At 71.6% G+C, this 55,651-nt stretch carries 54 protein-coding genes and 1 tRNA gene (1 of these 55 cut by a window edge); 27 read left to right on the forward strand and 28 right to left on the reverse strand.

What is annotated here, in order from left to right; all coding sequences use genetic code 11:
• Both ACGFMK_RS33215 and ACGFMK_RS33220 read right to left on the reverse strand, forming a co-directional pair.
• Positions 1-568, reverse strand: a 568-nt coding sequence (locus tag ACGFMK_RS33215; RefSeq protein WP_392771705.1) for an NAD(P)-dependent oxidoreductase, incomplete at its 3' end; no start/stop codon positions are given.
• 57 nt (positions 569-625) lie between these two features.
• Positions 626-982, reverse strand: coding sequence for a VOC family protein (locus tag ACGFMK_RS33220; RefSeq protein ID WP_392771707.1), 357 nt, complete (start codon positions 980-982; stop codon positions 626-628).
• 124 nt (positions 983-1,106) lie between these two features.
• Between ACGFMK_RS33220 and ACGFMK_RS33225 the strand changes: the two genes are divergently transcribed.
• From ACGFMK_RS33225 to ACGFMK_RS33235, 3 genes are read left to right on the forward strand one after another with little or no spacing between them, the layout of a single operon-like run.
• A complete protein-coding gene (locus ACGFMK_RS33225) occupies positions 1,107-2,855 on the forward strand; it encodes a proline--tRNA ligase (protein WP_392771710.1) in 1,749 nt (582 codons plus the stop codon).
• Positions 2,855-3,790 (forward strand): hypothetical protein, encoded by a 936-nt coding sequence (locus tag ACGFMK_RS33230; RefSeq protein WP_392771712.1) that lies wholly within the window; start codon positions 2,855-2,857, stop codon positions 3,788-3,790. The genes ACGFMK_RS33225 and ACGFMK_RS33230 overlap by 1 nt, the downstream gene beginning before the upstream one ends.
• Positions 3,791-3,816: 26 nt before the next feature.
• The gene (locus ACGFMK_RS33235; protein WP_392771714.1) at positions 3,817-4,479 is read left to right on the forward strand and encodes a hypothetical protein; all 663 of its coding nucleotides are present in this window, start codon (positions 3,817-3,819) and stop codon (positions 4,477-4,479) included.
• Here ACGFMK_RS33235 and ACGFMK_RS33240 read toward each other — a convergent pair.
• Positions 4,457-6,583 (reverse strand): bifunctional lysylphosphatidylglycerol flippase/synthetase MprF, encoded by a 2,127-nt coding sequence (locus ACGFMK_RS33240; RefSeq protein ID WP_392771716.1) that lies wholly within the window; start codon positions 6,581-6,583, stop codon positions 4,457-4,459. The genes ACGFMK_RS33235 and ACGFMK_RS33240 overlap by 23 nt on opposite strands.
• A gap of 123 nt (positions 6,584-6,706) precedes the next feature.
• The gene (locus tag ACGFMK_RS33245; RefSeq protein ID WP_392771719.1) at positions 6,707-7,402 is read right to left on the reverse strand and encodes a haloacid dehalogenase-like hydrolase; all 696 of its coding nucleotides are present in this window, start codon (positions 7,400-7,402) and stop codon (positions 6,707-6,709) included.
• Positions 7,403-7,505: 103 nt separating this feature from the next.
• Between ACGFMK_RS33245 and ACGFMK_RS33250 the strand changes: the two genes are divergently transcribed.
• On the forward strand, positions 7,506-8,510 hold the full coding sequence (locus ACGFMK_RS33250) for an ABC transporter permease (RefSeq protein WP_392771722.1): 1,005 nt from the start codon (positions 7,506-7,508) through the stop codon (positions 8,508-8,510).
• Here the strand turns inward: ACGFMK_RS33250 and ACGFMK_RS33255 are convergent.
• The 6 genes from ACGFMK_RS33255 to ACGFMK_RS33280 all read right to left on the reverse strand — a co-directional run bounded on the left by ACGFMK_RS33255 (position 8,448) and on the right by ACGFMK_RS33280 (position 13,754).
• Entirely contained in the window at positions 8,448-8,858 is a 411-nt protein-coding gene (locus ACGFMK_RS33255) for a secondary thiamine-phosphate synthase enzyme YjbQ (protein ID WP_392771724.1), read from the reverse strand. The two genes, ACGFMK_RS33250 and ACGFMK_RS33255, sit on opposite strands and share 63 nt — an antisense overlap.
• 81 nt (positions 8,859-8,939) lie before the next feature.
• Positions 8,940-9,584 (reverse strand): response regulator, encoded by a 645-nt coding sequence (locus ACGFMK_RS33260; RefSeq protein WP_392771727.1) that lies wholly within the window; start codon positions 9,582-9,584, stop codon positions 8,940-8,942.
• 10 nt (positions 9,585-9,594) lie between these two features.
• Positions 9,595-10,905, reverse strand: a complete 1,311-nt coding sequence (locus ACGFMK_RS33265) for a sensor histidine kinase (RefSeq protein ID WP_392771730.1) — start codon at positions 10,903-10,905, stop codon at positions 9,595-9,597.
• A gap of 424 nt (positions 10,906-11,329) precedes the next feature.
• Positions 11,330-11,539, reverse strand: a complete 210-nt coding sequence (locus ACGFMK_RS33270) for a hypothetical protein (RefSeq protein WP_323335623.1) — start codon at positions 11,537-11,539, stop codon at positions 11,330-11,332.
• Positions 11,540-11,552: 13 nt separating this feature from the next.
• Positions 11,553-12,668 (reverse strand): fatty acid desaturase family protein, encoded by a 1,116-nt coding sequence (locus ACGFMK_RS33275; RefSeq protein WP_392771733.1) that lies wholly within the window; start codon positions 12,666-12,668, stop codon positions 11,553-11,555.
• Between the two features lie 12 nt (positions 12,669-12,680).
• Entirely contained in the window at positions 12,681-13,754 is a 1,074-nt protein-coding gene (locus tag ACGFMK_RS33280; protein ID WP_392771735.1) for a ferredoxin reductase, read from the reverse strand.
• Positions 13,755-13,845: 91 nt separating this feature from the next.
• On the opposite strand from ACGFMK_RS33280, the gene ACGFMK_RS33285 reads away from it, so the two are divergent.
• The 5 genes from ACGFMK_RS33285 (at position 13,846) to ACGFMK_RS33305 (ending at position 18,155) form a co-directional block, all read left to right on the forward strand.
• Complete coding sequence (locus ACGFMK_RS33285) at positions 13,846-14,499, forward strand: TetR family transcriptional regulator (RefSeq protein WP_392771738.1); 654 nt, start codon at positions 13,846-13,848, stop codon at positions 14,497-14,499.
• A gap of 122 nt (positions 14,500-14,621) precedes the next feature.
• Positions 14,622-15,734, forward strand: coding sequence for a Re/Si-specific NAD(P)(+) transhydrogenase subunit alpha (locus ACGFMK_RS33290; RefSeq protein ID WP_392771740.1), 1,113 nt, complete (start codon positions 14,622-14,624; stop codon positions 15,732-15,734).
• Positions 15,731-16,042: an NAD(P) transhydrogenase subunit alpha gene (locus ACGFMK_RS33295; RefSeq protein ID WP_392771743.1), complete on the forward strand. Its 312-nt coding sequence runs from the start codon at positions 15,731-15,733 to the stop codon at positions 16,040-16,042. The genes ACGFMK_RS33290 and ACGFMK_RS33295 overlap by 4 nt, the downstream gene beginning before the upstream one ends.
• Positions 16,039-17,427, forward strand: coding sequence for an NAD(P)(+) transhydrogenase (Re/Si-specific) subunit beta (locus ACGFMK_RS33300; protein ID WP_392771745.1), 1,389 nt, complete (start codon positions 16,039-16,041; stop codon positions 17,425-17,427). The genes ACGFMK_RS33295 and ACGFMK_RS33300 overlap by 4 nt, the downstream gene beginning before the upstream one ends.
• Positions 17,424-18,155, forward strand: a complete 732-nt coding sequence (locus tag ACGFMK_RS33305; RefSeq protein ID WP_392771748.1) for a lipoate--protein ligase family protein — start codon at positions 17,424-17,426, stop codon at positions 18,153-18,155. The genes ACGFMK_RS33300 and ACGFMK_RS33305 overlap by 4 nt, the downstream gene beginning before the upstream one ends.
• 24 nt (positions 18,156-18,179) lie before the next feature.
• Here the strand turns inward: ACGFMK_RS33305 and ACGFMK_RS33310 are convergent, their stop codons facing one another.
• Positions 18,180-18,758 (reverse strand): histone-like nucleoid-structuring protein Lsr2, encoded by a 579-nt coding sequence (locus tag ACGFMK_RS33310; protein ID WP_392771749.1) that lies wholly within the window; start codon positions 18,756-18,758, stop codon positions 18,180-18,182.
• A gap of 84 nt (positions 18,759-18,842) precedes the next feature.
• Here ACGFMK_RS33310 and ACGFMK_RS33315 point away from each other — a divergent pair, with 84 nt between their 5' ends.
• Entirely contained in the window at positions 18,843-20,237 is a 1,395-nt protein-coding gene (locus tag ACGFMK_RS33315; RefSeq protein ID WP_392771752.1) for a dihydrolipoyl dehydrogenase family protein, read from the forward strand.
• Position 20,238: 1 nt separating this feature from the next.
• Here ACGFMK_RS33315 and ACGFMK_RS33320 read toward each other — a convergent pair whose 3' ends face one another.
• Positions 20,239-22,809: a hypothetical protein gene (locus ACGFMK_RS33320; RefSeq protein WP_392771830.1), complete on the reverse strand. Its 2,571-nt coding sequence runs from the start codon at positions 22,807-22,809 to the stop codon at positions 20,239-20,241.
• A gap of 267 nt (positions 22,810-23,076) precedes the next feature.
• Between ACGFMK_RS33320 and ACGFMK_RS33325 the strand changes: the two genes are divergently transcribed.
• The gene (locus ACGFMK_RS33325; protein WP_323335642.1) at positions 23,077-23,580 is read left to right on the forward strand and encodes a DUF3145 domain-containing protein; all 504 of its coding nucleotides are present in this window, start codon (positions 23,077-23,079) and stop codon (positions 23,578-23,580) included.
• Between the two features lie 42 nt (positions 23,581-23,622).
• Positions 23,623-24,216, forward strand: a complete 594-nt coding sequence (locus ACGFMK_RS33330) for a hypothetical protein (protein WP_392771754.1) — start codon at positions 23,623-23,625, stop codon at positions 24,214-24,216.
• 57 nt (positions 24,217-24,273) lie between these two features.
• On the opposite strand, the gene ACGFMK_RS33335 is transcribed toward ACGFMK_RS33330, so the two are convergent.
• The 5 genes from ACGFMK_RS33335 to ACGFMK_RS33355 all read right to left on the reverse strand — a co-directional run bounded on the left by ACGFMK_RS33335 (position 24,274) and on the right by ACGFMK_RS33355 (position 29,278).
• Entirely contained in the window at positions 24,274-25,524 is a 1,251-nt protein-coding gene (locus ACGFMK_RS33335; protein ID WP_392771757.1) for a beta-ketoacyl-[acyl-carrier-protein] synthase family protein, read from the reverse strand.
• Between the two features lie 29 nt (positions 25,525-25,553).
• The gene (locus ACGFMK_RS33340; RefSeq protein WP_004559006.1) at positions 25,554-25,799 is read right to left on the reverse strand and encodes an acyl carrier protein; all 246 of its coding nucleotides are present in this window, start codon (positions 25,797-25,799) and stop codon (positions 25,554-25,556) included.
• Between the two features lie 83 nt (positions 25,800-25,882).
• Positions 25,883-26,866, reverse strand: a complete 984-nt coding sequence (locus tag ACGFMK_RS33345; RefSeq protein WP_392771763.1) for a beta-ketoacyl-ACP synthase III — start codon at positions 26,864-26,866, stop codon at positions 25,883-25,885.
• Positions 26,863-27,786, reverse strand: a complete 924-nt coding sequence (locus tag ACGFMK_RS33350) for an ACP S-malonyltransferase (protein ID WP_392771765.1) — start codon at positions 27,784-27,786, stop codon at positions 26,863-26,865. Before ACGFMK_RS33350 ends, ACGFMK_RS33345 begins: the two co-directional genes overlap by 4 nt.
• 277 nt (positions 27,787-28,063) lie before the next feature.
• Positions 28,064-29,278, reverse strand: a complete 1,215-nt coding sequence (locus tag ACGFMK_RS33355; RefSeq protein ID WP_392771768.1) for a PucR family transcriptional regulator — start codon at positions 29,276-29,278, stop codon at positions 28,064-28,066.
• A 120-nt stretch (positions 29,279-29,398) separates the two neighbouring features.
• Here ACGFMK_RS33355 and ACGFMK_RS33360 point away from each other — a divergent pair, with 120 nt between their 5' ends.
• From ACGFMK_RS33360 to ACGFMK_RS33375, 4 genes are all read left to right on the forward strand, one after another.
• Positions 29,399-30,307: an ABC transporter ATP-binding protein gene (locus ACGFMK_RS33360; RefSeq protein ID WP_392771770.1), complete on the forward strand. Its 909-nt coding sequence runs from the start codon at positions 29,399-29,401 to the stop codon at positions 30,305-30,307.
• Positions 30,304-31,524: an ABC transporter permease gene (locus ACGFMK_RS33365; RefSeq protein WP_392771773.1), complete on the forward strand. Its 1,221-nt coding sequence runs from the start codon at positions 30,304-30,306 to the stop codon at positions 31,522-31,524. The genes ACGFMK_RS33360 and ACGFMK_RS33365 overlap by 4 nt, the downstream gene beginning before the upstream one ends.
• A gap of 319 nt (positions 31,525-31,843) precedes the next feature.
• Positions 31,844-32,620 (forward strand): hypothetical protein, encoded by a 777-nt coding sequence (locus tag ACGFMK_RS33370; protein ID WP_392771775.1) that lies wholly within the window; start codon positions 31,844-31,846, stop codon positions 32,618-32,620.
• Between the two features lie 313 nt (positions 32,621-32,933).
• A complete protein-coding gene (locus ACGFMK_RS33375; RefSeq protein WP_392771778.1) occupies positions 32,934-33,575 on the forward strand; it encodes a nicotinamide riboside transporter PnuC in 642 nt (213 codons plus the stop codon).
• Here the strand turns inward: ACGFMK_RS33375 and ACGFMK_RS33380 are convergent.
• Together ACGFMK_RS33380 and ACGFMK_RS33385 are read right to left on the reverse strand one after the other, a co-directional pair.
• Positions 33,556-35,172, reverse strand: coding sequence for an L-lactate permease (locus ACGFMK_RS33380; RefSeq protein WP_392771832.1), 1,617 nt, complete (start codon positions 35,170-35,172; stop codon positions 33,556-33,558). The genes ACGFMK_RS33375 and ACGFMK_RS33380 overlap by 20 nt on opposite strands.
• Positions 35,173-35,354: 182 nt before the next feature.
• The gene (locus ACGFMK_RS33385) at positions 35,355-35,945 is read right to left on the reverse strand and encodes a TetR/AcrR family transcriptional regulator (RefSeq protein WP_392771780.1); all 591 of its coding nucleotides are present in this window, start codon (positions 35,943-35,945) and stop codon (positions 35,355-35,357) included.
• Positions 35,946-36,025: 80 nt separating this feature from the next.
• Between ACGFMK_RS33385 and ACGFMK_RS33390 the strand changes: the two genes are divergently transcribed.
• Positions 36,026-36,772 carry an SDR family oxidoreductase gene (locus ACGFMK_RS33390; protein ID WP_392771835.1) on the forward strand — a complete coding sequence of 249 codons (747 nt, stop codon included), beginning with the start codon at positions 36,026-36,028 and terminating at the stop codon, positions 36,770-36,772.
• Between the two features lie 9 nt (positions 36,773-36,781).
• Here ACGFMK_RS33390 and ACGFMK_RS33395 read toward each other — a convergent pair whose 3' ends face one another.
• Positions 36,782-37,993 carry an alpha-hydroxy-acid oxidizing protein gene (locus tag ACGFMK_RS33395; RefSeq protein WP_392771783.1) on the reverse strand — a complete coding sequence of 404 codons (1,212 nt, stop codon included), beginning with the start codon at positions 37,991-37,993 and terminating at the stop codon, positions 36,782-36,784.
• Between the two features lie 71 nt (positions 37,994-38,064).
• Entirely contained in the window at positions 38,065-40,860 is a 2,796-nt protein-coding gene (gene aceE, locus ACGFMK_RS33400; protein WP_392771786.1) for a pyruvate dehydrogenase (acetyl-transferring), homodimeric type, read from the reverse strand.
• A 417-nt stretch (positions 40,861-41,277) separates the two neighbouring features.
• Between aceE and ACGFMK_RS33405 the strand changes: the two genes are divergently transcribed.
• The 4 genes from ACGFMK_RS33405 to ACGFMK_RS33420 all read left to right on the forward strand — a co-directional run bounded on the left by ACGFMK_RS33405 (position 41,278) and on the right by ACGFMK_RS33420 (position 43,146).
• Complete coding sequence (locus tag ACGFMK_RS33405; protein ID WP_323335668.1) at positions 41,278-41,709, forward strand: DUF3052 domain-containing protein; 432 nt, start codon at positions 41,278-41,280, stop codon at positions 41,707-41,709.
• A 72-nt stretch (positions 41,710-41,781) separates the two neighbouring features.
• The gene (locus ACGFMK_RS33410) at positions 41,782-42,243 is read left to right on the forward strand and encodes a peroxiredoxin (protein ID WP_392771788.1); all 462 of its coding nucleotides are present in this window, start codon (positions 41,782-41,784) and stop codon (positions 42,241-42,243) included.
• Positions 42,244-42,286: 43 nt separating this feature from the next.
• Positions 42,287-42,361, forward strand: a tRNA-Val gene (locus tag ACGFMK_RS33415).
• Positions 42,362-42,390: 29 nt separating this feature from the next.
• Positions 42,391-43,146: a hypothetical protein gene (locus tag ACGFMK_RS33420; protein WP_392771790.1), complete on the forward strand. Its 756-nt coding sequence runs from the start codon at positions 42,391-42,393 to the stop codon at positions 43,144-43,146.
• On the opposite strand, the gene ACGFMK_RS33425 is transcribed toward ACGFMK_RS33420, so the two are convergent.
• Positions 43,099-44,556, reverse strand: coding sequence for an MFS transporter (locus tag ACGFMK_RS33425; protein WP_392771792.1), 1,458 nt, complete (start codon positions 44,554-44,556; stop codon positions 43,099-43,101). The two genes, ACGFMK_RS33420 and ACGFMK_RS33425, sit on opposite strands and share 48 nt — an antisense overlap.
• Positions 44,557-44,924: 368 nt before the next feature.
• Between ACGFMK_RS33425 and ACGFMK_RS33430 the strand changes: the two genes are divergently transcribed.
• On the forward strand, positions 44,925-45,794 hold the full coding sequence (locus ACGFMK_RS33430; protein WP_392771794.1) for a hypothetical protein: 870 nt from the start codon (positions 44,925-44,927) through the stop codon (positions 45,792-45,794).
• Positions 45,795-45,845: 51 nt separating this feature from the next.
• Here the strand turns inward: ACGFMK_RS33430 and ACGFMK_RS33435 are convergent, their stop codons facing one another.
• Complete coding sequence (locus tag ACGFMK_RS33435; RefSeq protein WP_392771837.1) at positions 45,846-46,343, reverse strand: carboxymuconolactone decarboxylase family protein; 498 nt, start codon at positions 46,341-46,343, stop codon at positions 45,846-45,848.
• A gap of 137 nt (positions 46,344-46,480) precedes the next feature.
• Between ACGFMK_RS33435 and ACGFMK_RS33440 the strand changes: the two genes are divergently transcribed.
• Positions 46,481-46,945 (forward strand): MarR family winged helix-turn-helix transcriptional regulator, encoded by a 465-nt coding sequence (locus tag ACGFMK_RS33440; protein WP_392771797.1) that lies wholly within the window; start codon positions 46,481-46,483, stop codon positions 46,943-46,945.
• Here ACGFMK_RS33440 and ACGFMK_RS33445 read toward each other — a convergent pair.
• Both ACGFMK_RS33445 and ACGFMK_RS33450 read right to left on the reverse strand, forming a co-directional pair.
• Complete coding sequence (locus tag ACGFMK_RS33445; protein ID WP_323335721.1) at positions 46,942-47,358, reverse strand: cupin domain-containing protein; 417 nt, start codon at positions 47,356-47,358, stop codon at positions 46,942-46,944. The genes ACGFMK_RS33440 and ACGFMK_RS33445 overlap by 4 nt on opposite strands.
• Before the next feature lie 6 nt (positions 47,359-47,364).
• A complete protein-coding gene (locus tag ACGFMK_RS33450; RefSeq protein ID WP_392771799.1) occupies positions 47,365-48,858 on the reverse strand; it encodes an AMP-binding protein in 1,494 nt (497 codons plus the stop codon).
• 31 nt (positions 48,859-48,889) lie between these two features.
• Between ACGFMK_RS33450 and ACGFMK_RS33455 the strand changes: the two genes are divergently transcribed.
• Positions 48,890-50,026 carry an acyl-CoA dehydrogenase family protein gene (locus tag ACGFMK_RS33455; protein WP_392771802.1) on the forward strand — a complete coding sequence of 379 codons (1,137 nt, stop codon included), beginning with the start codon at positions 48,890-48,892 and terminating at the stop codon, positions 50,024-50,026.
• A 55-nt stretch (positions 50,027-50,081) separates the two neighbouring features.
• The gene (locus tag ACGFMK_RS33460; protein ID WP_392771805.1) at positions 50,082-51,032 is read left to right on the forward strand and encodes an SDR family NAD(P)-dependent oxidoreductase; all 951 of its coding nucleotides are present in this window, start codon (positions 50,082-50,084) and stop codon (positions 51,030-51,032) included.
• Here the strand turns inward: ACGFMK_RS33460 and ACGFMK_RS33465 are convergent.
• The gene (locus ACGFMK_RS33465) at positions 51,029-52,207 is read right to left on the reverse strand and encodes an aminotransferase class V-fold PLP-dependent enzyme (RefSeq protein WP_392771807.1); all 1,179 of its coding nucleotides are present in this window, start codon (positions 52,205-52,207) and stop codon (positions 51,029-51,031) included. The two genes, ACGFMK_RS33460 and ACGFMK_RS33465, sit on opposite strands and share 4 nt — an antisense overlap.
• A gap of 45 nt (positions 52,208-52,252) precedes the next feature.
• Between ACGFMK_RS33465 and ACGFMK_RS33470 the strand changes: the two genes are divergently transcribed.
• Both ACGFMK_RS33470 and ACGFMK_RS33475 read left to right on the forward strand, forming a co-directional pair.
• Positions 52,253-52,885, forward strand: a complete 633-nt coding sequence (locus tag ACGFMK_RS33470; protein ID WP_392771808.1) for a GntR family transcriptional regulator — start codon at positions 52,253-52,255, stop codon at positions 52,883-52,885.
• Positions 52,882-53,640 carry a metallophosphoesterase gene (locus ACGFMK_RS33475; protein ID WP_392771811.1) on the forward strand — a complete coding sequence of 253 codons (759 nt, stop codon included), beginning with the start codon at positions 52,882-52,884 and terminating at the stop codon, positions 53,638-53,640. The genes ACGFMK_RS33470 and ACGFMK_RS33475 overlap by 4 nt, the downstream gene beginning before the upstream one ends.
• Positions 53,641-53,650: 10 nt before the next feature.
• Here ACGFMK_RS33475 and ACGFMK_RS33480 read toward each other — a convergent pair whose 3' ends face one another.
• Together ACGFMK_RS33480 and ACGFMK_RS33485 are read right to left on the reverse strand one after the other, a co-directional pair.
• Positions 53,651-55,276 (reverse strand): CocE/NonD family hydrolase, encoded by a 1,626-nt coding sequence (locus ACGFMK_RS33480; protein ID WP_392771813.1) that lies wholly within the window; start codon positions 55,274-55,276, stop codon positions 53,651-53,653.
• Positions 55,277-55,360: 84 nt separating this feature from the next.
• A protein-coding gene (locus ACGFMK_RS33485; protein ID WP_392771816.1) for an asparaginase crosses the window boundary here: on the reverse strand, positions 55,361-55,651 show its 3' end. The gene runs 636 nt beyond the window's last position; only the last 291 of its 927 coding nucleotides appear in the window; its start codon lies off the right edge, out of view; its stop codon occupies positions 55,361-55,363.

Consider the following 55,651-nt stretch of genomic DNA (forward strand, 5'->3'; position numbering starts at 1 on the left):
GGCGGCGGTGCACCCCGTGGGGGGCTGGGGCCCGCCGGGGGGGCCGGGCGCCGCCGCGGTCCCCCCCGGCGGCGGGGGGGCCCGGCCTCGCCACCCTGGTGACCAGCGCTTCGGCCGCCAGCAGCTGCCGCTCGATGGCCCGCCCGATCGAGCCGTACCCGACCAGGAGCACCCGGCTGTCCGCGAGCGACCGCGTGTGCTCGCGAACCCACTCCCGGCGCTCCTGCTGGGCGAGCCAGCGGGGCAGGTCCCGCTGGCTCGCGTGAATCAGCGCCAGTGCGTGCTCGGCGACGCTCAGGTCGTGCAGGCCGCGTCCGTTGGCCAGGCGGACGCCGGCGGGCAGCAGCGGGACCAGGGTCTCCACCCCGGCCGACAGGGACTGCACCACGCGCAACGAGGGCAGCTCCTCGATCAGCCGAGGTGGCTCCGGCCCGCGATCGTACGGCAGCACGTAGAACTCGACATCGCCGAGCGCCGGCGGAGGCGCGCCAAGACCGTCGTAATACGCGGCCTCGATCCCCTCCGGCACTTCGATGTCGGTCCACGGCAGCAGTACGCGAGCGCTCATGCCGCCAGTTCTACCCGCGCCGCCGCGGCGGCGCGGGGCCGGACCGGCGGCCGGGAACTACCCGCCGTGCGAGCCGGACACGCAGAACTCGTTGCCCTCCGGATCCGAGAGCACCGTCCACGCGAAGCCCGGCACCTCGTGCCGCGCCTGCTCGGTCGCGCCCAGCGCCACCAGTCGTTTCACCTCCTGTTCCCGGTCTTCGGCACCGAGGTCGATGTGGACCCTGTTCTTGCCTGCGCGTGGCTCGGGCACCCGCTGGAGCCCCAGCGACAGCCCGCCCTCCGGTGGGGCGAGGAACAGGAACTCGCCCCCGAAGTCCTGGGCGACGGTCGTGCCGAGCGCCGCCGTCCAGAACTCCGCGAGCCCGCGCGGATCCGCGCAGTCGATCGTGATCATGGCCATGCGAAGTTTCATGACCCGGACGCTAGCGATCACCACCGACAAAAACGGCCCGTCGAGTAACCCGTTGGAGTCATGACGGGGGGAGTGACTACCCTGAGCGGGACTTTCACACCCGCTTGGCGCAGGGAGCCCCGCAGTGATCACCAGGACTTCGTCGTTGTTCCTTCGCACGTTGCGCGAGGATCCGGCGGACGCCGAGGTACCGAGCCACCGGCTCCTGGTACGCGCCGGCTACGTCCGCCGGGTCGCCCCGGGCGGGTACTCGTGGCTGCCGCTCGGCCTGCGCGTGCTGCGCCGCATCGAGGCCGTGGTGCGCGACGAGATGAACGCCATCGGCGCGCAGGAGATCCAGTTCCCCGCGCTGCTGCCGAAGGAGCCCTACGAGGCGACCGGCCGCTGGACCGAGTACGGCGACAGCCTGTTCCGCCTGAAGGACCGCAAGGGTGCCGACTACCTGCTCGGTCCGACGCACGAAGAGCTGTTCACGCTGACGGTCAAGGGCGAGTTCAATTCCTACCGCGACTACCCCGTCACGCTCTACCAGATCCAGACGAAGTACCGCGACGAAGCGCGCCCCCGCGCCGGCATCCTGCGCGGCCGCGAGTTCGTCATGAAGGACTCGTACTCGTTCGACCTCGACGACGAGGGCCTGGAGCGCTCGTACCAGGCCCACCGCGCCGCCTACACGAAGCTGTTCGACCGCCTCGGCCTCGAATACGTCGTGGTCAAGGCGACGTCGGGGGCCATGGGCGGCTCGGCGTCGGAGGAGTTCCTCGCGGTCGCCGAGACGGGCGAGGACACCTACGTCCGCAGCACCGAGTCGGGTTACGCGGCGAACGTCGAAGCCGTCGTGACGCCCGCGCCGCCCGCGCAGCCGATCGAGGGCCGTCCCGAGGCGCAGGTGCACCACACGCCGAACACGCCGACCATCGAGTCGCTGGTGAACTTCCTCAACGCGGCCGGGCTCGGCCGCGAGTTCACCGCCGCGGACACGCTGAAGAACGTCATGCTCAAGGCGCGTCAGCCGGGTGCGAAGGAGTGGGACCTCGTCTGCGTCGCGCTCCCCGGTGACCGCGAAGTGGACATGAAGCGCCTCGAAGCGTCACTCGAGCCCGCCGAGGTCGCGCTGCTCGACGAGGCCGACTTCGCCAAGAACCCGTTCCTGGTCAAGGGCTACATCGGCCCGAAGGCCCTGCAGGACAACGGCGTGCGCTACCTCGCCGACCCCCGGATCGTGCCCGGCACCGCCTGGGTCACCGGGGCGGACAAGCCCGACCACCACGTCGTCGACCTGCTCGCCGGCCGCGACTTCACGCCCGACGGCACCATCGAGGCCGCCGAGGTCCGCGAGGGCGACGCTTCGCCGGACGGCCACGGCACCCTGGTCGCCGCGCGCGGCATCGAGATCGGGCACATCTTCCAGCTCGGCCGCAAGTACGCCGACGCGTTCGAGCTGGACGCGCTCGGCCCCGACTCCAAGCCGATCCGGATCACGATGGGCTCCTACGGCGTGGGCGTCTCGCGGCTGGTCGGCGTGCTCGCCGAGCAGAACCACGACGAGCTCGGCATCATCTGGCCGCGCGAGGTCTCGCCCTTCGACGTGCACATCGTCATCGCGGGCAAGGACGACGCGGTGCGCGCCGGCGCCGAGAAGCTCGCCGCCGAGCTGGACACCGCCGGGCTCGAGATCATCCTCGACGACCGCAAGGCGACGCCGGGTGTCAAGTTCGCCGACGCCGAGCTGGTCGGCGTGCCGACCATCCTGGTGGTCGGGCGCGGCCTGGCCAACGGCGTCGTCGAGGTCAAGGACCGGCGCAGCGGCGAGCGCGAGGAGATCGCGGTCGACGCCGTCGTCGAGCACTTGGTCAAGCTCGTCCGGTCCTGATGAGCCGGTTCCGCCGGCGCGACGACACGACGCCGGGGTACGAGGACAACGCGGCGCTTCGCGGGTTCGGTGGTTACGAGCCCGCGGACGCGCCGCGCTTCCCGTCCAGCGGAGGTTTCGACGCGCCGCGGGCCGAGCCGAAGCGGATCCGCCCCGCCCCGAAGCCGCCGAAGTGGCGACGCTCCTCGCGGGCGCCGTGGGTCGGCCTGGTGCTCATCGCGCTGATCGCGGGCGTGCTGAACGCGCTTGGCGTCGGCAAGTCGCACCGGCCGGCCTCGACACCCGTGCCGCGGACGCCGGTGGTCGAGACGCCGGCGCCGCGGGTGGTCGTCCCGGCCGCGGTGAGCGGCTGGCAGTCCGTCGCGGCCAAGGACGGCTCGTACGCCTACGACGTCCCGCCGGCCTGGAAGCCCGAGCCGGGCACGCTCCACGGCTGGGAGAAGACCGCCGCGGTGCCCGGCATCAGGCTGATCACGAGCGCGTTCCTGGGTAAGGACTTCTGCGAGCACGCCAGCCTCGGCGGCGCAGGGGTCACCACCGAGCCGGTGGCGGACAACGGCGAGGCCGCGCGCAAGGCCGTGACCGACCTCGGCGTCAGCGCGTTCAGCCCGGACAACGGGCCGCCGGCCGCGGTGACCCCGGACGCCGGCACGGACGCGCAGATCACGAAAGCCGACGGCACGAAGGCCCCGGCGCGGATCGTGGTCGCCGAGGTGATCCCGACCGAAACCGGCCAGTGCGCGGCGAAGCACGCCGTGGTCGCCGCGCTGGCGTTCGGCACCGGCGGCGCGTCGGGGGTGGTCGTCGCCTACGCCGACAGCGACCGCGCGGGGCCGACGATCCGCGAGGACCTGCTGGGGATCCTGAAGAGCTACCGGTTCGTCCCGGCGACCGGCCGCAGCACGACGACCCCGCCGCCGACCACCTACCGCTGAGCGCCGGGGTCCGGCAGGGTGGGCCCATGGACAAGCGGCTCGCCCGGCTCCGCGCCGGCGCGTTCGGCGTCCTGGGCGCCGCCGGGTTCCTGCTCCTGTTCGGACCGCTGCTGGCCAAGGCCTGGGGCTGGACGACGCGGGCGCGCAGCCCGGAGTGGTGGGGCGCGGCCGGGCAGTGGGCGGGAGCCGTCGGGACCGTCGCGGCCGTGGCCGTCGCGCTGTGGATCGCCATCCGGGACGGCCGGGTGGCGCGGGCCGACCGGCGGCAGCGGGACCGGCGCGAGCGGCAGGAGCAGGCGTCGAAGGTCACCGCGTGGATCGAGCGGGACGGGCGCCGCACCCACATGGTCGTGTCCAACGCCAATGCCGAGGCGGTCAACCACGTCGTCGTGTCGTTCGACCTCGTGCGGAGCCTGCCGATGACCGGCTCCACCCTGCACCGGGGGCCGGAGATCGAAGACGACGAGTACCTCTTCGCCGTGCTCCCGCCGGGGAAGTGGCGCATGGCGGTGCCCGAGGCGCGCCTCGACACGGACCTGACACCAGGCGTCATGATCGCGTTCAGCGACTCCCGCAACGGGCACTGGCTCCGGCTGACCGACGGCGCCCTGATCGAGAAGGACCAGAACGTCGTCGGTCGTCGCAAGATCCGGTTCCCGCAGCGGATCAGCGTCCCCGAGAGCTACTGACCAGCTTCGCCAGTTCGCGCAGCCGGACGTCCGGCAGGTACGCGCGGCTCAGCGCCAGCCCGATCCGCGGCAGGTCGGCCTCGTCGCGGAACGCCAGGTACAGCGGGACGTGCCGCGGCTGGAACTTCGCCTTGAACGCGTGCAGCGAACGGAACCCGTAGTACGGCTCCATCACGCGGCCCAGGGACTCCAGCGTCCGGTCGATCGTGCGCGTGGGTGCCCCGGCGGCGCTGCGGGCCAGCGGCGCGCCCGACAGCGACACGAACCGCGCGCCCTCTTCGCGGAAGGCCAGGCAGGCCGACGCGATGAGGAACTCCATCACCGGGCGGAAGCCGTGGGCGCTGCGGCGCATGACGTCCAGCGTCCAGCCGCCGACCTGGCCCGCGCCGGTGTAGACCGGGAGCCAGGACGTGACGCCGTGGACGACGCCCTCCGCGTCCACCGCGAGGCCGACGCGGGTCGCCGGGTCCATCGCCTCGTCGAGCCCGCCGAGGGTGAAGCCCATCTCCGGCATGCCCTTGCCCGACATCCACTCCTCCGACAACGCCCGGACCTGGGCGAGGATGGGTTCCGGCTGGTCGGCCAAGCGGACCAGCCGGAAGTCGATGTGCTGCTTGGCGGCCTTGTTCAGCGCCGACCGGACGTCCTGCCACGCCTTGCCGCGGAACTCGAGGTCCGCGAGGTCGAGCACGTTGTCCTCGGCCACCTGGACGTGCTGCCAGCCCAGCTCACGCGTCGCCGCGACGGTCGCTTCCGTCGCCGAGAACACGCACGGCACCAGGCCGGAGTTCTCGCACATGGCGGCGAACTCGGTGACCGTCGCCGCCGCGGTGCCGTCCGGGGCGATCGGGTCGCCGAGGGCGACGGCGACGCCCGCGTGGCGGCGGTAGGCGAGGTAGGACCGGCCGTCCTCGCGGACGAAGTACGTGTTGCGTGGCCACGTCGTCATCCACGACAGCGTGCTGCCGCCGTGCCGCCCGAGCAGCGTACGGGCCAGCGCCACGCCCGGACCTTGCGCGTGGCGCCGCAGCCGGCGCCGCGACGGCACCCGGAAAGCGTGGCGCCCGGCGATCAGGACGATCAGCTCGACCGTCCACAAGAGATTGTCCACGAAGAACAGCGGCAGGCCCGCGGTGTCGTAGTCGCCGCCGAAGACGTCGGCCAGCCCGATCACGGTGGCGGCCGCGAGCCCTTGCAGCGTCACGAACAGCGAGAGCGCGACGGCCCAGCGCCACGCGACGCGGCCGCCCTTGCGCAGCCCGTTGAGCATCGGCACCACCAGCAGGACGAGGATCGCCAGCTCCGGCGCCGTCAGCGAAACGCCGTCCGCGGACCCGAACGGGCCGTCGCCGGGAACCAGGAACATCACGACCTCGGCGACGGTGAGCAGCAGCAGGCCGGCGACGATCAGCAGCCGCCATTCCCGCACGTTCGGCCCCGCGGTGCCGGTCACGCCGCGCGGGCCGACGAGCCGCTTCCCGAGCGGGATGGCCAGCACCAGCGCGAAGAAGTGGACGAGGTCGGCGAGCGTGCCGACGTAGATGATCGCGACACCGGCGTACACGCAGAGCCCGGCCCGCAGCCGCAGGCGCCACGGCGGCCGCAGCGTCGCGCTGGCGACCGCGACGGCGGCGAGCGCACCGCCGGAGAACCCGACGTCGAGGCTGCCCGCCATCCGCTCGGCCCACAGCCAGCCGGAGTTGCGGCTCAGCGCGAGGAACTGGGTCGCGACGAGCACCGAGACGAACTGGCCGCCGATCGTCACGGCCATCGCGCGCCGGGTCCCCAGCTGCCACTCGGCGAAGCCGGCGAAGAGCGCGAAGCTGCCGACCATCGGGAGGTAGTACCAGGGGATGACGGCGAAGAAGGGCCCGGTGAGCATCGTCCACCACCGGCCCGCCTCCAGCGAGGGTAGTCCGTAGGCGATGAACGGGTAGGCCGCGCGGTCTTCGGCGGCGCTCCAGAGCGCCCCGGTCGCGACGGCCAGCAGGAGCATGGCGAGCACGACACTGCTGGTGAACGGCAGTCGCTGCCGCAGAACCGCGACCGTGCCGCGGATGCGTCCCCCTCCGGCGAGCGGGCCCGCCGACGCTGTTTCAGTCATGCCCAGAAGTCTTGCGGGCGCGGGCGTTCCGGACATCCGACGGCAGAGCGAGATTTCCCTTAGGGGAGTCCTCCTTCGGACTGAGGGTCATCCCGGTCGGAAGGACGATGACTTTCGGGGTCGTCAGCCGAGAACGGCCCTCCGGACGGCGTCGGTGTCGGCCAGGTCCGGCAGCACGGTGTGTGCGCCCGCGGCCTGGAGCTCCGCCGCGGGGTAGTGCCCGGTCGCGACGGCGACCGCGATCGCGCCGTGGGCCAGCGCGGCTTCGACGTCGCTCGGGGTGTCGCCGATGACGACCACGGCGTCGGCGGCGAACGGCGCGCCGTGCTTGGCCGCCGCCCGCGCCACGGCGTGCGGGACCAGGTCCGGGCGGTGCGCGGAGAGCGTGCCGTAACCACCGATCGCCAGGTCGAGGTGCTCGTCCAGGCCGAACGCGGCGAGCTTGTGCCGCGAGATCTCCGGCAGGTTGCCGGTGACCAGCGACTGGACGACTTCGTCGTGCCCGGCGAACGCCGTCAACGCCGCGGCGGCGCCCGGCAGGGCCCGGCCGCTGGTCGGCAGGTGGGCGACGGCGCGCTCGGACTCCGCGATCAGCGCCTTCCAGAGCGCCTGGAGCAGTTCCTCGGTCGGCTCGATGCCGTGCGCGGTGAGCAGGTCGCTGCTGATCGCCCGCTCGGTGCGGCCCCCGAAGTCCGGGTAGGTCTTCAGTTCGGCGCCGGTCGTCGCGGCCAGGGCCGCGGTGTACCAAGCCGCGCCGAGGCCGGTGAAGTCCACCAGCGTGTGGTCGATGTCCCAGAGCACCAGCCGCGTCTTCGTCACGGGGTCGAGGTTACCGGCGGCACTATTCAACACGTGTTGACTTCTTCGGCGGCGGCTTCTACCTTGAAGACAATTCAACGCATGACGAATAACGGGAGCTGTCATGACTAGTCCTGTCCGGCGCCCCGCCGGGGCGCTCGCCCTGGTCGCCGCCGTGGCCGGCGCGCTGGTGGCGGTGGTGCTCGGGTTCCTCACCTTCGGCGCGCAGGCCACCGTCGCGCCGGACCACGTCCCCGTGGCGGTCGTCGCGCCGCCGGGGGTCGCGGGTCAGCTCGCCGCGCACGGCGGCGGCCAGCTCGACTGGACCGCCGCGGCCTCGTCCGAGGCGCGCAGTCTGCTGGAGGACAAGAAGGTCTACGGCGTGCTCGAACTCGGGCCCGGGCCGTCCGCGACGGTCGTCACCTCGGGCGCGGTCAACCCGGCGGGCACCCAGGTCGCGCAGCAGGCGCTGACCGGCGCCGCGAGCGCGCTCGCGGGTGTGCCGAAGCAGGAGGTGCTGCACCCGGTGAGCCTCGCCGGGCGGACCGCGCCGCTGGCCGCGAGCGCCCTGGCCTGGATCGGCGCGCTCGTCGCCGGCCTGGCGCTGACGCAGCTGGCGAAGCGCACCGGGCGCACCCTCGGCGCGGGCGCCCGGTTCCTGCAGGTCGTCGGGGCCGGCGTGCTGGTCACGGCCGTGGTCGCCGGGTTCTTCGCGCTGTGGGACGCCGCGTTGCCGCTGACCGTGGACGTCCTCGGCTTCGTGTTCCTCGCCGCGACGGCCTTCGCGGCCGTGCAGGCCGGCCTGCTGCGCCTGCTCGGCCTGCGCGCGATGGCCGTGCTCGGCCCGCTCTACCTGGTCGCGCCCGCCGTCGCCGGGCAGGCGCCGGAGCTGCTGAACCCGGCGTACCGCACGCTGCTGTGGTCGTGGACGCCGTTCCGCTTCTCGGCTGAAGGCCTGCGCAGCCTGCTGCAGGGTGTGCCGGGCGCGCCCGACGTCACGATCGGCGTCTGGGTGCTCGGCACCCTGCTGGCCGCCGGGCTGCTGGTCGTGCTGTGGCCCGACCGGTCAGCCCGCGAGGAAGCTGAACCGCACCTTCCGGACCGGGTTGTCGAGGTTGGTGTCCACTAGGCAGATGGACTGCCAGGTGCCCAGCGCGAGCACGCCGCCGAGCACCGGAACGGTCGCGTAGGGCGGTACCAGCGCGGGAAGCACGTGGTCACGGCCGTGTCCCGGGCTCCCGTGCCGGTGCCGCCACCGGCCGTCGCGGGGGAGGAGCTCGTCGAGCGCGGTCAGCAGGTCTTCGTCGCTGCCCGCGCCCGTCTCGAGGATCGCCAGGCCCGCGGTGGCGTGCGGGACCCAGACGTGCAGCAGCCCGTCGTGTGCGTCCGCGTCGCGCAGGAAGGCCTCGGCCTCGTGGGTGAGGTCGTGGACGACGGCTTCGGAGCCGGTGCGGACCTCGATCTCGGTGGAGTACATGGACTCCAGCCTAGGGAGCGGCCACCGGTTCCGCGACACCTTCGCGCGCGGGCTACGGGCCTTCGCCGACGGGATGCTCGCTCAGGAATCCAGGTAGCGCAACACGGCCAGCACCCGGCGGTTGTCCCCTTCGGACGGTGGCAGCCCCAGCTTGCCGAAGATCGACGTCACGTACTTCTCCACCGACCCGGCCGAGAGGAACAGCTTCGCCGCGACGGCGGAGTTCGACCGGCCTTCGGCCATCAGGCCCAGCACCTCGCGCTCGCGTGGGGTGAGCCCGCTGAGCGCGTCGGTCCGGCGGGTCGCCGAGAACAGCTGGCTGACGACTTCGGGGTCGAGCACCGTCTCGCCGTCCGCGACCCGGCGCAGCGCGTCCAGGAAGTCCGACACCTCGGCGACGCGGTCCTTCAGCAGGTAGCCGACACCGCCCGCGCGGTCGGCCAGCAATTGCGACGCGTACTTCGTCTCAACGTACTGGGAGAACAGCAGGATCGCGCAGCCGGGCAGCTCGGCGCGCAGCGCGATCGCCGCCCGCAGTCCTTCGTCGGTGTGCGACGGCGGCATTCGGATGTCCACAATGGACACATCCGGGTCGTGCCCGGTCACCGCGGCGCGCAGGGCGTCGGCGTCCTTCACCGCGGCGACCACCTCGTGGCCTCGGAAGGTCAGCAGCTCCACGAGGCCCTGGCGCAGGATGGTGGAGTCCTCCGCGATGACGATCCGCATGCCGCCGACCCTAGCGGGGCAGCGGCACCCGCGCGGTCACTTCGGTCGGACCGCCCGGCGGGCTGCTCACGGCCAGCTCGCCGTCGACCGTCCGCAGCCGTTCGGCCACCCCGGCCAGCCCGCCGCCGGGCACGATCCGGGCGCCACCCTCGCCGCTGTCGCGCACGAGCAGCCACAGCACGTCACGGTCCTCGCGGATCTCCGCCAGCGTCGCCCCGCCGTGCTTCGCGGCGTTCGTCAGCAGCTCGGCGGCGCTGAAGTAGACGATCGTCTCCAGCGACGGCGGTGGACGGCGGGGCAGGTCCACGGTGACCCGCGCGTCCATGCCGGACGTCGCGACCAGCGTCGACAGGGCCACGTCGAGGCCCGCGTCCAGGGCCGCCGGGTGGATACCGCGGGCGAGGTCGCGCAGCTCGGTCAGGGCCTGCTTCGCGTTGGTGTGCGCCGCGGTGACCAGCTGCCGGACCTGGGCGACGTCGAGGTCGCCGGCGTCCAGCTCGTCCTTGGCCAGCCCGAGTTTCATCGCCAGCGCCACGAGCTGGGCCTGGGCGCCGTCGTGCAGGTCACGCTCGATCCGGCGCAGCCGCAGTGCCGAGTCCTCGACCGCCGTCGCCCGGCTGGCCTCCAGGTCGCGGACGCGTTCGGACAGCACGCGCTCGCCGAGCAGCCCGACCACGAGCAGCCGGTCGAGCGCGACGAAGGCATGCACCACCCACGGCAGCGCGACCAGCACCAGCAGCCCCGATGCCGACCAAGCGAGCGCGCCCGCCCAGCCCTCGGCGTAGATGTCGAAGACCGGCATCCGCTGCGTGCCGAGCGGGAACCAGAGGAAGGCGTAACTCGTCGCGGCCAGGCCGAAGGACGTCGCGGTGAACACCGTGAACAGCCCGGCGAGGGTCAGCGGGAGCCGCAGCAGCAGGTAGCCGGCCGTGCGCCAGCCCGCCGGGTCGCCGACGCGGGCCTTCACCCAGCTCCATAGGCCGGGTTTCAGCTCGGGACGGCGCGGGGCGGGCACGCTCACGCCGAGCAGCACCCGGGCCAGCCCGCGGTGGGCGGCGCCGAGGGCGCGGGCGTAGAGCAGGGCGCCGGCGAGCACGAGGAACCCGACGAGGATCGGCGTCAGCCACAGGCCGAGCGCGAGCACGACGAGCATGCTGAGCAGCGAGAACAGCGTCAGCGGGCCGGAGAGCCACAGCCACGCGTACTCGGCCCAGAAGTCCCGCGCGGCCAGCGGCCCAAACACCCGGCGGAGCGGGTGGGGGCGGGGGAGATAGAGGCTGGTCACGGCTCCAGTCTCACCGGCAGGCGCCGCGCTGCCCATCCGGATTTCCCCCGGGGTCGGCGGGGGCGCCCCCGAATTCCACGCTACCGGCCGGCACCGACGGTTCGAGCGCCCGGAAGCGCGCGAAAGCCGCTCCGAGGACGTTGTGGCCCTCAAAGCGGCTTTCGCGGAAGCGTTTGCGCTACGCGCGGCGCGGTCGCTCGTGGACGTCGCCGAGCAGCGCGCCGGTCGCGGCCAGTCCGATGAGATGACCTTTCGCGACGCGGCAACCCCGGCGCCGCCGTCCCGGGCGGGCACGACACGACGCCGCCGCCGAGCCGCCCAGCGCGAATTCGGCTCGAGCTTGCCGGGGCGCCCCCCGTTGTCCACGCTACCGGCCGACACCGACGATCCTCGCGCCCGGAAGCGCGCGAAAGCCGCTTCGAGGACGCCACTGCCCTCAAAGCGGCTCTCGCGGAAGCTCTCAGTCGTCGAGTTCCGGGTCGACGCGGTCTTCGCGTGCCTTCTGCGCCGCTTCGCGCATCTCGATGACGTCGGTGAGCCAGTCACCGGTTTCGCGGGCGATGTCGCGCACCGCGCCGGTGATGATGGTCGCGATGTTGCCGATGTGGGTCGCGGCCGACTCGGTGATCACCTGGACCGTGTCCTTGCCGCTCTCGAACTGCCCGACCATGAGCATCGTCCTTCTATGCCGCGCGGAGTTCCTGGTCGCGCTCTACCGTAGCGCCTTCGCGCGGGGCGCCGTTCCACGGCAGCGCGAGCTTCACCAGCTTCTTCGCCACCGACCACAGCTGCTTGTGCAGCGGGCCGGTGTTGTACGGCAGGCCGTACTTCTCGCAGAGCGCGCGCACCTCGCCGGCGATCTCCGGGTACCGGCGGGCCGGGATGTCCGGGAACAGGTGGTGCTCGATCTGGTGCGACAGGTTCCCGCTCATCACGTGGAACAGCGGGCCGCCGGTGATGTTCGCCGAGCCGAGGATCTGGCGCAGGTACCACTGGCCGCGCGACTCGTTCTCGGTCTCCTCCTCGGTGAAGCTCTCCACGTCGGCGGGGAAGTGCCCGCAGAAGATGATCGAGAACGACCAGAGGTTGCGGACCAGGTTCGCGGTCGCGTTGCCGGCGAAGGTCAGCGGCGCGAGCGGGCCGGTCAGCAGCGGGAACAGCAGGTAGTCCTTGCCGACCTGCCGGGACGCCTTCTTGACCATCTTCCGGACCACCTCGGTGGTGTCCGACCACTTGCGCTCGCCCTTGACGATCCGGTCGAACTCCAGGTCGTGCAGCATCACGCCCCACTGGAAGAACACCGCCAGCGCCACCGCGTACGCCGGGTTGCCCAGGTAGTACGGGTGCCACTTCTGCGCCGGGTCCATCCGCAGGACGCCGTAACCGATGTCGCGGTCCTTGTCGAGGATGTTCGTGTAGGTGTGGTGGATGTAGTTGTGCGAGTGCCGCCAGTTCTCGGCGGGCGCCACGTTGTCCCACTCGAAGCGCTGCGAGCTCAGCGCCGGGTCGCGCGTCCAGTCGTACTGGCCGTGCATGACGTTGTGGCCGATCTCCATGTTGTCGAGGACCTTCGCCAGCGACAGCGCGCCGACACCGGCGAGCCACGCGGGCGGGAAGAACCCGGCGAACAGCAGCGCCCGCCCGGCGACCTCGAGGCCGCGCTGGGTCTTGATGACGTTGTGGATGTAGTCGACGTCTTCCTGGCCGAGGTCGTCGACGATCCGCTGCCGCAGCGCGTCGAGCTCGCGGCCGAATTCGTCGACCTGCTCGGGGGTGAGTCGGTCCTGCAGGCCGGTCATGGTGGGAACTCCTTAAGCGTCGATCTCGACGTCCCCGACGGGGACGGAGATGCAGAGCTGGATTTCTTCGTCTTCTTCGCCGGAAACCTCGCCCGTCTTGGCGTTGCGGACGCGGCCGGCCGTCTTGAGCTGGGTGCAGGAGAAGCAGATGCCCATCCGGCAGCCGTGCTCCGGGGAAAGCCCGGCCTCCTCCGCCTGCTCCAGCAACGGCTTCCCGGAGTTGGCGCACTCGCGCCCGCTGCGCTTGAAGCGCACCTGGCCCTCGGCGTTCGCGGTGTCGAAGGTCAACGTGGGCGGTGTGAACTCTTCGGTGTGCACCCGTTCACCGAGCTGATCACGGACGGCGTCCATGAGCGGCTTGGGGCCGCAGACGAAGGTTTCCGCGTCGCGGTACCACGGCACGGCCGTCTCGAGGTGCTCCGGCGAGAAGAACCCGCGCAGGTCGCCGCCGGTCTTCGCGTGGGTGTACGCGTGCACGACGCGCAGCCCGGGGTGCCGGGCGGCGAGCTCGGCCAGCTCGGTGCGGTAGAGCACGTCGGACGGGCCGTTCGAGTAGTGCAGGAAGACGATCTCGCCGGCGTGGCCCTCGTCGACGAGGGTGCGCGCCATGGCCAGCACCGGGGTGATCCCGCTGCCGCCGCTGATCAGCAGCACCCGGCGCGGCCGGGTGGCGGGCAGCGTGAACGTGCCGTCCGGTGTGGACAGTCCGACCACGGAGCCGACACCGATCGCGTGGTTCAGGTGCCCGGAGACCAGGCCCTGCTCCTTGATCGTGAACTCGAGTTCGCCGGAGGCGTGCTGCGAACCGCACGGTGAATAGCAGCGCGTGCGCCGGACGCCGTCGATCGTCACTTGCAGCCGGACGTACTGCCCGGCGGTGAAGCCGGGCCACGCGCGGCTCGGCCGCACGGTCAGGGTGACGCTGTCGGGCGTCTGCTTCCGCACGGCCGTGACCAGCCCGCGGACCTCGCGGCGGACCAGCATGGGGTCGACGAGCTCGAGATACCGGTCCATTCCGTGGGGCGTGAGCAGCGCCTCGGCGAGCGAGGCGAGCCGGCGGACCCGCTTGGGCATGAGCGCCGTCATCGGACCTCCTCGATTACAGTGAACGACTGTACACTCAACAGTGCACGGCATGAGTGGACGACCTGTCAACGCGAGAGGCGGTGGATGTGACGTGAGCAACGCGGTGGACATCCGTACGCTGGAGGGCGTGTCCGAAGAACCGGTGAGCCGCCAGGAGCGCAAGCAGCGCACGCGCCAGGCGTTGCTGGACACGGCGCTGGACCTGCTGGCCGACCGCCCGTTCGCCAGCCTTTCCCTGCGCGAGGTCGCGAAGGGCGCGGGCTTGGTGCCGACGGCCTTCTACCGCCACTTCGCGTCGATGGAGGAACTCGGCGTCGCGCTCGTCGAGGAGACGACCCGCACGCTGCGCGGCATGATCCGGTCCGCGCGCACTGACCCGGACACCTACCAGGGGATGATCAGCGCCTCGGTGGCCACGCTGCACCAGTTCGTGCGCGCCAACGAGGACCACTTCCGGTTCCTGACGCGCGAGCGGTACGGCGGCGGCCCGCTCGCCCGCGCCATCGGCGTCGAGCTGCGCATGTTCTCCGGTGACCTCGCGATCGACCTCGCCCGGTTCGCGACGCTGCGCTCGTGGCCGACCGACGACCTCCACATGCTGGCCGACTTGATCGTTTCCGTGATGCTCACGACGATTGTCGAACTGCTGGAAGCACGGCCCGGTGAAGATCCGAAAATCACCGGAATGGCGGAAAAACGGCTGCGTTTGATCCTCCTCGGCGTTCCACACTGGAAGACTCGCTGAACGTTTTCCGCACATCGCTCGTACTTCTGGCAATACGGCGAGACTTGCGACTCAGGTCGCTGGGGACTGTCGGTCCGGCGTGGTACAACCCACGGATCGTTCCTCGCCGATGAGGAGGTCGTGTGGCGGACAGCGAACAGCATCAGCAGCTCACCGTGGGTGTGGTGATTGAGTCACGCCCCGGGGAGCGCCGGGTGGCCATGGTGCCGAAGCTCGTCGGGAGGCTCGCGCAACGTGGTCTGCGGGTCCTCGTCGAACCGGGCGCCGGGGCCGGTGCGCACCTCAGCGACGACGCGTACACCCAGGCCGGCGCCGAACTCGGCGACGCGTGGAAAGCGCCCGTCGTCGTCAAGGTGAACCCACCCTCGCCGGACGAGGTCGCGAAGCTGGGCCGGGGCACCGTGCTCATCGGCTTCCTCGACCCGCGCGGCAACCCGGACGGGCTCGCGAAGCTCGAGGAGGCCGGGCTCCGCGCTTTCGCGATGGAGGCGGTCCCGCGGATCTCCCGAGCCCAGGCGATGGACGCGCTGTCGTCCCAGGCCAGCATCGGCGGCTACCGCGCGGTGCTGCTCGCGGCGCAGAAGCTCCCGCGGTTCTTCCCGATGCTCACCACCGCGGCCGGCACCGTGCCCCCGGCGAAGGTGCTGGTGCTCGGCGCCGGCGTCGCCGGGCTGCAGGCGCTGGCCACCGCGAAGCGGCTCGGCGCGCAGACCACCGGCTACGACGTCCGGCCCGAGGTCGGCGAGCAGGTCAAGTCGCTCGGTGCGCAGTTCCTCGACCTCGGCATCGAAGCCGTCGGCGAAGGCGGGTACGCCCGCGAGCTGACGCCCGAGGAGCGCGAGGAGCAGCAGCGCCGGCTCACCGAGGCCATCACGAGGTTCGACGTCGTGATCACCACGGCGCTGGTGCCCGGCCGCAAGGCGCCGACCCTGGTCACCGCAGACGCCGTCAAGGGCATGCCCGCCGGGTCCGTCGTGGTCGACCTGGCCGGCGAGAGCGGCGGCAACTGCGAGCTGACCAAGCCGGGGGAGGACGTCGTGGAGCACGACGTCACCATTTCGTCCCCGCTGAACCTGCCCGCCGAAATGCCTTCGCACGCCAGTGAGCTCTACGCCCGCAACGTCACCGAGCTGCTGGAGCTGCTCGTGACGAAGGAGGGCGAGCTGAAGCTGGACTTCGAGGACGAGATCGTCGCCGGTGCCTGCGTGGCCGGGCGCGAAGGGAGCGCGTCGTGAGTCCACTCGTGCAGAACCTGGCGGTGCTGGTGCTCGCCGGGTTCGTCGGCTTCGCCGTCATCTCCAAGGTGCCCAACACGCTGCACACGCCGCTGATGTCCGGCACCAACGCCATCCACGGCATCGTGCTGCTGGGCGGCCTGGTCGTGCTCGGCCTGGGTGTCGACGGCGTGTTCAACAAGATCCTGCTGGTCATCGCGATCGCCTTCGGCACGATCAACGTCGTCGGCGGCTTCCTCGTCACCGACCGGATGCTGTCGATGTTCAAGGCCAAGAAGCCCGCGCCCGGCGAGGAGGAGGACAAGTGACCGACTTCGTCGCGATCCTCTACATCGTCGCGTTCGCCCTCTTCATCTACGGCCTGATGGGCCTCACCGGCCCGCGCACCGCGGTCCGCGGCAACTGGATCGCCGCGGTCGGCATGGGCATCGCCGTGATCGCCACCCTGCTCACCCCGGGCATGGGCAACTGGCTGCTGATCGTCCTCGGCGTCGCGATCGGCGCGCTGGTCGGCGTGCCGTCCGCGCGCAAGGTCAAGATGACCGCGATGCCGCAGATGGTGGCGCTGTTCAACGGTGTCGGCGGCGGCGCGGTTGCGCTCATCGCGTGGGTCGAGTTCAACTCCACCGACGGTTACGCGCACGAGCCGGCGTACATCGCCATCGCCTCCTTGTTCGCGGCGATCATCGGGTCGATCTCCTTCTGGGGCTCGAACATCGCCTTCGGCAAGCTGCAGGAGCTGATCAGCGGCCGCCCGATCACCATGGGCAAGCTGCAGCAGCCGGTCAACGCCCTGCTCCTGCTGATCGCGCTCGCGTGCGCGGTGATCATCGTCGCGGGCGGCGACTCCGGGTGGCTGATCGTCGGGCTGCTCGTCGCGGCGGGCATCCTCGGCCTCACCGTGGTGCTGCCGATCGGCGGCGCGGACATGCCGGTGGTGATCTCGCTGCTCAACGCGTTCACCGGGCTGTCGGCCGCGGCGATGGGCCTGGCCCTGGACAACACGGCGCTGATCGTCGCGGGCATGATCGTCGGCGCGTCCGGCTCGATCCTGACCAACCTGATGGCCAAGGCGATGAACCGGTCCATCCCGGCGATCATCGCGGGCGGCTTCGGCGGCGGCCCGGCGGTCTCGTCCGGCGGAGGCACGAAGGAGGAGCGCCCGGTGCGCTCGACGAGCGCGGCCGACACGGCGATCCAGATGGCGTACGCCAGCAAGGTCGTCGTGGTGCCGGGTTACGGCATGGCCGTGGCGCAGGCGCAGCACACCGTCCGCGAGATGGCGAAGCTGCTGGAGAAGAAGGGCATCACGGTCGAGTACGCGATCCACCCGGTCGCCGGCCGGATGCCCGGGCACATGAACGTGCTGCTCGCCGAGGCCGACGTGCCGTACGAGCAGCTCAAGGAGATGGACGAGATCAACTCCGAGTTCGCCCAGACCGACGTCGCGCTGGTGATCGGCGCGAACGACGTCACCAACCCGGCCGCGCAGACCGACCCGAGCTCGCCGATCTACGGGATGCCGATCCTCAAGGTCAACGAGAGCCGGTCCGTGATCGTCTTGAAACGCGGCATGAGCTCCGGCTTCGCCGGGATCGACAACGACCTGTTCTACGATCCGAAGACCAGCATGCTCTTCGGCGACGCCAAGACGTCGGTGGGCGAGATCGTGGAGGAACTCAAGGCGTTATGACGAGCGGGTCGGATGTACGTGCGGCGTTCACCGACCCGGCCGAGAACCTCGCGTTCGACGAAGCGCTCCTCCGGGTTGCGCCCGAGTCACCGGTCGTGTGGCTCTGGCGCAACCCGGTCTGCGTCGTGGTGGGGCGCGGCCAGCGGATCGCGCGTGAGGTGCGCGCCGACGCGTGCGAACGTGACGGCGTCCCGGTGCTGCGGCGCGCGAGCGGCGGCGGCACCGTGTTCCACGACCCGGGCAACCTCAACGTCACGCTGGTCCTTCCGGGCCCGGCCGACCGGCCGCTCGAAGCGCTCGGCAAGGTGATGAGCGCCGCCGTCGACCAGCTCGGGCTGGTGCCGCGGATCGGCGACCGCGGGCTGTTCGTCGGGGACGCGAAGCTGTGCGGCTTCGCCGTCTTCCGCACCAAGACCGGGCTGCTGGCGCATTCGACGCTGCTGGTCGAGACGTCCGCCGCGCTCGTCGGCCGCTACCTGACGAGCGCGCCGCCCGACCCGCGCCCGCTCGACTCGCACCGCAGCCCCGTCGCGTCCCTGGCCGAACACGGCCTACGGCCTGGCTTCCCGGCCGTCGAAGCCGCGGTCCGCGCGGCGGCGTCGCAGATCCTCGGGACGCTCGTGCCGCGCCCGCCGTCCGCGGCCGAACTCTCCCGGCAGCGGGAGCTGCTGCACACCCGCTACCGGTACCCGTCCTGGCACGCGGACGGCGCCCAGCGCGCGGCCTGACCGGCGCGTCTGTCTACTGTGGACTTACTCGGCGGCCGAGAACGTCACCGTGGGCACCTTGCGGGCCGACGCGCGGGTCGTCTTCTTCGGCTCCGCGGCCTTCCGGGCGCGAGCGGGCTCGGCCTTCGCGGCGGTGGTGGTCTTCGCGCGGGTGGTCGTCTTCGCCGGGGCCGCGGCCTTGGCGGCCGCCTTGGTGGTCCGCGCCTTGGCCGGTGCGGCGGCGGTCTTCGGCGCCGCCTTGGTGGCGCGGGCCTTCGCCGGGGCTGCGGCGGCCGCGGTGCGACGGCCGGCGACCGGCTTCGCGGTCTTCGGGGCGGCCTTGGCGCGGGTCTTCTTCGCGCCCGGGACGATCCGGGGGCGGCGCTTGCGGCCACCGGTGCGGCGGCCGGCGTCGGCGTAACGCTGGAGAAGCGCGCGCAGGGCCTCGGCGTTGGCGAAGGAGAGGTCGATGTCGTAGTCGATGCCGTCGAGCGCGAACCCGACGGTCTCCCCGGCGGCCTCGCCGGTCAGGTCATCCAGCACCCGCACAGCCGTGTTTCTGGCCACCACGAACCTCCCGTGCTCGAACGTGTGATAGTCGCGTGCACCGGGTCTCGGCGACACGCCGGTGCCGCCGATAACTTGCAGCTTCCTGACGAGGATAGCCGTTGGCTTGCGCGATCTCGCGTGGTGGTGTGCGCTGATGCCATGTCCGGACAGACGTTTGACGTAGTGGTGATCGGCGGCGGCCCGGTGGGCGAAGTGGCCGCCGAGCGAGCGGTTCGCGGCGGCCTCAAGACCGCCTTGGTCGAGCACGAACGATTCGGGGGTGAGTGCTCCTACTGGGCGTGCGTCCCGAGCAAGGCCTTGCTGCGGCCGGGAAACCTGCTCGCCGCGGCCAAGCGGATCCCGGGGGTGCCCGTCGGCGACGCGCTCGACCCCGCGCAGGTGTTCGCCCGCCGGGACTGGTTCACCGGCAAGGGCGACGACACGGGACAGTTCGAGTGGGCCCGCGGCGCGGGCATCGAACCGATCCGCGGGCACGGTGTCATCACCGGCGAGCGGGAAGTGACCGTGGACGGCGACCGCGTCCTGACCGCACGGCACGCGGTGATCGTGTGCACCGGCAGCGTCCCGAACACCCCGAAGATCCCGGGGCTCGACACGATCCGGCCGTGGGGCTCGCGCGAGGCGACGTCGGCGTCGGCCGTGCCGGCCCGGCTCGGCGTCCTCGGCGGCGGCGTGGTCGGCGTCGAGATGGCGCAGGCCTGGGCGACCCTCGGCGCGCAGGTGCATCTGGTGATCACCGGCGAACGCCCGCTGCCGCGCAACGCGGAGTTCGTCGGCGACCTGGTGCTGCACGGGCTGCGGGAAGCGGGTGTGCTCGTCCACACGATGTCGGGGGTCGAGAAGGTCGCCGCGGGCGACGGCGGCACCGAGCTGACCCTGAAGGACGGCGAGGTGCTCGTCGTCGACGAGTTCCTGGTGGCGACCGGGCGGCGTCCCGGCACCGCCGGTCTCGGCCTGGAGAGCATCGGCGTCGACGCCGCCGGCCCGCTCACCATCGACGACACCGGCCAGGTGTCCGCAGTGGACGGTGGCTGGCTCTTCGCCGCGGGCGACGTCACCGGCCGCGCTCCGCTGACCCACCAGGGCAAGTACGGCGCCCGCGCGGCGGCCGACACGGTGGCCGCGCTGGCCAAGGGCGAGAAGGTCGACACGTCGCCGTGGAGCCCGTTCACCGCCACCGCCGACCACCACGCCGTGCCGCAGGTCGTGTTCACCGACCCGGAGGTCGCCTCCGTCGGCCTGTCGGACGCGCGCGAGGGCTCGGCCGACCGCGTCGTCGACATCGACATCGCGGTGGCGGGCTCGTCGCTGCACGCCGACGGCTACCGGGGCAAGGCCCGGATCGTGGTCGACACCGAGCGGAACGTGCTGCTCGGCGTGACGTTCGTCGGCCAGGACGTCGCGGAGCTGCTGCACTCGGCGACGATCGCGATCGTCGGGGAGGTGCCGCTGGACCGGCTGTGGCACGCGGTGCCGTCGTTCCCGACGATCAGCGAGGTGTGGCTGCGGCTGCTGGAGGCCTACGGGCTCTGATTCACCGGGCGGGCAGGTCCAGGGCGGCCTTCGCGGCCCTGGCCAGGCCGGGATCGTCCGGAGTGGACGGTCCCGGCACCCACACCGCCTGCACCACCCGGACGGACGTGCCCTCCAGCTTGGAGGTGTAGGCGGCGTTCTCGAACTTCGGCGCCGGACCGCTCCACTTGCCGGTCTCGGCGGCGAGGTCGAGGATCCCGCCGCCGCCCGGGGTGTCGGTGATCGCCTTGAAGGCGGCGGCCTGCGCGGCGTCGGGGAAGGCGACGATGCCGATGGTCACCGCGCCCGCCCGGCCGTCGACCGTCGTGGCGTAGCTCGCCCGCCGCACGCCCGAGCAGCTGGTCTGCTGCAGGCTGGCCTGCGCGTCCCCGAAGGCGTGGGACGCGCACCGCTGGTCACCGTCGGCGGCGCGCAGCGAGAACTGCAGGCTTTCGGCGGGCGCGGCCTTGGTGGGCTGCGGGGCGGGCGGCTGGCTGACCTGGGTAGCGGGCGCGGGGGGGGTGTCGTCCCCGCTGGTGGCGACCACCACCGCCGCGACGACCAGGGCGACCAGCAGCCCGATCGCCCCCAGCGGCAGCCACCGCACGGTCCGCGAAGTGGGAGCGGCGGGTGCGGGCACCGGGCGCGGGGCGGGATCTGAGCGCGAGTGCGGGAAGACTGGCGTTTCCTGCGGGGGAAGCGGAGCCGCGGCCGGACGGGGCGGCCCGGGGTGCGGCAGGGTTTCGGTGCGTTCGGGGTCGGAGTTTTCGACGGTCGGACGGTAGGGCGGGATCTGTTCGGCCCCGGGGAAGAGCGGCAGCACCGCGGCGGGTTTGCCGAGGGTCTCGGTGCGCTCGGAGTCCGCGAAGCCGGGGATTTCGGGCCCGGTGGATTTCGCAGCGTCCGAGACCGAGTTCACGGCGGCGGCCATTCCGCCGGCTGAAGTTCGCGCCGGACCCGAATCGGCGGGTTTCGTGGCGCGGAGGACGGCCGCGGTGTTCGAAGCCACCGCCGGGACTGACTCGGCTGGGGTTTGCGGCGGTGCGGGTTCGGTGGGGTTTGTGTTGGCGGTAGCCGCTGTGGTGTCCGCAGCCGCTGCCGGGGCCGATTCGGCTGGGGTTCGTGGTGGCGTGGGTTCTGCGGGTTTTGTGCCGACGGGGGCTGCTGTGGTGTCTGGGGTCGGCTCGGCTGGGGTTCGTGGTGGCGTGGGTTCTGCGGGTTTTGTGCCGACGGAGGCTGCTGTGGTGTCCGGGGTCGACTCGGCTGGGGTCCGTGGTGCCGTGGGTTCGGCGGGTTTTGTGGTTCCGGCAGCCGCAGTGGTGTTCGGAGCCACCGCCGGGGCTGACTCGGCCGGGGTTCGGGGCGCTGCGGGTTCGGCGGGTTTTGTGCCGACGGGAGCAGCCGTGGTGTCCGGAGCCGCGGGCGGCGATCCGGCCGGAACGCTGTGTTCGGCGGAATCCGTGGTCTCCGGGGAGGAGGCGGGAGTTTGCGGCGGCCCGAGTTCGGCGGGTTGGGTGCTGCCGAGGGTTGCTGCGGCGATCGGAGCCGCCGAGGAGGCCGATTCGGCCGGGAGCTCGGGTTCCGTGGTCTCCGGGGCGGCCGCGGGGGTTGGCACCGGAGGGGATTTGGTGGCTTTCTTCCTGTCGGAAGCCGTATCCGGAGCCACTGCGGCGGCGGCCTCCGGGTGCGCCGGAGCGGAATTCGCGGTGCCGGTCGCGGTCGCGGTGTCCAAAATGGTCTCGGAAGTCACCGCCATCGCGGAATCCGCGGGGCTTGCGGAATCCGGGCCCTTTGGGATGCCAAGAGCTTCGGCCGAGCCGGAGCCGGGGTGGGAATCCGGACCTGTGGCCGGGCCGGCGGTTTGCGTTCTGCCACTTGCACTCGGCGTCGCGGTGCGCCAATCAGCCAGGCCACGTGTGGGTGTTCCCGAAACCTGGGACGGCACGCGCGGCCCGGTGTCCCAAAGGGACTCCGGTGGCGTGTCGTCGCTGAACCGGCTGAATCCCTCGCCCAGGAGGACTTCGTCCGAGAATTCCGGCGCGTCCGGGGCCAGGCCGCGGATCAGCGCCCGCACCTGGTCGACCGAGCGGGGACGGTGGGCCGTCGCCAGGGAGACCGTGGCCGCCAGCATGGTCGTCGGGGTCGGGTGGAGGACGCGGACCGGGCCCGCCAGGTCGCTCGCCGGCTGGTCGACCGTCTCCACGTACGGGCCGACCGCCACGATCGTGCCCACCGGGGCCGTGCCCGGAACCAGTTCCACGATGCGGCTTTCGCAGGCCTGGGACAGGTCCAGGGCTTCCGTCGCCGGGTTGACCGCGTCGTCGTCGGCCACCAGGGGCCAGCCGTCGGCCCGCCATTCCGCGCCCAGCGGGGCTTCCAGCCGCAGCGCCGGGTCCGGCAGGTCGACGCCGATGACGATGATCACGCCGTGGGGCAGCAGAACCACCGCCTCGATCGGGCGATCGGTCACCGTCCCCACGCCGATCAGCGCGATCCCGCCGATGACGGTGCTGCCACGGCCCAGGGAGGCCAGTGCCGCCCTGACGTCGTCGGCCACCCGGGACTGCTGCCGCTCGAGGCGCACCAGTCGCACCGAAAACCCTCCCTGCTCGTCGTTCCGGATCATCACGCTAGCGCGCCCGGCCGTATCCACGGTGCGACACGGGCGGGACGCGGCCGCGAGCCCACCGAAAGTGGTGCTGCGGGTGACTTGTGGTGTTCGTGTGGCCAAACAGCACGGTTGGGGTGCAGAATGTGCTACAACGCATCGGAGGCGGTATTCGGGAGCCGCACTGAGGCCACGCAGCTCGATTTCAGGGCGTAGGGGAAGACGTCCCTCGTCGAGCAAGCGGAGGTAGCAGTGAGCACCCGTGGCAGCACCCGAGGTGTGGTGTACGTCCACTCGTCGCCGTCTGCGGTGTGTCCGCACGTCGAGTGGGCTATTTCGGGCACCCTCAACGCCCGAGTCGACCTGAAGTGGACGGCGCAGCCGGCCAGTCCGGGTCAGCTTCGCGCCGAATGCGGATGGCGCGCGCCCGCGGGCACCGGCGCCAGATTGGCGTCCGCTCTCAAGGCGTGGCCGATGATCCGGTTCGAAGTGACCGAAGAGCCCAGCGCGGGCGTCGACGGCGAACGGTTCTGCTTCGCGCCCGGCCTCGGCCTGTGGCACGGACGGACCAGCGCCAACGGCGACATCGTGGTGGGCGAGGACCAGCTGCGCGCCCTCGTGAGCATGACCCGCGGCGGCGAGTCGCTGGCCCACAAGCTCGACGAACTCCTGGCCGCGAGCTGGGACGAAGCGCTCGAGCCGTACCGTCACGCCGGTGACGGTGCTCCGGTGACCTGGCTGCACCAGGTCGGCTAGCACCGGGTGAGGACCGGTGGCGGGGCCGGTACGCTCTTCGGCGTGACCACCCCCGCCCCCAGCTCCCGCCAGCGCTGGCTGGTGCCCGTCGTGGTCGTGGTGCTGTCCGTGACCGTGGGCGGTGGCCTGCTCGCGCGCGAGCTCTACCGCCGTCCCGACCAGCCCGCCGCCGGCACCTCGGCGCCCGCGACGTCGCAGGCGTCGGCCAGCACCGGCCCGCCCGCCCCGTCCGGCGCGGTCGCGATGATGCCGGACGCCCAGTTCCACCCGCAGGCCGACCAGGTGCGCAAGGTGCTGGAAACGTACTTCGCGGCCATCAACGCCCAGAAGTACCAGCAGTGGACCACGGTGGTCACCGCGGAACGGGTGGCGCAGCAGCCGGTCACCACCTGGAAGAACGGCATCCGCACCACAAAGGACACCGACGCCGTCGTCTACCGGATCGAGCGTGGCTCCGGCTCGTCACTGCGGGTCCTGGTCGGGTTCCGGAGCGAGCAGAACGTCGAGGACGCCCCGGACTGGTTCCCCGAGCCGTGCATCCAGTGGCGGCTCGTGATGCCCATGGTCGTCGAGAACTCCGCGCTGAGGATCGCCGCCGTCGACGGCGGCCTGCAGCCCGAACACCAGAAATGCTGAAGTACTGAACGGAAAAGGGCCCGGCCGAAGCCGGGCCCTTTTCGTTTGTCAGCGTGTTCAGGCCGCCGGGGTGAACAGCAGGGCGGTGTTGTGGCCGCCGAACCCGAACGAGTTGCTGATCGCCGCGGTCAGCTCGACCTTGCGCGGTTCGCCCGACACGACGTCCAGCTGCACCCGCGGGTCCAGGTCGGTCAGGTTCATCGTGGCCGGCACGATGCCGTGGTACAGCGAAAGGATCGTGATGATCCCCTCGACCGCACCGGCCCCGCCGACCAGGTGACCCATCGCGCCCTTCGGCGCCGTCACGACCGGGTGTTCGCCGACCGCCTTGCGGATCGCGGCCGCCTCGCCGATGTCACCGACCACAGTGGACGTCGCGTGCGCGTTCACGTGCCCGACGTCCGCCGCGGTGACGCCGGCCATCTTCATCGCCGCGCGCATCGCGGCGATCTGGCCGATGCCCTCGGGGTGGTTGCCGGTGATGTGGTAGGCGTCCGAGGTGATGCCGTGCCCGGCGATCGTCGCGTAGACGCGCGCCCCGCGGGCCTTCGCCAGGTCCGCGCGCTCCAGGACGACCACGCCCGAACCCTCACCGAGGACGAAGCCGTCCCGGTTCGCGTCGAACGGCCGGGAGGCCGCACCCGGGTCGTCGTTGCGCGTGGACACCGTGCGGGCCTGGGCGAACCCGGCCAGCGTGATCGGGTGGATGCAGGCTTCGGCACCCCCGGCGACCACGACGTCGGCGCGGCCGGAGCGGATCATCTCCACCCCGTTCGCGATGCCTTCGGCGCCCGAGGCGCAGGCCGAGGCCGGGGAGTGCACCCCGGCCCGCGCCTTCAGGTCGATGCCCACGTGCGCGGCCGGGCCGTTCGGCATCAGCATCGGCACGGTCAGCGGCGACACCTTGCGGAGACCCTGCTGGTGCAACAGGTCGTTCTGGGTGAGGAGGGTGACCGGGCCGCCGACGCCGGTACCGATCGACACGCCGAGGCGGTCGGGGTCGACGTCGGTGTGCTCGTCCGTCGGTTCGGTGAACCCGGCGTCGGCCCACGCCTGGCGGGCGGCGATCAGCGCGACCTGCTCGCAGCGGTCCAGCCTGCGGGCCTGCACCCGCGGGAGGACTTCCGAGGGATCGACGGCCAGCATGCCGCCGATCTTGACCGGCAGCTGCAGCTCCTCGACCCAGTCGGCTTCGATCGTCCGGACCCCGCTCCGCCCGGCCAGCAGACCGTCCCAGGTGGACGTCACGTCCCCGCCGAGAGGTGTGGTGGCGCCGAGACCGGTGATCACGACGTCGATGTTGCTCATGGGAGTCTCCTCAAGGAGGGGAACAGGACTTACTTCGAGTTGGCCGACACGTAGTTGACGGCGTCGCCCACGGTCTTCAGGTTGGCGAGCTCGTCGTCCGGGATCTTGACGCCGAACTTGTCCTCGGCCTGCACGGCGATCTCGACCATCGACAGCGAGTCGATGTCCAGGTCGTCCACGAACGACTTCTCGGCGGTGACGTCGTCCTGAGCCACACCGGCCACCTCTTCGACGATCTCGGCGAGGCCGGCGAGGATCTCAGCGTTGTCAGCCATGGGGTAGTTCCCTTCTCGGTCTTACTTGGGTTTTGGGATGGTGCTGGTAACCGGTGGGCGAGTGCCCGCCGGGAGCGTAACGGTCAGGGGCAGACGAACGCCTGCCCGGCGTAGGACAGGCCCGCGCCGAACCCGACCGCCAGCACCACGTCACCGGACTTCGCCGTCCCGGCCTTGCGCATGTGGTCCAGCGCGAGGGGGATGGACGCCGACGAGGTGTTGCCGGAGTACTTGATGTCGTCGGCCACGACCATGTCGTCACGGGCCCCGTTGGCCCGCAGCTTCTTCGCGATCGCCTCGACGATGCGCAGGTTGGCCTGGTGCGGGATCAGCACGTCCACATCGGACGGCTTCAGCCCGGCGACCTCGAGGGCGCGCAGCGCGATCGGCGCGATCTGGGTGGTCGCCCACCGGAAGACCGACTGGCCCTCCTGGTAGATGAACTTGTCCTCGGTCATCCCGATCAGGTCGACGAGGTCGCCGGCGCTGCCCCAGGAGACCGGGCCGATCTGCGGCTCATCGGACGCGCCGACGACCGCGGCGCCCGCGCCGTCGGCGAAGATGATCGCGTTCGCGCGGTCGGTCGGGTTGACCGAGTCGGTGAGCTTCTCGGCGCCGATCACGAGGACCTTCTTGGCCGAGCCCGCGCGGATCAGGTCCGACGCGACGCCGAGGCCGTAGCAGAACCCGGCGCACGCGGCGTTGAGGTCGAACGCGCCGGGGTTCGGGATGCCGATCCGGGCGGCGACCTGCGCGGCGGCGTTCGGGATCTGCGTCGGCATCGTGCAGTTCGGCAGGATGACCGTGTCCACTTCGGACGGGTCGACGCGAGCGTCGGCCAGCGCGGCGGTGCCGGCGGCGGCGGCCATGTCGGTGAGCAGCTCGTTCTTCTCGGCGAAGCGGCGCTCGATGATGCCGACGCGGGTCTGGATCCACTCGTCGTTGGTGTCCATGATCTTCGAGAGGTCGTCGTTGCTGACGATCCGCTCGGGCTGGTAGCTGCCGACGCCCAGCACGCGGCTGCCGCGGGAGCCCGGGTTGAGGCTCAGGGCCGGTCGGTCGGTCACGAGGCGTCCTCCTGGCGCAGCGCCGCCAGTTCGGCCGGCGTCTTCAGCGCGGTGGTAGTGGTGACGACGCCCTTGAGCTGCCGCTTGACCAGGCCGGTCAGCGTGCCCGCGGGCGCGAGTTCGACGGTGCGGGTGACGCCGAGCGAGACCAGGCCGTCCATCGTCAGGTCCCAGCGGACCGACCGGGTGACCTGGGCGACGAGCCGGGCCAGGTACTCGGCCCCGCTGGTGACGACGGCGCCGTCCGCGTTGGACAGCAGCGGGCGGGTCGGGTCGGCGGGCGTCAGCTCGGCGGCGTGGGCGCGCAGCGCCTCTTCGGCGGGCGCCATGTAGTGCGTGTGGAACGCGCCGGCCACCTTGAGGGCGCGGATCTTCGTGCCTTCCAGGGGTTCGGCGACGATCTTCGCGATGGTGTCGGCGGCACCGGAGGCGACGATCTGCCCCGCTCCGTTGCGGTTCGCCGCGGCGAGACCCTGGCCTTCCAGCCACGCGACGACCTGCTCGGGGTCCCCGAGCATCACCGCGGCCATCGACGTCGGTTCCATCGCGCACGCCTTGGCCATCTCGGCGCCGCGGACGGCGGCGAGCGCGACGGCGTCGGCGGGCTCGAGCACACCGGCGATCGCGGCGGCGGCCAGCTCGCCCACCGAGTGCCCGGCGACCGGCGCGTCCGCGGGGACGGGTGCGGTGGCCTGGAGGTGCTCGAAGGTGAGCAGCGAAAGCGCGACGATCAGCGGCTGCGCGATCGCGGTGTCCTGGATCTCCTCGGCTTCGGCTTCCGTGCCGAGGCGGAGCAGATCGAGCCCCGCGCGCTCGGACCACTGCGCGACGCGCTCGCGGGCGCCGTCGAGGTCGAGCCAGGGCGTGAACATACCGGGGGCCTGGGACCCCTGACCGGGAGCGAGCACTGCTGCTGTCACCCTCTAAGACAACACGGCGACGGCGCTGTCTGGGGATGCCGACGCTCACAGTGTCTGCCGCGCGTCTTTGTCGGAAACCTCCAAAGACGCGCCGCGCGACCTCGCACGTAACCCGGAAGCCTTGTCGGGTTCACTGTAATCTGGGTCACGCGGGAGGGGAAGGGCGCGGCGTCACCAGAGGCCGCGGGCCGGCCCGGGTCCGCTCGCCCGGACGCCGCGGCCCACCGGACTTCGTGCGGCCCGCCGGGCACCGTGGGCAGGTCGCTCCGGCCCAGGGTCACCAGAGGCCGCGGGCGCGGGCCAGGCGGCCCACCGCCAGCGCGATCCGCAGCACCAGCGCGTCCCGCGGGTCGGTCGGCTGGCAGCCCGTCAGGTCCGCCGCCTTGCGCAGGCGGTAGCGGACGGTGTTCGGGTGCACGAACAGCGTCTTCGCGCACGTCTCCAGCACTCCGCCGCTCTCGAGGTACGCCTCGACCGTGCGCTGCAGGGTCGGGCCGGCCTCCTCCAGCGGGCGCGCGATCGTGTCCACCAGCAGCCGCTCGGCTTCGGCGTCGCCGGAAAGCGCGCGTTCCGGGAGCAGGTCCACCGAGCGGACCGGGCGCGGCGCGCCCGGCCAGCCGACGACCGCCCGCAGGCCCGACAACGCTTCCGTCGCGCTGTGGTGCGCTTCGGCCAGCGTCGGGACCGTCGGGCCGGCGACCACCGGGCCGTCGGCGAAGGCCACCGACATCCGGCCGAGGATCTCCCGCTCCTTCACCCCGCCCTCGGTCGGGCCGCCGACGACGACCACCAGCCGCGAACCCTGCACGGACAGCAGCACCGGACGTCCCACCCGGGCGGCGCGGCTGCGCACCTCGAACACCACGGTCGGCGGGTCCTCCGACGGCGGGTTGCCGACCAGGACCGTCGCCGCGGCGGTCGGGTCCCAGCCCAGCGCCGTCGCGCGCGAGAGCACGGACTCCTCCGCGTCGCCGCGGACGATGCCGTCGACGACCAGCGCCTCCAGCCGCGCGTCCCAGGCGCCGCGCGCTTCGGCCGCGGCGGCGTAGGAATTGGCCGCGGCGAAGGCGATTTCCCGGCCGTAGCGCAGGATTCCCTCGATCAGCGCGGCCCGTTCGGCCTCGTTCGCCGCGAACGCCGGCAGCTGCTCTTCGAAGACTTCGATGGCGAGCCGGACCATCCCGACGGCCTGGCGCAGGCTGACCCAGCGCGAAAGCTCGGCCGGCGCGTCGCGGAACGCCTCGGTCGTGAGCTTCAGGGCCTCCTTCGAGTCCCGCAGCCAGCCGACGAAGCCGGCCGCGCCCGCCTGGGTGATCAGCAGGACGCTCGCGCGCTGGTCGGCGGGCAGCCGGGCGAACCACGGCAGCCGCTGCTCCATCACGGCGATGCTGGCGCTCGCCAGGCTGCCGGAGGCGCGCTCCAGCCGCTGGAGCGTCTTCGCGGACAGCCCGTGGTGCTTCGGCACGCGGCGCGGTGTGGTGGTTTCGGCCATTTCGACGCGATCCTACGTGGCCCGCAACTTTCGTAGCCGGTGCCGGCAACGCGGGTCGCTATGCGATGCGTGTACGTGCTGCCTACGATCGCAGCCAAGCGAGGAAATGGGGGCACCGGGATGACCGGTCTAGAGATCGACGCGATCTCCAAACGCTACGGCGACGTGGTCGCGTTGCGGGAAATGACGTTCGACGTCCGGCCGGGCGAATTGTTCGGCTTCGTCGGGAGCAACGGCGCCGGGAAGACGACGACCATGCGCATCGCGCTGGGCGTTCTTTCCGCCGACGCCGGACAGGTGCGTTACGCGGGCGAACCGGTCACGCACGAAACGCGACGGCACATCGGCTACATGCCCGAGGAACGCGGCCTGTACCCGAAGATGAAGGTGGGGGAGCAGCTCACCTACCTGGCCCGGCTGCACGGGATGTCCGCCGCCGACGCCAAGGCGTCCGCGGCGAAGTGGACCGAACGGCTGGGCGTCGCCGCCCGCCGGGACGACGAGGTGCAGAAGCTCAGCCTCGGCAACCAGCAGCGTGTCCAGCTGGCCGCGGCGCTGGTGCACGAGCCGCGGATCCTGGTGCTCGACGAGCCGTTCTCCGGCCTCGACCCGGTCGCGGTCGACGTGATGAGCCAGGTGCTGCGGGAAAAGGCCGCCGACGGCGTGCCGGTCGTGTTCTCCAGCCACCAGCTCGACCTGGTGGAGCGGCTCTGTGACCGCGTCGGGATCGTCCGGAGTGGACACATGGTGGAGGTCGGCACGGTCGACGAGCTGCGCTCCGGCGGGGCCGTCCGGCTGCGGGTCGACGTTCCGGCGGCCGGGGACGGCTGGGCGGACGGCCTCACCGGCGTGAAGGTGCTGGGCCGCAAGGACACCGTGACCGAGCTCGAGCTCGGGGACGGCGCCGACGACCAGGCCGTGCTGAAGGCCGCGCTGGCCACCGGGCCGGTGCGCGAGTTCGCCCGCGAGCAGCCCTCGCTGGCCGACCTGTTCCGTTCCGTCGTGACGACCGAGGAGGTCCCCGCATGAGCACCCCGGTCCCGGACGTCCGGATGAGCCCGGCGGCGGCCGTCGGGCTGGTCGCCTCCCGCGAGATCAGCACCCGCCTGGCGGCCAAGGCCTTCCGCGTCAGCACCGCGGTCATGCTGCTGCTGATCGTGGTCGGCATCGTGGCGATCAAGCTGTTCTCGGGTGGCGGCGGCGCCGACGCGACCGTCGGCTACACCCCGGCCACCGCCGCGTTCGCGGCGCCGCTGAAGGGCAGTGCCCAGGCGGTCGGCGAATCCGTCGACACCACCCCGTTCGCCGACGAGGCCGCCGGGCGCGCGAAGCTCGCCGACGGCTCGATCGACGCGCTGCTCACCGGTGACGGCAAGAGCGTGCACGTCCAGGTGAAGAAGGACCTCGACGGCAAGCTCGCGAACGTGCTGCAGCTGCTGTCCCGTCAGGTCGCGCTCGACCAGCAGATCACCGCGCTCGGCGGCAACCCGGCCCAGTTCGAAGCCGCAGTCGGGGCCGCGAAGTTCGTCGAGGACCCGCCACTCGAGGAGCCGTACAGCTACGACGGCCAGCAGCTGGTCCTCGGCATCGCGGCCGGCGTCCTGATCTACCTCTCGCTGATGCTGAACGGCCAGGGCGTCGCGCAGGGTGTCGTCGAAGAGAAGACTTCGCGCGTGGTCGAGCTGCTGCTGTCGACGATCAAGCCGTGGCAGCTGATGGCCGGGAAGGTGCTCGGCATCGGGGTGGTCGGGCTGGTCCAGATGATCGTGATCGGCGCCGGCGGCATCATCGCCGGGCTGGCCACGGGGGTGCTCACCATTTCCGTTTCGGCGGCCATCGGCACCGTGGTGTGGCTGATCGTGTGGTACCTGCTCGGGTTCTTCATGTACTCGATCGTGTTCGCCGCGCTCGGGGCGCTGGTTTCCCGCCAGGAGGACGTCGCCGGCGCGACGTCGCCCGCGCTGATGTTCGTGATCGCCGGGTACGTGGTCGGCATTTCCGTGCTGCCGTCGGATCCGGGCAACACGTTCGTCGAAGTGCTTTCGGTGATTCCGGTGTTTTCGCCGACGCTGATGCCGATGCGGCTCGCGATGGGCGGGGTGCCGGTGTGGGAGGCCGTGTTGTCGGTGGGGCTGGTGGTGCTGCTGATTCCGGGGCTGATCTGGTTCGCCGCGCGGATCTACCGCAACGCCGTGATGCGCAGTGGCGCGAAGGTGAAACTGCGGGACGCCCTGCGCGCCGCCTGACGTTTCACCGCTGTTCACCCGGCCCTCGGGAGCTTCGGCTTCCCGGGGGCCGGTTTCTTGGGGGCAACAGACCTTTAGCCCAAATGCTCGAGGCCGCCCGGCGCTTGCGGTTTACGCTGCGCCGGACGGCCTCGTCTCCCCGGTCCCCACCGGTAGAACCAGTATGGCCACGGCTGATCAACGCGCGCCAGTCGTCTCACTCGATCGTGGGGCGCACGAGTTGCCGCCGCCGGGTACCTGATCAACGATCCGGTGCACAACAAGCGGCACCACCCGGATCGCGGCGCGATTCGGTGCGAAACATCAAGAGGGAGTCGGCATGGGCCAGCAACTCAAGGACGGACTGGGGCAGGCGTGGAACCTCGTGGCCACGTTCGTCCCGAAACTCGTCGGTTTCCTGATCATCCTGCTGATCGGCTGGCTGATCGCGAAGGCCATCGCGAAAGGCCTGAGTCTCGTCCTCGGGAAAGTCGGCTTCGGCAAGCTGATCGAGAAGACCGGCCTTTCCGGCAGCATCGGCCAGCAGAAGATCGACGCGGCCGGAATCCTCGTGAAACTGGTCTACTACTTCGTCCTGCTGATCGCGCTGCAGCTCGCGTTCGGCGTGTTCGGGCCGACGAACCCGGTCAGCCAGCTGCTCAACGACATCATCGCGTTCCTGCCGCGGATCGTGGTCGCGCTGGTGCTGATCGTGGTCGCCGCGGCCATCGCGAAGGTCGTGCGTGACGTCGTCTCCTCGGCGATGGCGGGCCGCCCGGCCGGCCGTTACCTGGCCACCGGCGCCTACTGGCTGATCATGGCGTTCGGCATCATCGCCGCGCTCGGACAGGTGAACATCGCGACCGCGATCACCGGCCCGGTGCTGATCGCCGTGCTGGCCACCATCGGCGGCGTCATCGTCGTCGGCTTCGGCGGCGGCCTGATCAAGCCGGCGCAGGACCGCTGGCGCGGCTGGATGGCGAACATGCAGCAGCAGCTGGCCGAGACGCCGCAGCAGCGCACCGGCGAGATGGGCCGCAGCGAGGCGCCCCGCGCCACGGTCGGCGCCGACAACACCCCGACCCCGCCGGTGGGGACCCCGCGCCCGCAGATCTGAGCGGAAGCGTGACGAGACGGGCCCGGCAGGCGAGGAAGCTGCCGGGCCCGTCTTGGTGTGCCGGTGCGGTCCGTTCCGGTGGTGTGCCGGCCCGGGATCAACGCGCCCGGTCGGCGGATTCGGAACAGCCGGGCCCGAGCACCCTCGAGGTGCACAAGACCTTCCCGGACAAGTCGCACCGCAGTCCTCGCTGGGTGCCGGGCACACGCCGAAGCGCCGGTCCACGAGGTGGGATGTTCCGCGCCTCACAGTTCCTGGGGAATGCGCCCCTCCCGGAGCATGTTGGTCAGCGGTAGGACGAAAGGGGCGTCACGTGAACTACCTGCTGGAACACGGCTTCCGGGTGCTCGGACAGTGGATCTCCATCGCCGAGTTCGCCGGGCAGGTGTTCGCGCTGGCCGTGGTGTTCCTCGCGCAACGTCGCACCTTGTGGACGTGGCCGGTGCAGGTCGGCGCGACCGTGCTGCTGTTCGCCGTCTACGCCTCCGCGCACCTCGGCGGGCTCGCCGCCCGGCAGGTCGCCATCCTCGCCATCTCCGTCTACGGCTGGTGGGCGTGGACGCGCCGCAAGGACCCGGTGTTCGGGGTCGTCGTGCGCCAGGGCCGGCTCACCGAACGGCTGGTGATGCTCGGCGTGTTCGTCGCCGGGACGACCGTGATGGCCCTGGTCCTGGACGCGCTGCACGCCTCGTGGGCGCCGTGGCCGGACGCCGCGATCTTCGTCGGCACCCTCGTCGCCTTCGGCGCGCAGGGCGCGGGGCTGGTCGAGTTCTGGCTGGTCTGGCTGGTGGTCGACGCGATCGGCGTGCCGCTGCAGATCTCGTCCGGCCTGTACTTCTCGGCCGCGATCTACATCGTGTTCGCCGGGCTGGTCGTGCACGGCTGGTGGACGTGGAACCGCTCGGCGAAGCGCGTCGCGGCCCGCGACCACGGGGTCATGGCAGCATCCAGCTGAGCACCGGCGTGCTCTGACCCCACACGATCAGGCACATCACCAGCAGCAGCCCGACGCTCCACGGCAGCACCTTCCGCAGCAGCTTGCCCTCTTCGCCGGGAAGGTTCGCGGCCACGCAGGCGATGGTGAGGTTCTGCGGCGAGACCATCTTGCCGAGGACCCCGCCGGAGCTGTTGGCCGCGGCCAGGAGGTCCGCGGGCAGGCCGGTCTGGTGGGCCGCCGTCACCTGCAGGGCGCCGAAGAGCGCGTTCGCCGACGTGTCGGACCCCGAGACGGCGACGCCGAACCAGCCGAGCACCGGGGACAGGAACGCGAGCGCGGCGCCGGCGGCCGCGATGAACGTGCCGATCGTGGCTGTCTGGCCGGACAGGTTCATCACGTAGGCCAGCGCGAGCACGCTGGTGACGGTGAGGATCGCGAACCGCAGTTCCTTGACCGTGGCGAGCCATTCGCTCGCCGCGCCGCTCGCCCGGATCGCCAGCACCGCCGCCGTGATGATCCCGGCGAGGAGCACGAGCGTGCCGCCGGTGTTGAGGAACGGCAGCGAGAACGTGTTGCCGGACACCGGTTTCCCGTTCGGCCCGGCGACGTTCAGCCCGGGCCAGTGGAACTTCCAGGTCGCCTTGTCGAGCAGCTTCTTGATCGGCGGCAGCACGGCGAGGGAGAAGATCACGATGATCAGCGCGTACGGCAGGTAGGCCTTCACGACGTCGCGGCGTGCGTCCTCCGGCGGCGTTTCGGCGTCGGCGGTCGCGGTGCCGCCCATCCCGACGCGGACGGCTTCGGGCACCGCGCGGCGGGTCTGCGGCAGCGCCACCAGGGCGGCCGCGCCGGCGAGCGCGGCACCGATGTCCGCCAGCTGCGGCGAGACGTAGTTGGACGCGAGGAACTGCATGAGCCCGAACGCGACCCCGCAGACCAGGGCGGGCAGCCAGGTGTCCTTCAGGCCGCGCTTGCCGTCGACGATGATCACCAGCAGCAGCGGCACGACCAGGGCGAGCAACGGCGTCTGGCGCCCGACGATCGAGGACACCTGCTCCAGTGGCAGGCCGGTGACCTGGGCGAGCGTCACGACCGGCGTGCCCATGGCGCCGAACGCGACCGGCGCGGTGTTCGCGACCAGCGCGACGACGGCGGCCTTCACCGGGTGGAAGCCGACGGCCACCAGCATCACGGCGCTGATCGCGACCGGCGCGCCGAACCCGGCCAGCGCCTCCATCAGCGCCCCGAAACAAAAGGCGATGATCAGGGCCTGGATGCGCGGGTCGTCGGAGATCCGGCCGAACGAGCGGCGCAGGACGTCGAAGTGCCCGGTCCGCACGGTGAGCCGGTAGATCCACAGCGCGTTGACGACGATCCACATGATCGGCCACAGCCCGAACGCCGCGCCCGACAGCGCGCCGGAGACGGCCTGCACGATCGGCATGCCGAACGCGGCGATCCCGACCACGAGCGCGACGAGCAGCCCGATCAGGGCGGCGTGGTGCGCCCGCATCCGGACGACGCCGAGGAGGACGAGGACGGTGGCCAGCGGCAGCACGGCGACGAGCGCCGACAGGCCCAGCGAGCCGAGGGGAGTCACGTCTTGTATGAACAGGGCCTGCACGAACACGGGCGACCTCCGTTTTCCACGATGCGAAAACGGCCTTTCGGCGAGTGTCCGTGATCCTCCTCACAAACCGGGCGGTCCGTCAAGAACTTGACGCCACTCGGCCCAACGAGTCAGGGCCTTACGTGATCCCAGGGTCGACACGCGAGTTGGCGTTTTGATCACGCGGGTTACGGCTTGGGGAGGACGGCCAGGGCGGTTTCGGCGACCGTGCGGAGTTCGGCGGGGCTCGAGCCGCCCTTGCCGAGCGCCTCGATGCCGCGGGTGACCGCCAGCAGCAGGCTCGCGAGGTGGGCCGGGTCCTGGTCGGCGGCGATGTCGCCGGCGCGCTGGGCCGCCGCGACGCTCGCCGTGAACTGCTCCTGCAGCTCGCGGAAGACGCGCTGGGCGCGGGCCGCGACGGCTTCGTCGTGCTCCGCGCACTCCGCCGTGCCCTTCGCGAGCAGGCAGCCCCGCCGGTCCCGGTCCGCCGCCGTGGATTCGGCGATCCCCACGACGTAGTCGCGGATGCGCTGGTGGGCGCCGCTGTCGGGGCCGTCGAGCGCGCGGCGCGTCGACTCGCTGGACTCGGTGCAGTAGTCGTCGAAGACGCGCAGGAACAGCGCGTGCTTGTCGCCGAAGGCGCCGTAGAGGCTGCCCTTGCCGAGGCCGGTCGCGGCGGCGATGTCGTCGATCTTCGTGCCCGCGTAGCCGGTCGACCAGAACTGGTCCCTGGCGGCGCGCAGCACCGCGTCCTGGTCGAAGCTCCGGGGTCGCGCCATGCCCTCACTCTAACCGTTCTTGACTGTCTCGTCCAGAACGGCGTACGTTCTGGACGAGACAGTCAAGAACTCGGAGGAGCATCGTGAACCTGCAGGACAAGACAGCTGTGGTCACCGGCGGCGGCACCGGAATCGGTCTCGCCATCGCGAAGCGGTTCGCGGCGGAGGGCGCGCACGTGTTCATCACCGGCCGCCGCAAGGAGGTCCTCGACGACGCCGTCGCCGAGATCGGCGGCAGCGTCCAGGCGATCCGCGCCGACTCCTCGAACCTCGCCGACCTCGACACGCTCTACCGGGCCGTCGAAGAGCACGGAAAGGGCCTCGACGTCGTCGTCGCCAATTCCGGCGGCGGCGTGAACCAGCCGCTGGGCGAGATCACCGAGGAGCAGCTCGACGCCACGTTCGCGACGAACGTCAAGGGGGTCGTCTTCACCGTGCAGAAGGCCCTGCCGCTGCTCAACGAGAACGCGTCGATCATCATCACCGGCTCGACGACGTCCACCCGGGTGGCGCCGGGCATGAGCGTCTACGCCGCGACCAAGGCCGCCGTCCGCAACTTCGCCCGCACCTGGGCCCTCGACTTGGCCGGCAAGGGCGTCCGGGTCAACGTGCTGGCCCCGGGACCGACGCACACGCCGGGCCTGCTGGGCCTGGCCGACCCCGGCGCGGAGCAGGAGCTGCTGGACGGGATGGCGGCCGCCGTCCCGCTCGGCCGGGTCGGTGACCCGTCGGAGATCGCCGCCGCGGCGCTGTTCCTGGCCACCGGCGAGTCGAGCTTCGTCAACGGCGTCGAGTTCTTCGTCGACGGCGGCCAGGCGCAGGTCTAGCCGCTTTGTCTAACGCAGGGTCGCGTGGCTCGGCGTGAGGTCGGCGAGGGTGCGGACGCCCAGCAGCTGCATCGTGCGGACCATCTCCGTGCGGAGGATGTCCACGCAGCGCTGGACCCCGCGCTCGCCGCCGGCCATCAGGCCGTAGAGGAACGCGCGGCCGACCAGGACGGCGTCGGCGCCGCGGGCGATCGCCGCGACGATGTCGCCGCCGGACAGGATGCCGGTGTCGATCCAGACCTCGGCGCCGCCCTGGATCTCGTCGAGCACCGCCGGGAGCAGCTCCAGCGGGGTCGGCGCGCGGTCCAGCTGGCGGCCGCCGTGGTTCGACAGCAGCACCGCGTCGGCGCCGTGCTTGACGACGTCGCGGGCGTCCTGGACGTTCTGCACGCCCTTGACCACGAGCTTCCCGGGCCAGGTGCGGCGCACCCAGTCGAGGTCGTCGTAGTTCAGCGTCGGGTCGAACAGCTTGTTGAGCAGTTCCGCGACGGTGCCGTCGAAGTGGCTGAGCGAGGCGAAGTTCAGCGGCTCGGTGGTGAGCAGGTTGAACCACCACGCCGGGTGTGTCGCGCCGTCGAGGAACGTCTTGAGGGTCAGCGCCGGCGGGATGGTCAGGCCGTTGCGGACGTCCCGCAGCCGCGCGCCGCCGACCGGCGTGTCGACGGTCAGCATGAGCGTGTCGTAGCCCGCCGCCCACGCGCGATTCATCAGATCTTCGCCGGCGCCGTGGTCGCGCCAGACGTAGAGCTGGAACCACTTGCGGGCCTCGGGTGCCGCCGCGGCGAGGTCCTCGATCGAGGTCGTCGCCATCGTCGAGAGGCCCATCGGGATGCCGTTGCGCTGGGCCACCCGGCCGACCGCGGCTTCGCCCTCGTGGTTCATCATCCGCGTGAACCCCGTGGGGGCGAAGGCGAACGGCAGCGCCGACGTCTTCCCGAGGATCTCGCGCGTGGTGTCCACATCGGACACCCCGCGCAGCACGTTCGGGTGGAACTCGATCCGCCGGTAGGCCTGGCGGGCGCGGAGCAGGCTGTCTTCGAGCTCGGCCGCGCCGTCGGTGTAGTCGAAGGCCGCCCGCGGGGTCCGCTTGCGCGCGATCATCCGCAGGTCGGCGATGGTGTGGGCGTTGCCGAGGCGCCGGTCGGTCGGGTTGAGCACGATCGGCTTGGGCCGCAGGAGCTGCTTCAGCTCGTCCGGCTTGGGCAGTCGGCGCTTCGTCACCTTCATCAACTCCCTAGCAAGCGGGACCCGGCAGACATCGGATGTCTGCCGGGTCCCTTTCTAGCACCAGGTCACGCGCTGCCGGAATCCGACGTCTGCGGCCCGGCGGCCGCGATGTCGTCGAGCCGGTACTTCGTGGCCGCTTCGAGGACCTTCGCCTGGTCGACCTCGCCGCGCTTGGCCAGGATCGACAGCGCGCCGACGGTGATCGACTCGGCGTCGACCAGGAACTTCCGCCGCGCCGCCGGCCGGGTGTCGGAGAACCCGAACCCGTCGGTGCCCAGCGTCAGCATGTCGGTCGGCACGTACGGGCGGATCAGGTCCGGCACCGCGCGCATCCAGTCCGACACCGCCACGACCGGGCCGTTCGCGCCCTGCAGCTTCTCGGTCACGTACGGCACGCGCGGCTCGCTGCCCGGGTAGAGCAGGTTGTCGTGGTCGATCTCGACGGCCTCGCGCCGCAGCTCGGTCCACGACGTCGCCGACCACACCGCGGCCCGCACGCCCCACTCCTCGGCGAGCAGCTTCTGCGCCTTGAGCGCGTCCGGCATCGTGACGCCCGAGACCAGGATCTGCACCTCCGGACCGTCGCCTTCGGGGGCCTCGGCGTACTTGTAGAGACCCTTGAGCAGGCCGTCGACGTCGAGGTTCTCCGGCTCGGCGGGCTGCTGGTACGGCTCGTTGTAGATCGTCATGTAGTAGAAGACGTTCTCGCCGTTGCCGTCCGGGCCGGTCTCGCCGTACATCCGGCGCAGGCCGTCCTTGACGATGTGCGCGATCTCGAACGACCACGACGGGTCATAGGCCACGGCCGCCGGGTTGGTCGCCGCCAGCAGCAGCGAGTGCCCGTCGGCGTGCTGCAGGCCCTCGCCGGTCAGCGTGGTGCGGCCGGCGGTGGCGCCGATGACGAAGCCGCGGGCCATCTGGTCGGCGGCGGCGTACAGGCCGTCACCGGTGCGCTGGAACCCGAACATCGAGTAGAAAATGTAGATCGGGATCATCGGCTCGCCGTGCGTCGCGTACGACGTGCCGACGGCGGTGAACGACGCGGTCGAGCCCGCCTCGTTGATGCCCTCGTGCAGCAGCTGGCCCTTCTCGGACTCCTTGTAGGCCAGCATCAGGCTCGCGTCGACCGACGTGTACGTCTGGCCGTGCGGGTTGTAGATCTTGGCGGTCGGGAACATCGAGTCGAGGCCGAAGGTGCGGGCCTCGTCCGGGATGATCGGGACGACGCGCTTGCCGATCTCGGAGTCCTTCGCCAGCTCGCGGACCAGCCGGACGAACGCCATCGTCGTGGCGACCTCCTGCTTGCCGGAGCCCTTCCGGACGCCCTCGTAGACCTTGTCGCCGGGCAGCACGAGCGCCTTGGCCGACTTCGGGCGGCGTTCCGGCAGGAAGCCGCCGAGCGCCTTGCGGCGGCCGATCAGGTACTCGATCTCGGGCGAGTTCGCGCCCGGGTGGTAGTACGGCGGCAGCTTCGGGTCGCGCTCGAGCTCCTCGTCGCTGATCGGGATCCGCTGCGAGTCGCGGAACAGCTTCAGGTCGTCGAGGGTGAGCTTCTTCATCTGGTGCGTGGCGTTGCGGCCCTCGAACGCCGGGCCCAGGCCGTAGCCCTTGATGGTGTGGGCCAGGATCACCGTCGGCTGGCCGTGGTGCTCCAGCGCCGACTTGTACGCCGCGTACACCTTGCGGTAGTCGTGGCCGCCGCGCTTGAGGTTCCAGATGTCGGCGTCGGAGAGGTCCTTGACCAGGTCCTTCGTCCGCGGGTCGCGGCCGAAGAAGTGCTCGCGGACGAACGCGCCGTCGTTGGCCTTGTACGTCTGGTAGTCGCCGTCCGGCGTGACGTTCATCAGGTTGACCAGCGCGCCGTCGCGGTCGGCGTGCAGCAGCGAGTCCCACTCGCGGCCCCAGATGACCTTGATGACGTTCCAGCCGGCGCCGCGGAAGTACGACTCCAGCTCCTGGATGATCTTGCCGTTGCCGCGCACCGGGCCGTCGAGCCGCTGCAGGTTGCAGTTGATCACGAAGGTCAGGTTGTCGAGGCCCTCGCCGGCCGCGATGTGGATCAGGCCGCGCGACTCCGCCTCGTCCATCTCGCCGTCGCCGAGGAACGCCCAGACGTGCTGGTCGTTCGTGTCCTTGATGCCGCGGTCGCGCAGGTAGCGGTTGAACCGCGCCTGGTAGATCGCGTTCATCGGGCCGAGGCCCATCGACACCGTCGGGTTCTCCCAGAACTCCGGCATCAGCCGCGGGTGCGGGTACGACGGCAGGCCGCCACCCTCACCGGCGTGCGAGTACTCCTGGCGGAAGCCGTCGAGCTGCTGCTCGGACAGCCGGCCCTCGAGGAACGCGCGGGCGTAGATGCCGGGGGAGGCGTGCCCCTGGATGTAGATCTGGTCGCCGCCGCCGGAGTGGTCCTTGCCGCGGAAGAAGTGGTTGAACCCGACTTCGTAGAGCGCGGCGGAGGAGGCGTAGGTCGAGATGTGACCGCCGACGCCCACGCCGGGGCGCTGCGCCCGGTGCACCATGATCGCCGCGTTCCACCGGATCCACGCGCGGTAGCGCCGCTCGATCTCCTCGTCACCGGGGAACCAGGGTTCGTTCTCGGTGGGGATGGTGTTGACGTAGTCCGTCGAGGTCAGCGCGGGGACGCCGACGTTGCGTTCACGAGCGCGCTCCAGGATGCGCAGCATCAGGTACCGGGCCCGCTGCTGACCACCCCTGGCCAGCGCCTCGTCGAAGGAGTCCAGCCACTCGGCGGTCTCCTCCGGGTCGATGTCGGGCAGGTGCGCAGCCAATCCGTCACGGATTACGCGTACGCGTGCCGGGGTCTCCTTGCCGGAGGCGCCGTCGTTCTGCGGGGCCAAGGGGTCTCCTTGCGAAAAGTTGTAGCCGGTGGCGCTCGTACTCGGGGGTGTACGACTCTCCATCGTCGTCTTCCGTCCCGGCTTCCGCACCGCTACCAGGCGGTAACATCGGCTGGCCCGGTCGAGCCACTCCCCGCGCGCGGTGTATCCGCGCGCGCGTTTCTTCCTCCCCACCCTAGGGGACGCCCTCCGGCGGGGTGCCAGTCCGGTCCCGGAGGCACCCGAAACGCCGTCGCGGCGGGTGCCCGGCGCCCCGTATCCTGCGACACGAGTTGTCAAAGATCCGGTGTGGACGGTTGCGCGCAGAGCCGCACCAGTGTTCGCTATCGGCAACCGGGTAGCCGAGTGTGGCGCAGCCGTACCCTCCACGAGGGTGCTCGAGCGCCACGCTCCGTCGTAGTTGGAGGAGTGAAAGCAGTGGTCGCCGCGGGAGACGCTGATCAGACCGGCGTCGCCGAGAGGCTCGGCATCAAGCCCGAGATGGTGGTCCAGGAGATCGGCTGGGACGAGGACGTCGACGACGACGTCCGCGCGGCGATCGAGGAGCAGATCGGCGGGGACATCCTCGACGAGGACGCCGACGAGGTCATCGACGTGGTGCTGCTGTGGTGGCGCGAAGACGACGGCGACCTCGGCGACGCGCTCATCGACGCCAGGGGCCCCCTGGAAGAGACCGGCGTGATCTGGGTGCTCACCCCGAAGACGGGACAGCCCGGGCACGTCGAGCCGAGCGAAATCGCCGAAGCGGTGCCCGTCGTGGGCCTGGCCCAGACCGCCAACATCAGTGTCGGCGCGAACTGGATCGGCACGAGGCTGGTGTCCCCCAAGTCGAAGTCGAAACAGCGCTGAACCGGCCCCGCCCAGCTGACACGATAGGGTTGTCGTCGCAGGCACGTGTCCGTACGGGAGAGGAATCGCGGTATGGCCGTCGAGGTCGGCTCACAGGCCCCTGACTTCACGCTCAACGACTACAACAAGCAGCCGGTGCAGCTGTCGTCCTTCCGGGGCGACAAGCCGGTGCTGCTGGTCTTCTACCCGTTCGCGTTCAGCGGCATCTGCACGGGCGAGCTCTGCCAGCTCCGTGACGAGTTCGCCGACTACGACAACAAGGGTGTCCAGGTCCTGGGCGTCTCGGTCGACACGCCGTTCTCGCTGAAGGCGTGGGCCGAGCAGGAGGGCTACCAGTTCCCGCTGCTGTCCGACTTCTGGCCGCACGGTGACGTGGCCCGGTCGTACGGCGTCTTCAACGAGCAGGCCGGTCTCGCCGTCCGCGGCACCTTCCTGATCGACAAGGAAGGCGTGGTCCGCTTCGCCGAGGTGAACGCCCCGGGCGAGGCGCGCGACCAGCAGGGCTGGAAGAAGGCCGTCGCCGAACTGGCGTGAGGCTTCCCGGCGGCGGTCCCTTTCGCGGGGATCGCCGCCGTCCGGGCGCATAGCTCAGCGGAAGAGCACTCGGCTTACACCCGAGCGGTCGCAGGTTCGAACCCTGCTGCGCCCACCAGATCCCCCGTGAAAGGACCCGGCTGACGCGTGCACGGTGCGGCGGGATGGGTCTTCGTGGTGGCCGGCGCGATCGAGGCGATCGCGGGCGCGGCCTGGCTGTGGTTCCGCCGGTGGTTCGCGCGCGAGCTGCGCCGGTACCGCGTGACGGCCGTGCGCCCGCTGCTGCCGGTCCTCCGGGTTTCTCTGGTGGCGGGCACCGTCGTCGACGACGTCGGCGGCGTCGAACGGGAACTCCTGCGCACGACCGTGCCCGTGCTGGTGGACGACGTCGTGCGGTGCGGACCGGCCGGACGCGGCCGGGTCCGGTTGCTGCCGACACCCCGGACCGCGCTGCCCGCCGCCTTCGCCGTCCGGGGTGTGCTGCTGGTGGCGTTCGGCCTGGCCGCCGGTCACCTCGCCCCGGACGTCACCGCCTCCTACCTGCTCGTGGCCTGGGTGTTCACCCTGTTCGGGGCACTGTCCGCGGGGATCGCGGCGGGGCGCCTGCGGTTCGCCAGGCTGGCCCGCGAGATCGAGGGTGACGTCGTCGACGAGCGGCGATGGCTGAACCGGGCGCCGAGTGAGCCGAAGGTCCGGTACACCGTCTACGGGCGGACGCGCTCGGCGTGGGCCGGGCGGTACACCTTCGTGTCACCGCGGGTCGGGAAGACCGTCGTCGTGCTGCTCGACCCGCGGGCCGAGGCGTCCGTCCGCCGGGTGGGCGGCAGCTTCGGGATCTACCAGTTCCTGGGCGCCTTAGCGGGCCTGCTGGGCGTCCTGCAGTTCCTCGGCGCGCTCGGCTGAGGGCCGCATCCGCGTCACCAGCAGCGCCAGCCCCGCGAAGAGGACCGTCGCGATCACGCCCGTGACGTTCAGCGCGCCCGTGAAGGCCTCTTTCGCCTGGGCCGCCAGTTCCGGGTGGGTGACGTCGGCCGCCAGCGTCGTGCCCGCCGGGAACACCCCGTGGTAGACCGCCGCGGCGGTCAGGCCGATGAAGACCAGCCCGAGCGAGCCGCCGAGGTAGTTGCCGGTGTCCGCCATCGACGCGGCCGAGCCGGCGCGCTCCGGCGGCACGGATCCGACGACCAGGCCGATGCCCAGCGCGAACAGCGGGCCGGTGCCCAGGGTCAGCACCGCGATGCCCGCCACGACCAGGGGAACGCCGTCGGCGAACACCAGGAGCAGGCTGCCGGCCGCCGACACCACCAGGCCGCCCGCGATGGCCGTGGCCGGAGCCAGCCGGCGGGCCAGCGCCGGGGCGATCGCCGTGCCCGCCGCGACGCCGAAGCCCATCGGGGCGAACAGGAGCGCCGACACGAGCGGCGAGTACCCGAGCACGTCCTGCAGGTACTGGGTGACCAGCAGGCCGACGCCCGCCATCGCGACCCCCGCGAACACCAGCGCGACCAGCACGGCGGTGAACGGCCGGTTCCGGAACAGCCGCAGGTCCAGCAGCGGCTCCGGCCGGGTCAGCTGGCGGCGCGCGAACACCACGCCCAGCACGGTCCCGGCGAGGATCGCACCCAGCGGTACGAGCAGGCCCGCGCCGGTGGTCAGCTGCTTGAGGCCGAACACGAACAGCAGCACCGCGGCCAGCGATAGGGCGACATCGCCGAAGTCGAGGCGTCCCGGCGCCGGCGTGCGGAACTCGGGCAGCAGGATCGGGCCGGCGAGCAGCAGCACGGTCATGGCGGGCACGGCGATCAGGAAGATCGAGCCCCAGGCGAAGTGCTGCAGCAGGAACCCGGCGAGGACCGGCCCGAGCGAGCCGCCGGCGAACTGGCAGGTGGCCCAGATCGAGATGGCCTTCCCGCGCTGCCGCTCGTCGCGGAACATGGTGGTGATCAGGGCGAGCGTCGAGGGCATGAGCGTCGCCCCGGCGATCCCCAGCACCCCGCGGGCCACGATGAGCATCTCGGGGCTGGTGGAGAACGCGGCGACGACGGAGACGGCGGCGAAGGCCCCGCCGCCGACGAGCAGCAGTTTCCGCCGGCCGATCCGGTCGCCGAGGGTGCCCATGGTGATGACGAACCCGGCGACGAGGAACCCGTAGCTGTCAGTGATCCACAGCTGCTCGGTGCTGCTCGCGCCCAGTTCGGCGCTCAGTTGCGGCAGCGCGAGGAACAGCGAGGTCATGTCCATCGCGACGAGCAGCGTGGGGAGCACGAGCACCAGCAGCCCCAGCCACTCGCGCCGTCCGGCCGGCTTGTCCATGTCGACTCCTTTTCGGTGGTGCGAACACCCCGGGGTCGGAGCCGGCCGACCGGACCGGACACGGCATCCGGTGACCTGAGTCACAACGCTCGGCCGAAGGCGCCGCGCGGGACACCTCTCGGTGAATTTTCGCCCGAATCGCACGGATCGCGGGGATGTGCCGATGGGAGCACTCGGTGTGCCGCTGCGCGGGACGTTAGTCAACGATCGACCGGCGGTTCGAAAATTGTTACCGGGTAAGGAAAATTCTTCCGGTGATGCAACCGGCAACGTCGTTGGGGCGTGTAACGCCACACGGGACTTGCTCGACAGACGGTCGGCAAGTCACGAACTCATCAGAGGGGGAATCCGTGAAGGGTTCAGGGTTTTTGAAGCGCGCCGCGGCCGTCGCCGCGGTTCCGGTGCTGGCCGTGCTGCTGGGGGCCGGCGTCGCGCAGGCTCAGCCGGTCGCCACCGGGTCGTTGTCGTTCAGTGGTGACGAGGGCGACTACATCAGCGGGGGCGCCGCCTACGCGTACTCGACGGAGTCGAAGGACCGGCTCACCGTCAACGGTTCGGAAGACCACAACCACATCGGGGTGAGCGTCGACGGCGCCAACGGCGACTGGTGGTACCTCGACCTCGCCGCGCCCCGGGGCGAGGGACTGACCGCCCGCGCCTACGACGGTGCGACTCGCTACCCCTTCCAGGAGGCCGCGGCGCCGGGCCTGAGCCTGGACGGGAACGGCCGGGGCTGCAACACCCTGACCGGCACCTTCGCCGTGCAGAACGTCGTGTTCGGGCCGCACGGCTACGTCCAGGCGCTCGACGCGACTTACGAGCAGCACTGCGAAGGCGGCACCGCCGCCGCCCGCGGGGAGGTGCACATCGTCAACCCGCCGGCGCCGCCGGAGCTTTCGATCGGGCTGAAGGTGGCCACCGACGGCACCGCCAGCACGCTGAACGGGAACGCCCACCTGCACGGCACGGTGGCTTGCACCGCTCCCGCGCAGGTGACGGTGAGCGGCGCGGCGACGCAGGTCAAGCGCAACATCATCATCCGCGGCACCTACTCGGTCCAGGTCGCCTGCAAGCCGGGCGCCCCGGTGCCGTGGACGGCGGTCGTGGTGCCCGCCGGCACCACGCCGTTCCAGAAGGGGAAGGCCGAGGTCGTCACCCAGGCGACCGCGCTCGACCCGGTCTACAACACCAACGTCTCGGTCGACGACACCTCCGTCGTCACCCTGACCAAGTCCTGACGTCCTGACCCGATGAGCCGTGGAGGCCGCCACGCGGCGGCCTCCACGGTGTCAGGCCGCGGGCCAGGCGTGGTCCGCGAAGATCTCGTCCAGCGGTGCTCCGGTCAGGCGGTTCGCGAACGTCGACAGCGTGTAGGTGCCGATGCCCAGCACCACTTCCAGCGCGTTCCGCGGCGTGTAACCCGCGCCCGTGAACGCCTCCAGCGCTTCGGGCGGGACCTCGCCGGTCGTGTCCATGACCGCGTGCACGAACCCGCGCAACGCCTCCAGGTGCGGCGAGGGCAACGCCGACTCCGCGCGCAGCGCCGCCACCAGTTCCGGTGCGGCGGACAGGCGCTGGAGGGACGCCGTGTGCATCGCGACGCAGAGGTGGCAGCCGTTGCGCGCGGCGACCGTCATGACCAGGACTTCGCGGTCCAGTGCCGGCAGGGTCGCCGACTCGAAGATCGCGTTCAGCTTCAGGAAGCCGTTCAGCAGTTCCGGTGACGTCGCCAGGCGGGCTACGGCGGAGGGAACGTGGCCGCCGAACTTCTTCGCGGTGGCCGCCATCGCCGGGCGGGCGGCGGGCGGGGCAGACTCCGGGGTGTGATCGGGGAACAAATCGGGGAGCAAGACGTCTCCAGACGTAGCATCGACAATGTGGTTGTCGAAACCGTAAACCTGGTTGTCGAATTTGGCAAGGGGTCATGACCGACGCGCCCGGCTACGAGCTGCCGTTCCTGCTCTTCGGCGGGTTCCGCACGCTCATCGACCGCCTGCACGCCGAGCTCGCGCGCCGCGGGCACCCGGACGTCCGCCCGTCGTACGGGTTCGCCATGCAGGCCATCGGCGTCCAGGGCGCGACGGCGTCCGAGGTCGGCCGCCGGCTCGGCGTCTCCAAGCAGGCGGCCGGCAAGACCGTCGACCGGCTCGAGGCGCTCGGGTACGCCGAGCGCGCCGACGACCCCGCCGACGCGCGCCGCAAGATCGTGCGGCTCACCGCGCACGGCGTCGACGCCCTCACGAAGTCGGCGGAGATCTTCGACGACCTGCGCGCCGACTGGGCACGCGCGGTCGGCGCCGAACGCATGGCCGCGCTCGAGACGGACCTGCGCGCCGTCGTCGGTCCGGCGGCCTACCGCCTCGACGCGGCGGGCTGGTTCACGAGCTAGAAGTCGCAGCCCGGGTTCGGCGCGTCCTCCGAGAGCGGGCTGCCCGCCGGGAGCACGTACAGGACTTCGAGGACCAGCGGTGTCGTCCCGAGGTTGCGGCCGATGTGCACCTGATCGGGCTGCTCGGTGAACGCGCGCCCGGTGCGGTAGAGGCCGTCGAGGGAGCAATCGGCCTTGTTGTGCGTCAGCGTCCCGGCCTTCACGTACGCGTAGAGCGTGCCGTCGTGGAAGTGCCAGCCGGTGTAGCCGCCGGGCTGGATGGTGATCTCCCGGAGCGTGTAGTCGGTGTGGCCGATCGTCTTCTGCGTGAGGATCGTGCCGGTGACCCCGCTGCCCGGCGTGGCGGACGCGGTGGCGGGCAGCACCAGGAGAGCGGCGAGAACGGCGGTGGTGACGGCGATCGGCTTGCGCATCGGGAGTCAGTCCTTCCGTAGGGTGCGGCGCTGCATCTTGCCCGCTTCGGTCCGCGGCAGCTGCTCGGTGAAGTCGAACCGCTTGGGCGTCTTGAACCCGGCCAGCGCGGCCCGGCAGTGCTCGGCCAGCCGCGCCGCCAGGGCGTCGTCGCCGACGACGCCGGGCACCGGCTGGACGACGGCGAGCACGCGCTGACCCCACTCGTCGTCCGGCTCGCCGATCACGGCCGCGTCGGCGACGTCCGGGTGGGAGAGCAGCCGCCCTTCGATCTCGGCCGGGTAGATGTTGACCCCGCCGGAGAGGATCAGGTCGGTCCGGCGGTCGAGCAGGAAGACGCGGCCTTCGGCGTCTCGGTAGCCGAAGTCGCCCACCGTCAGGAACTCACCGGAGCGGGCGGCCGCGGTCTTCTCCGGATCGCCGAGGTAGTCGAGCGCGGTGTGCGCCGAGCTGAAGTAGAGCGTGCCCGGCTCGCCGTCCGGCAGTTCGGCGCCGTCCTCGCCGACGACCTTCAGCCGCACCCCGGTCAGCGTCCGGCCGACGGTGCCCGGCGCCTCCAGCCAGTCCGAGGCCGTGACGCCGCAGATCAGGCCCTCCGACGCGCCGTAGTACTCGTGCACCACCGGGCCGAGCCAGCCGATCATCCGCTCCTTGACCTCGGGCGGGCACGGCGCGGCGCCGTGGATCACGCTGGTCAGGCTCGACAGGTCGTACCGCGCGCGGACGTCCTCGGGCAGCCGCAGCATCCGGTGGAACATGGTCGGCACGAGGTGGGTGCTGGTCACCCGGTGGCGTTCGACCAGCCGCAGCGTCTCCTCGGCGTCGAACCTGTCCATCAGCACCGCGGAGTGCCCGAGGTGCATCGCGTTGACGGAGAACGAGCCGGGCGCGGCGTGGTAGAGCGGGCAGGCCACGAGGTGCACGCCCGGCCCCTCGTGGACGTCCATCATCGCGAGCAGGTCGCGGTGGATTTCGTGCAGGGACGGCGGTTTCCCGCTGAGCGCGCGGCGGACACCCTTGGGACGGCCGGTGGTGCCGGACGTGTAGAGCATCGTCTGCCCGGCCGTCCGCCGCTCCGGAGCCGCGGACGATTCGTCCTCGCCCCAGGACGCGTAGTCCGCCCAGCCGTCCGCCGCGCCGACCGAGAAGCGGGCCACGGAACCCAACGGGGGACAGGCCCGCGCGATGTCGGCGTCCGCGACGACGACGCGCGCGCCGCTGTTTTCCACCACGTAGGCGATTTCCCCGGCCGAGGACCGGTAGTTGACCGGCGTGAAGTACATCCCGGCCTGGAGCGTGGCGAACAGCAGCTCGAAGTAGGGGAGTCCGTTGTGGACGATCGCGACGACGCCGTCGCCCTCGCGCAGGCCGAGCCGGTGCAACGAGTGGGTCAGCCGGTTCGCCCGCGCGGCCAGCTCGCCGAAGGTCGCGGACCGCCCGTCCGGGGCGAGCACCGCGAGCCGGTCCGGGTGCGCTTCGGCGACGTCGTAGAAGGTGCTCACGCACCGCACGCTACCGGGTACGGTGCGACGCATGGACGCGGACGTTTTCGGCCAGGTGCTCGGGGCGGTGCGGGAGTTCGTGCGCAAGGAGGTCGTCCCGCGCGAAGCGGAGATCGACGAAACCGACGAAATCCCCGCCGGGATCCGGGAGAAGGCCGCCGAGCTGGGCCTGTTCGGCTGGGCCCTGCCGGAGGACTACGGCGGTCTCGGACTCGGCATGGCCGAAGACGTCCGGCTGGCGATCGAGCTCGGCTGGACGACGCCGGCGTTCCGGTCGCTGTTCGGCACCAACAACGGCATCGCGGGCCAGGCGATCGTGCACTACGGGACGCCGGACCAGCGCACCCGCTGGCTGCCGCGGCTCGCCGCCGGCCAGGCGATCGCGTCGTTCGCGCTCACCGAGGCCGAAGCCGGCTCCGACCCCAGCGGGCTGACCAGCCGCGCGGTCCGCGACGGCGACCGCTACCGGCTTTCGGGCACCAAGCGGTTCATCACCAACGCCCCGCTCGCCGAGGTCTTCGTCGTGTTCGCGCGCACCGAACCGGACAGCGCGGGCAGCCGCGGCATCTCCGCCCTGCTCGTACCGGCGGGCGCGCCCGGCGTCACCGTCGGCCCGCACGACGCCAAGATGGGCCAGGCCGGCGCGTGGACGTCGGAAGTGGTCTTCGACGACGTCGAGGTGTCGGCGGACGCGCTGGTCGGCGAAGCGGGAAAGGGCTTCGGCATCGCGATGGCCTCGCTCGCCCGCGGCCGGCTGCACATCGCGGCGCTGTGCGTGGGGATGGCGGAACGCGCGCTGGCCGAAGCCGTCGACTACGCGCGCACGGCCCGTCAAGGCGGTCACCCGATCGGGGAATTCCAGCTGGTGCAGGCGTTGCTGGCGGAGTCGCACGCCGAGCTGGCGGCCGGGCGCGCGATGGTGCACGAAGCCGCCGCGAAGTACGACTCGGGCGAGGACCGCAAGCTCGGGCCGTCGTCGGCGAAGCTGTTCTGCACCGAGATGCTCGGCCGGGTCGCCGACCGCGCGGTGCAGGTGCACGGCGGGATGGGCTACGTCCGGGGCGTCACGGTCGAGCGGATCTACCGCGACGCGCGGCTGTTCCGGATCTACGAGGGCACCAGCGAGATCCAGAAGCTCGTGATCGCGCGGCAGCTGCTCAAGGGCTGATCCCTGGGTCACTCCGGCTTGCGCTGGAGTTCACTCCAGCTCTTAACGTCGGGGTATGACCACTGCACAGCACAAGATCGGCTCGGGCTTCGGCGCCACCAGCACGGCGTCCGAGGTCCTCGCCGGCATCGACCTGACCGGCAAGCTCGCCATCGTCACCGGCGGCTACTCCGGCATCGGCCTCGAGACGACACGGGCGCTGACGCGGGCGGGCGCGCACGTCGTCGTCCCGGCTCGCCGCCGCGCGACGGCGGAAGAAGCGTTGCGGGGCTTCGAGAACGTCGAGCTCGACGAGCTGGATCTCGGTGACCTCGGCAGCGTCCGCGCGTTCGCCGAGCGGTTCGTCGCCTCCGGCCGCGGCATCGACGTCTTCATCGGCAGCGCCGGGATCATGGCGGCGCCGGAGACGCGGGTCGGCCCGGGCTGGGAGGCGCAGTTCGCGACCAACCACCTCGGCCACTTCGCGCTGGTGAACCGGCTGTGGCCGGCGGTCAACCCGGGCGCGCGCGTCGTGTCGGTGTCCTCGCGCGGCCACCACTTCGGCCCGGTCCGCTTCGACGACCTGAACTTCGAGCAGGGTTACGACAAGTGGCTCGCCTACGGCCAGGCGAAGACGGCGAACGTCCTCTTCGCGGTCCAGCTCGACAAGCTCGCGCAGGAGCGTGGCGTGCGCGCGTTCGCCCTGCACCCGGGCCGGATCCTGACCGACCTGGTGCGCCACCTGGACCGCCAGGAGCTGGTCGACGCGGGCATGGTCGACGAGAACGGGCAGGCCACCGGGGCCGGTGCGAAGACGCCCGAGGAGGGCGCGGCGACGCAGGTCTGGGCGGCGACGTCCCCGCAGCTGGACGGCCTCGGCGGCGTCTACCTCGAAGACTGCGACATCGCCGAGCCCGCTCCGGCCGACGGGGGCCGCACGGGCGTCAAGGACTACGCGATCGACCCGGCGCTGGCCGAGCGGCTGTGGACCGTGTCGGCCGAACTGACCGGTGTGAACGCCTTCTAGAGCTTTTCGACCGCCTTCACCAGCAGGTCGATCTCGTCCTCGGTGTTGTAGTAGTGCACCGACGACCGGACCAGGTCCGGCAGGTCGCGCGCGGTGAAGTCGAACTGCGCCGACGTGCGCGACGACACCGACACGTTGATCCGCGCTTCGGCCAGCCGTGCCTTGACGTCCGCGGCCGGGGTGCCCTCGACGCTGAAGGTGACGATGCCGCACTTCTTCACACCGACGTCGTGCACGCGGGCGCCGATGCCGGTCAGCCGGGTGCGCAGAGTGTCCGCCAGCGAGGCGACGCGGGTTTCGATGGCCGGCATGCCCCACCCGAGCGCGTAGTCGATCGCCGCGCCGAGGCCGACCACCGCGGCGAAGTCCCGTTCCCACACCTCGAAGCGCTTGGCGGTCGGGTCGACGACGTACTCGGCCGGCGACGTCCAGACCGCCGAGTGCAGGTCGAGCATCGCGGGCTCCAGCCGCTCCCGCAGGCGCGGGTGCGCGTAGAGGAAACCGGTGCCGCGCGGGCCGCGCAGGTACTTGCGGCCGGTCACCGACAGCGCGTCGCACTTCAGGCGCCGGACGTCGAGGTCGACCTGGCCGGCGGACTGGCACGCGTCGAGCAGGAACGGGATCCCGGCCGCCTCGGCGACCGCGCCGATCTCCTCGGCCGGGTTGACCAGCCCGCCCTGGGTGGGCACGTGGCTGACGGCGATCAGTTTGACGTCGGCGTCGACGCGGCGGCGGAGGTCCTCGACGTCCAGCTGGCCGGACTCGTCGTCGCCGACCACCTCGACGACCGCGCCGGTGCGCTTGGCGACCTGCAGGTACGCGATCGCGTTGCTCGCGTACTCCGCGCGCGAGGTCAGGATCCGGTCGCCCGCGGTGAACGGCAGCGCGTAGAAGATCGCCTGCCAGGACCGCGTCGCGTTGTCGGTGATCGCGATGTCGTCGGCCTCGCCGCCGACCAGCCTCGCCGCCGACGCGTACACCGCGGCCAGCCGGTCCTGGGCTTCGGCGGCGGCCTCGTACCCGCCGACCAGCGCTTCGTGGCGCAGGTAGTCCACCACCGTGTCCGTCACGACGGCCGGGGGCAGCGCGGATCCCGCGTTGTTGAAGTGGACCACTTCCTTGCAGCCGGGGGTCTCACGGCGGGCGCGGTCGACATCGAAGCCGTCAAAGGTCATGCAAACTGAATACAGTACGACCGGATTGCATGCAATACTGCCCGCATGGGCCGGACTCCGCTGCGCAGTGACCTCATCGAGGAGATCACCACCCGGGTGCTCGACGGGCGGCTCGCCGCCGGCGCCCGCGTCAACGAGGTGCACCTGGCCCGCGAGCTGGGCGTCAGCCGGACGCCGCTGCGGGAGGCCCTGATCGGGCTCGCCGGCCGCGGCCTGCTCATGGCCGAGCCGGGCCGCGGGTTCCTCGTGCCGCCGTTCGACCCGGACGAGGCCCGCCGGCTCTACCCGCTGGTCGCCGAGCTCGAGGCGCTCGCGCTGCGCTGGACGTCGCCGCTGGAGCTGGCCGGGCTGCCCGACGCGCTCGACGTCGTCGCCGACGAGATGGCCGCGGCGCTGGAGCGCGGCGAAGAGCTGTCCGAAGTGGACGACCGGTGGCACGCGCTGCTGCTGTCCCGCTGCCCGAACCCGCACCTGCTGCGGTTGATCGAGCAGACCAAGCCGCTGCTCAAGCGGTACGAATCGTGCTACTTCGGCGGCGCGGGCCGCGCCGGGGAGAGCATCGGCGAGCACCGCCGGATCGCCGCGGCGCTGCGCGAGGGCGACCTGCCGGCCGCGTCCGCGGTGCTCGTCCGCAACTGGGTGAAAGCACTGGCGTACCTGGGGAAGGACGAAAGATGATCATCGCGCACCTGAGTGACCTGCACCTCGACGACGGGCCGCGCGCGGAAGAGCGCGTCGCGGCCGTGATGGCGTACCTGGACGAGCTCGCGGTCGACGCGGTCGTCGTCACCGGCGACATCGCCGACCACGGCGCCGCGACGGAGTACGCGCGCGCCGCCGAACTGCTCAAGCACCCGGCGCCGGTGCTGGTCTGCCCGGGAAACCACGACGTCCGTGCGGAATTCCGGAAGGGCCTGCTCGACCTGGCCGCGTCCGACGGCCCGATCGACCTCGCCCGCGAGGTCGGCGGCGTGCTGTTCGCGCTGTGCGACTCGACGATCCCCGGCCGCGGCGCGGGTTACCTCGCCGACGAGACCCTGGAGTGGCTGGACGGCGTCCTGTCCGGCGGTGACGGCCCGGCGTTCGTCGTCTTCCACCACCCGCCGGTCGAGGTCGGCGTCCCGCTGGTGGACGGGATCCGGCAGTCGGGGGAGGAGCGGCTGGCGGCGGTGCTCGGCCGCCACCCGCGCGTGGTGGCCCTGCTCGCCGGCCACGTCCACACCGGCGCGTCGACGACGTTCGCCGGCGTGCCGCTGCGGATCGCGCCCGGTGTGGTGTCGACGTCCCTGCTGCCGGTCGAGCCGGGCGCCGGCCGCGGCTGGGACGAGGGCGGGCCGCTGGAGTACGACCGGCCGCCGTCGCTGCTGCTGCACGTCCTGCACGACGACGGCCGGGTGACCACCCACCACCGGGCGGTCCCGTTCGTCTCCTAGCGGCTGTCTCCTAGCCGGTGAAGACCGGCAGCGTGATCCGGGACGGCCGGGCCGCGTCGTGGAAGATCTCGAAGCGGTTCGGCTTGCCGTCGACCGCCGCGGTGACCGGCTCGCCCGTGCCGTGGTTGCGGGCGAAGCGGGGGAACGCGCCGCCCGCGACCTGGACGCGCAGCCGGTGGCCGCGGCGGAAGCGGTAGGCCGTCGGGTCGAGCGTGACCTCCGCCGTCACCACGCCGCCGGTGTCCGCCTGGGGGAAGCCCGGCCGCAGCCGCAGGATCCCGTCGGTGACGTTGCGGGAGACGCCGCCCGCGTCGACGTCGCAGAGCCGGACGTAGACGTCGGCGTGCCCGATTTCGGTGCGCACGTGCACGGTCGCGGCGACTTCGCCGATGACGTCGAGGTCCGACGCCAGCGGCTCGCCGGTGAAGACCAGCACGTCCGGCCGGGCCTCGACCTCCTGGTTGTCCTTCTGCTTCCAGTCACCGGTCAGCAGCGGCCCGCCGACCGCCGGGGTCGGGTCCGCCGGGTCGTAGGTGAACGTCGTCGGCCGCGCCTCGTCGCCGACGGCCTCGCCGAGCCCGCCGATCGGCCGCAGGTGTGCCGCCGTCGCGGTCGACGGTGGCGGCCACTGCTCGAAGTCCAGCCAGGTGCCCGCGCCCTGCAGGAAGACCCGCACCGGGGCGCGCTGCAGGTACGTGCGGTCGCCGAGCAGGTGGGCGCGCAGGAACCCGAGCTGGTCCTGGATCATCGGGCGCATGCTCGCCGGTTCGCCGTGGGCCCACGGGCCGATCGTGAGGCGCGGCTTCTTGCCCGCCTCGGCGAGCCGCCGGAAGTCCTTCAGCTGCGAGCCGACGAACAGGTCGTACCAGCCGGTGACCATCGACACCGGGACGTCGAGCTTCTCGACGTCGGCGCTGTGGTCGGACATGGCCCAGTAGGTGTCGTCCGGCACGAAGTGCTCGGTGACGTCCTGCAGGAACTGCACCGGCTTACCGATCGCGGCGACGTCGGCGCGGCTCAGCGGCAGGAACGACATCGCCTTCCGGGTCTTGCGTTTCTGCAGCGGGTTCGGCAGCGCGGCGAAGCGTTCTTCCTGGCGGCCGATCATCGCCGACCACGACACCATGTTGTCCGCGGCGAGCACGCCACCCGGGTAGAACGTCGAGATGAACTCGGACGCCGTGACGCCGAGGCACATCGCTTCGAGGGGCGGGTCGAGGTAGGGCCCGATCGCCCACTGCGTGTGCCCGAGGTAGCTGGCACCCGCCATGCCGAGCTTGCCGTCGCACCACGGCTGCGCGCGCAGCCACTCGGCGGTGGCGATGCCGTCCTCGCGCTCGAGGTGGAACGGCCGGAACTCGCCGCCGGAGCCGAACGAGCCGCGGGTGCTCTGGATGACCGTCTGCAGGCCGTGCCGGGCGAACGTGTCCCCGAAGAGCTTCGAGAGCAGGCCCTTGCGCCCGTACGGCGTGCGGATCAGCACCACCGGCGCCGGCGTGTCGCCGGCCGGGGCGTACCGGTCCGCGAGCAGCGTGACGCCGTCGGGCATCGGCACCGGCAGGTCGCGCGTGATGACCGGCTTCGGCCCTTCGGCGCGGGGGAGGCCGAGCATCCTGTCGACAAATCGGTCCAGCACGGGCGCCTGCCTTCCGAAGCGGAGTCACACCTTCCGGATTCGACGGTACCCCAGGTCGCGCCCGTGGCAACCGGAGCGCGAACGTCAGCGGCTGCCCACGCTGAGCGCCTCGCCCAGTTTCCCGGTGACCCGCAGGTTTTCCGGCCCGGACGGCACCGTCACCCCGCACAGCTTCAGCGCCGCGGCGAGCACCGGCTGCCGCGCCCGGTCGCCGCCGTCGGCGATCTTGGCCGCGAGCGCCGTGCCGTCGGGCAGGGCGGCGACCTGGACGGCCTCGAAGCCGTCCTTCGCGATCAGTCCCGGCACCGCGCGCATGACGGCGGTGACGTCGCGGCGGCGGCCGCCGACCAGCTCGGGGTGCCGCCGGATCCCGTC

Source organism: Amycolatopsis sp. NPDC049252 (assembly GCF_043197175.1).
In the GTDB taxonomy this organism is placed as follows: domain Bacteria; phylum Actinomycetota; class Actinomycetes; order Mycobacteriales; family Pseudonocardiaceae; genus Amycolatopsis.

What these genes read in the sequence shown, in the direction of transcription:
- ACGFMK_RS33220 (WP_392771707.1), bottom strand. Translation starts at nt 982, where the DNA reads ATGAAACTTCGCATGGCCATGATCACGATCGACTGCGCGGATCCGCGC.
- ACGFMK_RS33230 (WP_392771712.1), top strand. Translation starts at nt 2,855, where the DNA reads ATGAGCCGGTTCCGCCGGCGCGACGACACGACGCCGGGGTACGAGGAC.
- ACGFMK_RS33235 (WP_392771714.1), top strand. Translation starts at nt 3,817, where the DNA reads ATGGACAAGCGGCTCGCCCGGCTCCGCGCCGGCGCGTTCGGCGTCCTG.
- ACGFMK_RS33240 (WP_392771716.1), bottom strand. Translation starts at nt 6,583, where the DNA reads ATGACTGAAACAGCGTCGGCGGGCCCGCTCGCCGGAGGGGGACGCATC.
- ACGFMK_RS33250 (WP_392771722.1), top strand. Translation starts at nt 7,506, where the DNA reads ATGACTAGTCCTGTCCGGCGCCCCGCCGGGGCGCTCGCCCTGGTCGCC.
- ACGFMK_RS33255 (WP_392771724.1), bottom strand. Translation starts at nt 8,858, where the DNA reads ATGTACTCCACCGAGATCGAGGTCCGCACCGGCTCCGAAGCCGTCGTC.
- ACGFMK_RS33260 (WP_392771727.1), bottom strand. Translation starts at nt 9,584, where the DNA reads ATGCGGATCGTCATCGCGGAGGACTCCACCATCCTGCGCCAGGGCCTC.
- ACGFMK_RS33265 (WP_392771730.1), bottom strand. Translation starts at nt 10,905, where the DNA reads ATGGGCAGCGCGGCGCCTGCCGGTGAGACTGGAGCCGTGACCAGCCTC.
- ACGFMK_RS33270 (WP_323335623.1), bottom strand. Translation starts at nt 11,539, where the DNA reads ATGGTCGGGCAGTTCGAGAGCGGCAAGGACACGGTCCAGGTGATCACC.
- ACGFMK_RS33275 (WP_392771733.1), bottom strand. Translation starts at nt 12,668, where the DNA reads ATGACCGGCCTGCAGGACCGACTCACCCCCGAGCAGGTCGACGAATTC.
- ACGFMK_RS33280 (WP_392771735.1), bottom strand. Translation starts at nt 13,754, where the DNA reads ATGACGGCGCTCATGCCCAAGCGGGTCCGCCGGCTCGCCTCGCTCGCC.
- ACGFMK_RS33305 (WP_392771748.1), top strand. Translation starts at nt 17,424, where the DNA reads ATGACGAGCGGGTCGGATGTACGTGCGGCGTTCACCGACCCGGCCGAG.
- ACGFMK_RS33315 (WP_392771752.1), top strand. Translation starts at nt 18,843, where the DNA reads ATGTCCGGACAGACGTTTGACGTAGTGGTGATCGGCGGCGGCCCGGTG.
- ACGFMK_RS33335 (WP_392771757.1), bottom strand. Translation starts at nt 25,524, where the DNA reads ATGAGCAACATCGACGTCGTGATCACCGGTCTCGGCGCCACCACACCT.
- ACGFMK_RS33340 (WP_004559006.1), bottom strand. Translation starts at nt 25,799, where the DNA reads ATGGCTGACAACGCTGAGATCCTCGCCGGCCTCGCCGAGATCGTCGAA.
- ACGFMK_RS33355 (WP_392771768.1), bottom strand. Translation starts at nt 29,278, where the DNA reads ATGGCCGAAACCACCACACCGCGCCGCGTGCCGAAGCACCACGGGCTG.
- ACGFMK_RS33360 (WP_392771770.1), top strand. Translation starts at nt 29,399, where the DNA reads ATGACCGGTCTAGAGATCGACGCGATCTCCAAACGCTACGGCGACGTG.
- ACGFMK_RS33365 (WP_392771773.1), top strand. Translation starts at nt 30,304, where the DNA reads ATGAGCACCCCGGTCCCGGACGTCCGGATGAGCCCGGCGGCGGCCGTC.
- ACGFMK_RS33370 (WP_392771775.1), top strand. Translation starts at nt 31,844, where the DNA reads ATGGGCCAGCAACTCAAGGACGGACTGGGGCAGGCGTGGAACCTCGTG.
- ACGFMK_RS33385 (WP_392771780.1), bottom strand. Translation starts at nt 35,945, where the DNA reads ATGGCGCGACCCCGGAGCTTCGACCAGGACGCGGTGCTGCGCGCCGCC.
- ACGFMK_RS33410 (WP_392771788.1), top strand. Translation starts at nt 41,782, where the DNA reads ATGGCCGTCGAGGTCGGCTCACAGGCCCCTGACTTCACGCTCAACGAC.
- ACGFMK_RS33425 (WP_392771792.1), bottom strand. Translation starts at nt 44,556, where the DNA reads ATGGACAAGCCGGCCGGACGGCGCGAGTGGCTGGGGCTGCTGGTGCTC.
- ACGFMK_RS33435 (WP_392771837.1), bottom strand. Translation starts at nt 46,343, where the DNA reads ATGGCGGCCACCGCGAAGAAGTTCGGCGGCCACGTTCCCTCCGCCGTA.
- ACGFMK_RS33440 (WP_392771797.1), top strand. Translation starts at nt 46,481, where the DNA reads ATGACCGACGCGCCCGGCTACGAGCTGCCGTTCCTGCTCTTCGGCGGG.
- ACGFMK_RS33445 (WP_323335721.1), bottom strand. Translation starts at nt 47,358, where the DNA reads ATGCGCAAGCCGATCGCCGTCACCACCGCCGTTCTCGCCGCTCTCCTG.
- ACGFMK_RS33455 (WP_392771802.1), top strand. Translation starts at nt 48,890, where the DNA reads ATGGACGCGGACGTTTTCGGCCAGGTGCTCGGGGCGGTGCGGGAGTTC.
- ACGFMK_RS33460 (WP_392771805.1), top strand. Translation starts at nt 50,082, where the DNA reads ATGACCACTGCACAGCACAAGATCGGCTCGGGCTTCGGCGCCACCAGC.
- ACGFMK_RS33465 (WP_392771807.1), bottom strand. Translation starts at nt 52,207, where the DNA reads ATGACCTTTGACGGCTTCGATGTCGACCGCGCCCGCCGTGAGACCCCC.
- ACGFMK_RS33470 (WP_392771808.1), top strand. Translation starts at nt 52,253, where the DNA reads ATGGGCCGGACTCCGCTGCGCAGTGACCTCATCGAGGAGATCACCACC.
- ACGFMK_RS33475 (WP_392771811.1), top strand. Translation starts at nt 52,882, where the DNA reads ATGATCATCGCGCACCTGAGTGACCTGCACCTCGACGACGGGCCGCGC.